The sequence below is a fragment of the Microbacterium petrolearium genome (genome assembly GCF_054782875.1).
Map to the genome: position 1 here is coordinate 55,877 of NZ_BAAGRQ010000007.1, position 55,435 is coordinate 111,311.

A 55,435-nucleotide genomic window follows, 5' to 3' on the forward strand; every position below is an offset into this window, starting at 1 on the left:
GCAGCCCCGACTCATCGGGGTCAGCGCGCTCGTCGCCGTCGTCGCGGCGTTCGCGGCGGTCGGGTCCGTCGCCGCCGTGGCCGCACCCACCCGGCCGCAGACCCTCGCCCACCAGCGCGCCGACGCCGCGCCGATCGCCGAGTGGGCCGAGGCCACCGGCACCCGCTGGCTCGCCGCCGAGCCGTGGGGCGGACCGGTGAGCATCGTCGTGCTCGCGGGCACGCACGTGGGGCTGTGGGACGCACCCGACATGGCCGACGTGCCCCGGCTGGCCGAGCGGCCGTGCGCCACGGAGGTGCTCGTGGACGGGCCGACCTACCGGGTCTGCGCCGCGCCCACCCGATAGGGTGCCGTGCGGACGGCGCGAGCCGCCCGCTGCCCGGTTCTGCCCCGGACACCCCCTAGCCTGAGAAGAACTGCAATCCGTCCCGACGGGACGCGACGACGGCACGCACCCCCGCTGGCCGTCAGGAGAGCGAGATGACGCTTCACGACTACATTCGGATCCTGCACAAGAACTGGATCCTCATTCTGGTGACGACCCTGGTCGGCGTCGGCGCGGGCGCGCTGGCCTCGTTCCTCACGCCGCCCACGTACCAGACCAGCACGCAGCTGTACGTGTCGGTGCGCACGAGCGAGAACGCCGCGACGGGCGACCTGGTGCAGGGCACGACCTTCGCGCGGCAGATCGTCGCCAGCTACGTCGACATCGTCGACACCGCCATCGTGCTCGAGCCGGTGGTCGACGACCTCGGTCTCGACCTCACCGCGCGGCAGCTGTCGGGCAAGATCTCGGCGACGTCGCCGCTGAACACCGTCCTCATCGACATCACCGTGAGCGATCGCGATCCGCAGCTCGCCGCCGACATCGCGAACGCGGTGGGAACGAGCTTCACCGACGTGGTGCAGGACGAGCTCGAGTCGCCCGCCGCCGACGGGGCCAGCCCCATCCAGATCACGACCGTGCAGCCGGCCGCCGCGCCGACGACCCCGGTCAGCCCGCGCACGCCGCTGAACCTCGCCCTCGGTGCCCTGCTGGGCCTCGCCCTGGGCGTCGGGATCGCCGTGCTCCGCGTCGTGCTCGACACCCGCATCCACTCGGCGCACGACATCGAGCAGATCACCGAGAAGCCGCTGCTGGGCGGCATCGCGTTCGATCCGGATGCGTCCGAGCGCCCGCTCATCGTGCACGCCGATCCGAAGAACCCCCGCGCCGAGTCGTTCCGCTCGCTGCGCACGAACCTGCAGTTCCTGCAGGCCGGCGAGGGCGGCACCCGCTCGTTCGTCGTCTCGAGCGCCGGCCCCGCCGAGGGCAAGTCGACGACGGCGGCCAACCTCGCGATCGCCCTCGCCGAGACCGGCGCGCGCGTCGCGCTGCTCGACGGCGACCTGCGCCTGCCCAAGCTCGCCACCTACATGGGCATCGAGGGCGCCGTGGGCCTCACCGACGTGCTCATCGGCCGGGTCGAGCTCGTCGACGCCCTGCAGCGCTGGGGGCGCACGCGCCTGTACGTGCTGCCCGCCGGCCAGGTGCCGCCGAACCCGAGCGAGCTGCTCGGATCGGCCGCGATGGATCAGCTCATGCGCGCGCTGCGCGAGCACTTCGACTACGTACTCATCGACGCGCCGCCGCTGCTCCTCGTCACCGACGCGGCCGTCGTGAGCAAGAAGACCGACGGCGTCGTGCTCGCCGCCGCGTCGGGGCAGACGAAGAAGCAGGCGCTGCACGGCGCCGTGCGCACCCTCGAGACGGCCGGCGCCGAGCTGCTCGGCGTGGTCGTCACCAAGCTGCCGACCAAGGGCCCCGACAGCTACGGCTACGGCGACTACAGCTACGGCGGCTACGGCATCGACAGCGGCGAGCTCGAGAAGCGTCGCAGCGCCGAGAGCGCCGCGCTGCGGGGCGCGAAGAAGTAGGCCGCCATGGCGCTGTCGATCCTGACCGTGTGCACCGGCAACGTCTGCCGGTCGCCGCTGGCCGAGCTGCTGCTCGCCCAGGGCCTCGCGGAGGCGCCCGTCTCGGTCTCGAGCGCCGGCGTCGGCGCTGTCGTGGGCGAGCGGATGCCCGATCCCGCGCAGGCGATCGCGCGGGAGCTCGGCGTGGCCGATCCCGAGCGCCACGTCGCCCGCCAGCTCACCGCCGACATGATCCGCGAGGCCGACGTGATCCTCGCCATGACGCTGCAGCACCGGCGCGCGGTGGTCGAGCTCGTGCCGCGCGCCTCGGCGAAGACGTTCACGCTGCGCGAGTTCGCCCGCATCGCGGCGGCGGTGCCGGCCGAGCAGATGGAGGCCGCCGTGCGCGAGGGCGCCACGCCCGAGGAGCGCATGCGGCTCGCGGTGGAGGAGATCGGCTTCTCGCGCGGCGAGGTGCCGCCCGCCCCCTCGCCCGACGACGAGGACGTGATCGACCCGTACCGCCGCTCGGACGAGGTCTACCGCGAGTCCGCCGCACAGCTCACGCCCGCCGTCGCACGCGCGGTCGACCTGCTGCGGCGCGCGGCCTCGTGAGCGCGCGCGTGGCCGCGTGAGCGCCGCGTCGACCGGAGCGGCTCGGCCCCCGGGGCGCGTGGAACCGGATCAGACAGTATTCTGTGTCCGGAGGGTGACGGTGGTGGGCACATGACGGACACGAGCGAACGCCCGGCGGCGAGGACGCCTCGGCGTCCGTCGACCGTCCCCTCGGCCACGCGCCCCCTCGACGCGCTCTTCGACGGCGATGCGCCGCGCCAGGCGAGCGAGACCCGCTCGCGCACCATCTCGCTCGACGGCTTCGACGCGGGTGAGGCGCCCGTCGGCCGCCCACGCACCACGACGATCGCGCTCTCGCCCGACGCCCTCGCGCACACGCCCGTCGTCGAGAAGGTGCGGGTTCCGGTGCGGGCCAGGCGGCGCCGCCTCGGGCGCACGCAGCGCATCGCGCTCATCGCCGCGACCGTCGCGGTCGTGCTCGTCGTCGGCGGAGCCGCCGTGGCGGTGCAGGCCGTGCAGCAGCGCGCGGCCGCCAGCGCGGAGGCGCGCGAGGAGGCGCTGGATCGCCGCGTGGACGACCTCGAGCAGGATCGCCGCGCCCTGCGGGCGGCGATCGCCTCCCTCACGGGCGCGCACGCCGAGCTGATGGCGTCGGTCGGCCCGGCGACCGATCTGGCGACGCGCGTGACGCAGGCGATGGACCGCGCGGTCGACGTGCTCCCGGCCGAGCAGATCGACGCCGTGCGCGCGGCGGCGGGCGGGCTCTCGGACGAGGCCGGGCGCGCGGGCGCCGTGGCGCTGCCCGCCGACCTCGAGGTGCCGGACGACCGGCCCGCGAGCATCGCGCAGGCCGAGGAGGAGATCGCCGCGACCGAGGAGCGCGCCGCCGCCGTCACCGCGGCGCGCGACGGGATCGATGCCTCATCCGACGCGCTGGCCGGGGCCCACGCCGCGCTCCTCGCCGCGCTCGACACGGCCTACGGCACGCTCGCCGGCGTCGCCGAGGCCGAGCACGACGCCAACCCGCTGCCGGCCGCGTACCTCCACGAGGCCCTCGACGTCGCCGCCGACGCCGTGCTCGCGGCACGCGCGGCGGGCGGCGAGGGCCTGGTCGAGCTCGACGAGTTCATCGCCGCCGTCGACGTGCTGCGGCAGGAGCAGGCGCGGCTGGCCGCGCTCGAGGCGGCGGACGACGGCATCGGGTACACGCCCGTCACGCCGCCGTCCTCCTCCGGCGGGGGCGACACCGGCGGCGACACGGGCGGCGGTACCGGCACGGAGACGCCCGCCCCGACGGATCCGCAGCCGACCGATCCGTCGCAACCCACCGAGGAGCCCGTGCCGCCGCCCGACACCGGCACGGAGTCGGGGGACGGCTCGGGCGGCGCCTGAGCGCGGATCGGGACGCGTCGCGATCCGGTCGGCATCGCGATCCGTCGGTATCCGGCGGCCTCGCGATCCGGTCGGCGTCGCGATCCGTCGGTATCCGGCGGCCTCGCAATCCGGTCGGCGTCGCGATCCGTCGACGCCGCGGTCGGGTCAGAGCGCCTCGCCGTGCCCGCGGCGGTACTCGGCGGTGACGAGGATCGGCAGGTGGTCGCTCGATCCCTGCGGCAGCGTGACGACGCCCTCGATGGACAGACCGCGCGAGGTGACGAAGTCGTAGTGCCCGCGGAAGAACCGGTAGCGCATGTAGGTGCGCGAGTCGCTGAGGGTGAGGTCGTAGCCGCGCCGGCGCATCCGCTCGCCCAGGTTCTCCTTGAACACGGGGTAGTTGTAGTCGCCCACCATGAGCGTGGGGGTGCCGGGGCCCAGCCGCTCGAGCGCCTCGAGCGCCGAGCCGATCTGCGAGCGGCGCAGGGAGTTCAGCGCCGTGAGCGGCGCGGCGTGGAACGACGCGACCGTCACCTCGCGGCCGGCGTCGATGTCGTGCAGCTGCACGCCGAGCACCCGCTCGTGCGCGGGGCGCAGCACCATGTCGTGCAGCGACTTCTTGAGCCCCAGCGACGCCGTGTCCTTCAGCCGGAACGCGTTCTCGCGGTAGTACACCGCGAGGCCCAGCCGGTTGCGGTCGGTGGCGGCGGCCAGGCGCATCTCGTCCACGCGCTCGGGCAGCGCCGCGACGTCGGCCTCCTGCAGGCACAGCACATCGGGCTCGTGCCGTTCCTCGAGCTCCTCGAGCTCCGTGGCCGCGCGATGCTTGCGCAGGTTGTATGACAGCACCTTCACGGCGTCCACGCTACGCGTGCCGGCTCCGCGCGAGGCACGGGTTGACTCGATATCCCGTGAGACAGCGATTGCGCTCCGAGACAGCGGCGTCTGCACGCTGGCTCGGCGCGCCGATGCTGTTTCGCGGAGGGGTCATTCGCGGTCGCGGCGGTTGCGCGTGCGCTCGGCGCGGGCGGCCAGCTGGTCGTCGGCCGGGTAGCCGACCTCGGTGAGCGTGAGCCCGCGCGCCTCGAGCACCTTGAACGCGCTCGTGCGCTCCTGTGCGTCGCGCAGCACCTGCAGGTCGGCCGGGGCGAGCTTGCCCTCCCCCACCGCGACGCACGCGCCCACGAGCGCGCGCACCATGCTGTGGCAGAACGCGTCGGCCTTCACGTTCGCCACGAGCACGCCGCCCTCGTCGCGCCGCCAGTCGAACTCCAGCAGCGTGCGGATGGTCGTGGCCTCGGGCCGCGGCTTGCAGTACGCGGCGAAGTCGTGCAGCCCGACCAGCCCGCGCGCTGCCTCGTCCATGGCGGCCTCGTCGAGCGTCGCGCGCACGCGCGCGGTGCGGTGGCGCTGCAGCGGATCGTAGCCGGATCGCGTGTCGGCGACGCGGTACTCGTAGCGGCGCCACGACGCCGAGAAGCGCGCGTCGAACCCCTCGGGCGCCGTGGACGTGCGCAGCACCGCCGCATCGGCGTAGTGCCCCAGCACGCCGGCGAGGCGACGGGCGATGACGGCGGCCGGATCGGCGCCCGCCGGCGCGGGGTGTGCCCGGCGCCGCTGGGTCATGCGCGCCCACTGGTCCTCGGTGAGATCGGCGTGGGCCACCTGGCCGGTGGCGTGCACGCCGGCGTCCGTGCGCCCGGCGACCACGAGCAGCACGGGCGAGCCCGCGATGCGCGTCAGCGCCGCCTCGAGCGTGCCCTGCACGGTGCGCAGCTTCGGCTGCCGCGCCCAGCCCTTGAAGTTCGTTCCGTCGTACGCGATGTCGAGGCGGATCCGGCGGGCCGGCCCGTCCGGCGCCGGCTCGCCCTGGCCTCGGCTCGCTTCGCTCGCTCGGCCCGTCTCCGCTCCGGCGCTGCGCGCCTCCGGTCGACGAGCGGGCAACGGTTCACGAGGAGATCCCGGTTCCAGAGGACCGCCGGCGGCCGGATCGTCCTCGCCAACGGGGATCGCCTCGCTCACAGGCGCCCCAGGGCGGCGATCACGACGCGGGCGGATCGCTCGGCGGCGTCGTCGACGTGCGTCTCGAACTGCTCGGCCGTCGGCGCGCACAGGTCGCTCACGCCGCGGGCCACGGCGAAGCGGGCACCGTGGTTGTGCGCCACCTGCGCCACGGCCGCGGTCTCCATGTCGACCGACAGCAGCTCGGGGAAGTCGCGGCGCAGCGCGTGCGCCAGCTCGACCGTGACGAACTTCTCGCCGGCGCCCATCGCGCCGATCCGCACGCCGTCGCCACCGCCGAGCGCGTCGAGAAGGACCGGATCGGCGGGGTAGCGGGCGGGCATCCCCGGCGTCTGCCCGAGCACGTACCCGAAGGCCCGCGCGTCGGCGTCGACGTTCACGGCCTCGGTGGCGACGATCACGTCGCCCACCGCCACGGCACTCGCCAGGCCGCCCGCCGTGCCGGCGCCGATGAGCGCGACGTCGGGCCCGTAGCGGTGGATCGCGCCCGCGGCGGCGTCGGCGGCGTTGACCATGCCGATCCCGGAGACGACGAGCACGACCGTGCGCCCGCCCAGCACGATGCCGCGATGCACGGCGCGCCCGATCCGGATCGGCTCGCTCGCCTCCGCCGCGGCCTCGAGGAACGGGGCCGCCTCCTCATCCATCGCCACCTGGATCACGTACGTCGTCACGCTTCGAGCCTATGCGCTCGCGCCGGCCCGCCGAGTTGCGCGGGTCGCTTCATCTCCGGCGCTTCGCGCCTCCGTTCAGCGACCGATGAGTGTCACCGGCCAGCAAGCCCCCGCAGAAACCGATCACTGTGCGAGCGAAGCGAGCGTGCGGCCGCCAATGCGGCCGCCCCGCGGCGCGCAGCGCCGCCTCGCCGGCGCGGGAGCGCCGGCGCGAGCACGGGAGCGGCACCCGCGCAGCGGGTGCCCGAGCGCGCGCAGATCAAGAAAAGGAACCTTTCAGACCCCGCGGAGGCGGGCGATCAGCTCGTCGGCGGCGTCGAGCTGGCGGGCGAGCTTCTCGCGGCGCTCCTGCGCGTCGACCACGAAGGTCTGCAGCGCCGCCCGCGCGGCGGGGTCATCCGGGTCGGCCGCGAGGGCGTCGCGCGCGGCGAGCACCTCGCCCATCTGCTCGAGCGAGAAGCCGAGCGGCTTCATGCGGCGGATGAGCAGCAGGCGCTCGACGTCGGTCTCGGTGTAGAGGCGGAAGCCGCCGGCGGTGCGGTCGCTCGGGCTCGCGAGCCCGATCTCGTCGTAGTGCCGCAGCGTGCGCAGCGACAGCTCGGTGCGCTCGGCGACCTCGCCGATGTGCATCGTCTCCGCCATCCTCGCCCTCTCCCTTTTGATTGAACCCTCCCGTAACGGTAGAGTTGCCGCGGCGCGCTCGCGCCGATCCGGCGCCGTCGCCGATCCCATCATCCCGCCCCGCCCCTGGAGGACGCATGTCCGCGCCCGCGCCCGACCGCTACCGCCCGCGCCCCTCGGTGCGCGAGGCCCTGCGCTCCCCCAAGCTGCTCACGCGCGAGGTGCTCGCCGGTCTCGTCGTCGCCCTCGCCCTCATCCCCGAGGCCATCGCGTTCTCGCTCGCCGCGGGTGTGGATCCGCAGGTGGGACTGTTCTCGTCGATCGTCATGGCGATCTCGATCGCGTTCCTCGGCGGCCGGCCGGCGATGATCACGGCCGCGACCGCCGCCGTCGCACTCGTGATCGCGCCGGTGAACGAGCAGTACGGCCTCGACTACCTCCTCGCCACGGTCATCCTGGGCGGCGTCATCCAGGTGCTGCTCGGCGTGCTCGGCGTCGCCCGGCTCATGCGCTTCATCCCGCGCAGCGTGATGGTCGGCTTCGTGAACGCGCTCGCGATCCTCATCTTCATCGCGCAGCTGCAGCACTTCGAGAACGCGCCGTGGCTGGTCTACCCCATCATCGCCGCGAGCCTGCTCATCCTGTGGCTGTTCCCCAAGCTCACGACCGCCGTGCCCGCACCGCTCGTCGTGGTCATCGTGATGTCGCTCATCGTGTTCTTCGCCGACGTCGACATCCCGACGGTCTCCGACATGGGCGCGCTGCCCTCGGGCCCGCCGCTGTTCTTCCTGCCCGACGTGCCGCTCACGCTCGAGACACTGCAGATCATCGCGCCCTACGCGTTCGGCATGGCGGCGGTCGGCCTGCTCGAATCGCTCATGACGGCCAAGCTCGTCGACGACGTGACCGACACCCACTCGAACAAGACGCGCGAGTCGTGGGGCCAGGGCGTCTCGAACGTGCTGTCGGGCTTCTTCGGAGGCATGGGCGGCTGCGCCATGATCGGCCAGACCATGATCAACGTGAAGGTCTCGGGCGCCCGCACGCGCATCTCCACCTTCGCCGCCGGCCTGTTCCTGCTCGTGCTCGTGTGGTTCCTCGGGCCGGTGATGGCCGTCATCCCGATCGCCGCGCTCGTCGCGATCATGATCATGGTCTCGGTGCTCACCTTCGACTGGCACTCGATCCGCCCCGCCACACTGCGGCGCATGCCCAAGAGCGAGACGATCGTGATGCTCTTCACCGTCATCCCGGTCGTCGTGACACACAACCTCGCCGTCGGCGTCGTCATCGGCGTCGTGACCGCCGCCGTGCTGTTCGTGCGGCGCGTGGCGCACTTCACGACGGTGACGCGGCGCGTCAGCGACGACGGATCGACGGCACGCTACGACGTGGACGGCGAGCTGTTCTTCGCCTCGTCGAACGACCTCACGACGCAGTTCGCCTACGCGGACGACCCGGATCGGGTGGTCATCGACATGTCGCGCTCGCACGTGTGGGACGCCTCGACCGTCGCGGCCCTCGACGCGATCGTGCACAAGTACGGCCAGCGCGGCACGACGGTGGAGATCGTGGGCATGAACGACGCCAGCGGCGACTTCCACGGCCGCCTGACCGGCAACCTCCCATAAGCGCGGGCGGCCGCTTGCGGTTTCGCTTCATCTCCGCGCCTGCGGCGCTCCGTTCAGCAACCGATGGGGCGCAACCGATTCGTGCCCCTCCACAGCAGCCGATCGGGCGCCCCTCCACAGCAGCCGATCACTGTGCGAGCGCGAAGCGCGAGCGTGCGGTCGCCAATGCGGCCGCCCCGTGGCGCGCAGCGCCGCCTCGCCGACGCGGGACGCGCCGGCGCGAGCACGCGAGCGGCACCGCGCAGCGGTGCCCGAGCGCGCGCAGACGCTTCTGAAAAGAAAAAACCCCGCACCCAAACGGGTGCGGGGCTTTCTCGTCCGGATCACTCCGACTTCTTGTCCTCGTCCTCGACGACGGCGTCCTCGGCTGCCTCCTCGGCGGCCTGGCCCTCCTCGGGCGACTCGGAGCCGGCCTCGGCGGAGGTGTCCTCGGCCGGAGCCTCGGTGGTCTCCTCGACCGTGGTCTCCTCGGCGGGGGTCTCCTCCGCGGGGGTCTCCTCCGCGGCGGGAGCGGCCTTCGGAGCCGACTTCTTCGCGGCGGGCTTCGACGACTTCTTCTCGACCGGCTCGAGCACGAGCTCGATCACGGCCATGGGCGCGTTGTCGCCCTTGCGGTTGCCGACCTTCGTGATGCGGGTGTAGCCGCCCTCACGCTCGGCGACCAGCGGCGCGATCTCGGTGAAGAGGACGTGCACGACTTCCTTGTCACCGATGACCGACAGCACGCGACGGCGGGCGTGCAGGTCGCCGCGCTTCGCGAACGTGATGAGGCGCTCGGCGAGCGGACGCAGGCGCTTGGCCTTCGTCTCGGTCGTCTTGATCGACTTGTGCGTGAAGAGCGACGCCGCGAGGTTGGCGAGGATCAGACGCTCGTGGGCGGGGCCGCCGCCGAGGCGGGCACCCTTGGTGGGCTTAGGCATTTCTTGTTACTCCAGGATTTTCGTCGAGTCGAAGAGGATCAGACGGTCTCGTCGTCGTAGCCGCCGTAGAAGTTGGCGCCGTCGAAGCCGGGCACCGAGTCCTTCAGCGACAGCCCGAGCGAGGTGAGCTTGTCGCGCACCTCGTCGACCGACTTCTGTCCGAAGTTGCGGATGTTCATGAGCTGCGTCTCCGAGAGCGCGACCAGCTCGCTGACCGTGTTGATCCCCTCGCGCTTGAGGCAGTTGTACGAGCGGACCGACAGGTCGAGATCCTCGATCGGCATCGAGAGCTCGTTCGAGAGCACCTCGGCGACCGGCGCGGGGCCGATCTCGATGCCCTCGGCCTCGACGTTCAGCTCGCGGGCGAGGCCGAACAGCTCGACCAGCGTGCGGCCGGCCGATGCGACGGCGTCGCGCGGGGCGATCGACGACTTGGTCTCGACGTCGAGCACGAGCTTGTCGAAGTCGGTGCGCTCACCGGCACGCGTGGCGTCCACGCGGTAGGCGACCTTCAGCACCGGCGAGTAGATCGAGTCGATCGGGATCTGGCCCGCCTCGGCGTACTCGTTGCGGTTCTGCACGGCCGACACGTAGCCGCGGCCGCGCTCGATCGTGAGCTCCAGCTCGAACTTCGCGGTGTCGTTCAGCGTGGCGATGACCAGCTCGGGGTTGTGCACCTCGACGCCCGCGGGGGCCGAGATGTCGGCCGCCGTGACCTCGCCGGCGCCGGTCTTGCGCAGGTACGCCGTGATCGGCTCGTCGCGCTCGCTCGACACCACGAGCTGCTTGATGTTGAGGATGATCTCGGTGACATCCTCCTTCACACCGGGGATCGTGCTGAACTCGTGCAGCACGCCGTCGATGCGGATGCTCGTGACGGCCGCACCCGGGATGGACGAGAGCAGGCTGCGACGCAGCGAGTTGCCGATCGTGTAGCCGAAACCGGGCTCGAGCGGCTCGATGACGAACCGGCTGCGGAACTCCGAGATCTTCTCCTCGGTGAGGGTCGGACGCTGTGCGATGAGCACTATGTGTTCCTTTCGATCAAGTGCCCGCTATATGACACTTGGTTGTTCGAGGTCTTGAGTTGTACTCGACGGGCGCGACGCCCGCGGTGGAACGACGAAGCCCCCGGAGCGGTGGCGCCTCGAAAGGCGCGCACCGCTCCGGGGCCACGGGTCAGACGCGGCGGCGCTTCGGCGGACGGCAGCCGTTGTGCGCCTGCGGCGTCACGTCCTGGATCGACCCGACCTCGAGGCCGGCGGCCTGCAGCGAGCGGATCGCGGTCTCGCGCCCCGAGCCCGGGCCCTTCACGAACACGTCGACCTTCTTGACGCCGTGCTCCTGCGCCTGGCGGGCGGCCGACTCCGCGGCCATGCCGGCGGCGTACGGCGTCGACTTGCGCGAGCCCTTGAAGCCCACGCCACCCGACGACGCCCAGCTGATGACGGCGCCCGACGGGTCGGTGATCGAGACGATCGTGTTGTTGAACGTCGACTTGATGTGGGCCTGGCCCAGCGCGATGTTCTTCTTCTCCTTGCGGCGCGGCTTGCGCGCAGCAGTCTTGGGGGTAGCCATTATTTAGTCTCCTGAGCCAATCCGCGCTTAGCGGGCCTTCTTCTTACCGGCGACGGTGCGCTTCGGACCCTTGCGGGTACGCGCGTTCGTCTTGGTGCGCTGGCCGCGCACGGGAAGGCCGCGACGGTGACGGAGACCCTCGTACGAGCCGATCTCGACCTTGCGGCGGATGTCTGCGGCGACCTCGCGACGCAGATCACCCTCGACCTTGTAGTTGCCCTCGATGTAGTCACGCAGCGCGACCAGCTGGTCGTCGCTGAGGTCCTTGACGCGGACGTTCTCGTCGATGCCGGTGGCAGCGAGAATCTCGTTCGAGCGGGTACGGCCCACGCCGTAGATGTACGTGAGGGCGATCACCACGCGCTTGTCGCGCGGGATGTCGACGCCGGCAAGACGTGCCATGCGACTTCTCCTGTTGTTCGGTGGAGGTGTGGAGCAGGATCGGTGCCCGGGCCTCCGCCCCGAGGTGTCCCCCGCGTGATGCGGGTTCTGATCCTGCCGGTGTGTGTTGAGTTGTGAGTCTGCGGTCCGCCGAGGCGGAAGACGTCAGCCCTGGCGCTGCTTGTGACGCGGGTTGCTCTTGCAGATGACCATCACGCGCCCGTTGCGGCGGATGACCTTGCAGTGGTCGCAGATGGGCTTGACGGAGGGGTTGACCTTCATGATGTTTCCTGTCGCTGTCTTCGTACCCCGCGGACGGGGCCGTTACTTCTCGGCCGGACTCAGCGGTAGCGGTAGACGATGCGGCCGCGGGTGAGGTCGTAGGGGCTGAGCTCCACGACCACGCGGTCCTCGGGGATGATGCGGATGTAGTTCTGCCGCATCTTTCCCGAGATCGTGGCGAGCACCTTGTGACCGTTCGTCAGCTCCACGCGGAACATCGCGTTCGGCAGCGCCTCGGACACCGTGCCCTCGATCTCGATGACACCGTCTTTAGCCATAAACTCGCTATCGCTCTCTTGCAGACCGGCCGGTCTGCGGTGGTTGGGGATCGGTGCCGGATGACACGCCGAAAAAAGGCGCAAGGCACCAAAGATCCATGGTAGACGACCCGGCCGCGATCGGCAAACCGGCGCCCGCCCGATCGCGGCTCTACTGCAGCTTCGAGACGATGTCGGCCTGGGGGTCGCCGGTCAGGTTCACGAACTCGTCGTTCAGGATGATCGTCGGGGTGCTGACGCCCTGCGCGCCGGGGGCGACCGGGGTCTCGGCCGTCATCTTCGTGACGTAGTCCGTGTACTCGCCGTCGGCGATGCACGACTCGGCGCCGGGCGCGCCGGCCTCCGACGCGAGACCCGCGAGCTGCTCGTCCGTCAGCCCGTCCGTGCCCTCGCGGGGCTGGTCGCGGAAGAGCGCGTCGATGAAGGGATACACGGCGTCCGGGTTCGCCTCCGCAACGCAGTACGCGGCGCTGGCGGAGCGTGTGGAGTACTGCGTCTCGTTCGAGTACCGATCCAGAATCGAGATCGGATGGATGTTCAGCGTCAGCTCGCCGTCCTCGACGAGCTGCGCCACCTCCTCGCCGTACCCCTCGTGGTAGTCGTGGCAGAACGGGCACATGAAGTCGAGGTACTCCTCGAGCACGTTCGGCCCGTCGCCGAGGGTGATGGCGCCGGTCTCCTCGTCGACGACCGCCGACGCGGGCGACTCGGCGAGCGACACGGCCTGCCGGTTCATCTGCACGACGAGCACCGCGATGACCGCGATGGCGACCACGACGGCCGCCGAGATCCAGATTGCGACCCAGTTGGTCTTGCGGGCAGCGGCCATTGTTCCTCCGTCGGTCTTGCGCGGGTTTCAGGCGAGGGGCACGGGGGTGACGCCGAACGGCGCGAGGCCCTCGGCCCCGCCGTCGGGCGCGGTCAGCACCCACACTCCCCCATCATGCACGGCGACGCTGTGCTCCCAGTGGGCGCCGTCCGAGCCGTCCTCCGTGGTCACGGTCCAGTCGTCGTCCTCGACGAACACCGCCTCCGACCCGGAGGTCATCATCGGCTCGACGCAGATGGCCAGGCCCGGCTTCACGCGCGCCCCGGCCTGCGGGGTGCGGTAGTGGAACAGCGTGGGCGGCTCGTGCATGCTGCGCCCGATGCCGTGCCCCACGTAGTCGCGCAGGATGCCGGCGGGCGCGCCGGACGAGAGCGGGTTCGCCTCGATGTGGTCCTGGATGGCGGCGCCGACGTCGCCGAGGTGGCGCGCGGTCGCGAGCGCGGCGATCCCCGCCCACATCGAGCCGCGCGTGACGTCGCTCAGCTCCTGCCGGCGCGCAGTGACCTCGGCGTCGCCGCCGGGCAGCACGATCGTGACGGCGGAGTCGCCGTTCCAGCCGTCCGGCGTCTCGGCGCCGCAGTCGACCGAGACGATGTCGCCCGGCTCGAGCACGCGCCCGCCGGGGATGCCGTGCACGACCTCGTCGTTCACCGACACGCAGATCGTGTGCTGGTAGCCCGGCACGAGCTGGAAGTTGGAGTGCGCCCCGCGCTCGGTGATCGCGGCCTCGGCGATCGCGTCGAGCTCGAGGGTGGTCATGCCCGGGCGGATCGCGGCGCGCACGGCCTCGAGCGCCGCGTGGGTGATGAGCCCGGGCTCGACCATGGCGCGCAGCTGCGCGGGCGTCTTGTAGGCGGAGCGGCGGAACACGTCAGGCCGCGGCGCGCGCCAGCCCGCGCGCCTCGAGCGCCGCGAAGATGCGCTCCGTGATCTCGTCGAGCGAGCCCACGCCGTCGATCCGATCCACGATGCCGCGCGGCTCGTACAGGTCGATGATCGGAGCGGTCTCCGACTCGTAGATGTCCAGGCGCCGCGCGATGACCTCGGCCGTGTCGTCCGAGCGGCCCTCCTGCTCGGCGCGCAGCGTGAGGCGCTTCAGGCTCTCGTCGCGCGGCACGTCGAGCAGGATGACGGCGTCGAGCGCCTCGCCGCGGCCCGACAGGAACTCGTCGAGGTGGCCCACCTGCGCGGTGTTGCGCGGGTAGCCGTCGAGCAGGAAGCCCTCGCGCGCGTCGTCCTGCGCGAGGCGGTCGCGCACGATCTCGCTCGTGACCTCGTCCGGCACGAGGTCGCCGGCGTCGGTGATCGCCTTCACCTTCTGGCCGAGCGGCGTGTTGTTCTTGATGTTCGCGCGGAAGATGTCGCCCGTCGAGACCACGGGGATCCCGAACGCCTCGGCGATCCGCACGCCCTGCGTGCCCTTGCCCGACCCCTGCGGGCCGACGATGAGGAGTCGTGTGGTCATCGGAGGAGTCCTTCGTAGTGGCGCTGCTGCAGCTGCGCGTCGATCTGCTTCACCGTCTCCAGGCCGACGCCCACCATGATCAGCAGCGACGCGCCGCCGAACGGGAAGTTCTGGTTCGCCTGCACGGTGGCCAGTGCGATCAGCGGGATGAGCGCGATCAGGCCGAGGTAGATCGCGCCGGGGAACGTGATGCGCGTGATCACGAAGTCGAGGTACTCGGCGGTCGGGCGGCCGGCGCGGATGCCGGGGATGAACCCGCCGTACTTCTTCATGTTGTCGGCGACGTCCACCGGGTTGAACGTGATCGCCACGTAGAAGTACGTGAACCCGATGATCAGCAGGAAGTACACGAGCATGTACAGCCAGTGGTCGCCGTTCGTGAAGTACGTGTTGATCCACGTGACCCACTCGGGCACGTTCCCCTCGGCGTCGGGCGTCGCGTTGAACTGCGCGATGAGGGCCGGGATGTACAGCAGCGACGACGCGAAGATGACCGGCACGACGCCCGCCATGTTCACCTTGATCGGGATGTACGTGTTGGTGCCGCCGTACGTGCGGCGGCCGACCATGCGCTTGGCGTACTGCACGGGCACGCGGCGCTGCGACTGCTCGACGAACACCACGAGTCCGATCAGCAGCACGCCCACGGCGAGCACGAGCAGGAAGATCTCGAAGCCCTGCGCCTGCCAGATGGCGCTCATGGCGCCGGGGAAGGTCGCGGCGATCGACGTGAAGATGAGCAGCGACATGCCGTTGCCCACGCCGCGCTCGGTGACGAGCTCGGCGAACCACATGATGAGGCCGGTGCCGGCCGTCATGCAGATGATGACGAGCAGCTGCGCCCACCACACGTCGTTCACGAGAAGCTGGTTGCACTCCGCGATGCCGGTGACGCCGAACAGCTGCCCCGTGCGGGCGACCGTGACGAGCGTGGTCGACTGCAGCAGCGCGAGCGCGATCGTGATGTAGCGCGTGTACTGCGTGAGCTTGGCCTGGCCCGACTGGCCCTCCTTGTAGAGGGTCTCGAAGTGCGGGATGACCACGCGCAGCAGCTGCACGATGATCGTCGCGGTGATGTACGGCATGACGCCGAGAGCGAAGATCGACAGCTGCAGCAGGGCACCGCCGGAGAAGAGGTTGACCAGGGAGAGCAGGCCCTCGGCGCCCGACGTCTGATCGATGCAGCTCTGGACGTTCGGGAAGTGCACGAAGGGCGCGGGCACGTGGGCACCGAGCCGGTAGAGCACGATGATCCCGATGGTGAAACCGATCTTCCGCCGCAGATCCGGCGTGCGGAAGATCCGCGCGATGGCGCTGAACAAGGGGTTGCCTCCCTGGAAACTTGCGGCCCCGCCCGCGGCGGAGCCTGCACCAGCCTAACGCAAGAGGGGCCGGGACCCTTCCGGATCCCGACCCCTCTGCGATGCGTTACTTGACGCTGCCGCCGGCGGCGACGATCTTCTGCTCTGCCGAGCCGGAGACCTTGTCGACCGACACGTTCAGCGCGACCGTGATGTCGCCGTTCCCGAGAACCTTGACCTTCTCGTTCTTGCGGACCGCGCCCTTGGCCACGAGGTCGGCGACGGTCACGTCGCCGCCCTGCGGGTAGAGCTCCGCGAGCTTGTCCAGGTTCACGACCTGGTACTCGACGCGGAACGGGTTCTTGAACCCGCGCAGCTTCGGGGTGCGCATGTGCAGCGGCATCTGGCCACCCTCGAAGCCGACGCGCACGGTGTTGCGGGCCTTCGTGCCCTTGGTACCGCGGCCGGCCGTCTTGCCCTTCGAGCCCTCACCGCGACCCTTGCGGGTCTTCGCGGTGTTGGCGCCCGGGACGGGACGGAGGTGGTGGACCTTCAGAACGCTGCCGCGCTCGGAGTTGTTCTCAGCCATCAGTCGATCTCCTCAACCTGGACGAGGTGAGCGACCGCGCGGACGTATCCGCGCGTCTGCTGGTCGTCGGGACGGACGACCGAGTCGCCGATCCGCTTGAGACCGAGCGAGCGCAGCGTGTCGCGCTGGTTCTGCTTCTCGCTCACCTTGGACTTGATCTGCGTCACCTTCAGACGCGCAGCCATCAGGCACCTACCTTCGCAGCGGCGGCGGCCTCGGCCTCCGCACGGACCAGACGCGCCGGGGCGACCTGATCGAAGTCGAGGCCACGGCGCGCGGCGACCGCGCGCGGCTCCTCGAGCTGCTTCAGGGCCTCGACGGTCGCGTGCACGATGTTGATCGTGTTCGACGAGCCGAGCGACTTCGACAGCACGTCGTGGATGCCGGCGCACTCGAGCACGGCGCGCACCGGGCCACCGGCGATGACACCGGTACCGGCGGCGGCCGGACGAAGCAGCACGACGCCCGCGGCGGCCTCACCCTGCACCGGGTGCGGGATGGTGCTGCCCACGCGGGGCACGCGGAAGAAGTTGCGCTTGGCGTCCTCGACGCCCTTCGAGATGGCCAGGGGCACCTCGCGGGCCTTGCCGTAGCCGACGCCCACGACGCCGTTGCCGTCGCCCACGACCACGAGTGCCGTGAAGCTGAAGCGGCGACCGCCCTTGACGACCTTCGAGACGCGGTTGATGGTCACCACGCGCTCGAGGAACTGGCTGTCGGCGCCGCGGCCACCGCGGTCGTTGTCACGACGACGGTTGTCGCGGCCACCGCGGCCACCACGACGGTCGTCGCGCGGCTCGGTGCCGGCGGCCTGCTCGGCCACGGCCGGAGCGGCTGCTTCGGCGGTCGCTGCCTGATCGGCGGTCACTGGGGTCTCCTTGTTGTCACTCACAGGTTCAGCCCTCCTTCGCGGGCGCCCTCGGCGATCGCGGCGACGCGACCGGCGTAGCGGTTGCCGCCGCGGTCGAACACCGCGTCGGTGATACCGGCCGACTTCGCGCGCTCGGCGAGAAGCTCGCCGACCTTGCGGGCCTTGGCCGTCTTGTCACCGTCGAGCGAGCGCAGCTCGGTCTCGAGGGTGGAGGCGCTGGCCAGCGTGTGGCCCTTGCTGTCGTCGACGAGCTGCACGAAAACGTGACGCGCCGAACGGGTCACGACCAGCCGGGGACGGACGGGCGTGCCTGCGACCTTCTTGCGAAGGCGAATGTGACGGCGCTTGCGCGCGACGGACTTCGACTTCACAGCCATGATTACTTACCAGCCTTTCCGGCCTTGCGGCGGACCTGCTCGCCCGCGTAGCGCACACCCTTGCCCTTGTAGGGCTCGGGCTTGCGGATCTTGCGGATGTTGGCGGCGACCTCGCCCACGGCCTGCTTGTCGATGCCGCTCACCGTGAGCTTGTTGTTGCCCTCGACGGTGAACGTGATGCCGGCAGGCGGCTCGACGGTCACGGGGTGCGAGAAGCCCAGGGCGAACTCGACGGCCGAGCCCTTCTGCGCCACGCGGTAACCGGTGCCGACGACCTCGAGGCCCTTCGTGTAGCCCTGGGTCACGCCGATGATGTTGTTGTTGATCAGGGTGCGCGTCAGGCCGTGCAGCGAGCGCGACTCGCGCTCGTCGTCGGGGCGGGTGACGAGAACCTGGTTCTCCTCGACCTTGACCTCGATGGGCTTGGCCACGGTGAGGGCGAGCTCGCCCTTCGGGCCCTTGACGGCCACCTGCTGCCCGTCGACGGTCACAGTGACGCCGGCGGGGATGTCGATGGGAAGACGTCCGATTCGCGACATGTCAGATCACCACACGTAGGCGAGGACTTCCCCACCCACGCCCTTCTGCTCGGCCTGACGGTCCGTGAGGAGGCCAGACGAGGTGGACAGGATCGCGACGCCGAGTCCGCCGAGCACGCGGGGGAGCTCGTTCGACTTGGCGTACACGCGGAGGCCGGGCTTCGAGACGCGCTTGATGCCGGCGATGGAGCGCTCGCGGTTGGGACCGTACTTGAGCGTGAGCGTGAGGTTCTTGCCGACGCGGGCGTCGGTCTCCTCCCACGCGGCGATGTAACCCTCCTGCTTGAGGATCTCCGCGATGTGCGTCTTCAGCTTGCTCGACGGCAGGGTCACGGAGTCGTGGTGCGCCGAGTTCGCGTTGCGCAGCCGGGTCAGCATGTCTGCGACCGGGTCTGTCATGGTCATAAGAGTGTTCCTTTGTTCATGAGGTTTCGGCTGCCGTTACACGACAGACGACCTTCCACGACGTGAGAAATGCGATCTTCAATTGTCCGCGAGAATGCCGGGCCCGGCAAAACCGGAGCCCGGCATTCACAGCGGTTTACCCGAGACCGCCGGTCTCAGGCGGCCTGCGTCGCCTTGTTGACGAAGGGGAAGCCGAGGTGGCGCAGCAGGGCGCGGCCCTCGTCGTCCGTCTTCGCCGTGGTGACGACGGTGATGTCGAAGCCGCGGACGCGATCGATCTTGTCCTGGTCGATCTCGTGGAAGATCGACTGCTCCTGCACACCGAAGGTGTAGTTGCCGTTCCCGTCGAACTGCGCGTCCGACAGACCGCGGAAGTCGCGGATGCGGGGCAGGGCGAGCGAGATCAGGCGGTCCAGGAACTCCCACGCGCGGTCACCGCGGAGGGTGACGTGCGCGCCGATGGCCTGGCCCTCGCGCAGCTTGAACTGCGCGATCGACTTGCGGGCCTTCGTGACGTACGGCTTCTGACCGGTGATCTGCTCGAGGTCGCGGATGGCGCCCTCGATCACCTTGCTGTCGCGCGCGGCCTCGCCGACACCCGTGTTCACGACGACCTTGACCAGGCCGGGGACCTGCATGACGTTGGCGTAGCCGAACTCGTCCTGCAGCTTCTGGCGGATCTCCTCGCGGTAGACCCGCTTCAGGCGCGGCTGGATCTTGCCAGCCTGCGCAGCGGTGTCCGTGCTCATTCTCAGATGTCCTTACCAGACTTCTTCGCGTAGCGAACGCGAACAGTCTTCTTGACGCCGTCCTTGACCTGCTCCTCGAGGCGGAAGCCCACGCGGGTCGGCTTCTTGGTCTCGGGGTCGACGAGCGCGACGTTCGACACGTGGATCGGGGCCTCGTAGGTCTCGATGCCACCGGTCTTGGTGCCACGCTGCGTCTGGCCGACGCGGTTGTGCTTGGTGATGAAGTTCACGCCCTCGACGACGATGCGGTTGCCGCCGTCGATGACCTCGAGGACCTTGCCCTGCTTCCCGCGGTCGCCGCCGCGGTCCTGCTTGGCGCCCGTGATGACCTGGACCAGGTCGCCCTTCTTGATGTTCGCCATGGCTTACAGCACCTCCGGGGCGAGCGAGACGATCTTCATGAACTTGCGGTCACGAAGCTCGCGGCCGACCGGTCCGAAGATGCGGGTGCCGCGGGGCTCCCCGTCGTTCTTCAGGATCACGGCGGCGTTCTCGTCGAACTTGATGTACGAGCCGTCGGGACGACGCGTCTCCTTGACAGTGCGGACGACGACCGCCTTGACGACGTCGCCCTTCTTCACGTTGCCGCCGGGGATCGCGTCCTTGACGGTGGCGACGATGGTGTCGCCCACGCCCGCGTAGCGGCGGTTCGAACCGCCGAGCACGCGGATGGTGAGCAGCTCCTTCGCGCCGGTGTTGTCGGCGACCTTGAGGCGGGATTCATTCTGAATCATGGATTACTTCGCCTTCTCGAGGATCTCGACCAGGCGCCAGTTCTTCGTGGCGCTCAGCGGACGGGTCTCGTGGATCAGAACGAGGTCGCCGATGCCGGCGGTGTTCTGCTCGTCGTGCGCCTTGAGCTTCTTCGTGCGACGGATGACCTTGCCGTAGAGGGCGTGCTTCACGCGGTCCTCGACCTCGACGACGATCGTCTTGTCCATCTTGTCGCTCACGACGTAACCACGGGCCGACTTGCGGTAGCCGCGGGCGTCGGCGTCGCGCACGTCGTGCTCGGCGCCAGCCTTCTTCTGGGTGGCCATCACTCAGCCTCTCCTTCAGCGACAGCCGGCTCTGCGGCCTTCTTCGCCTTGCTCTTCTTGGCCTTCGCCTCGACCGGAGCGGGCGTGGCACGGATGCCCAGCTCGCGCTCACGGATGACGGTGTAGAGCCGCGCGATGTCGCGCTTCACGGCGCGGATGCGACCGTGGCTCTCGAGCTGCCCGGTGGCCGACTGGAAGCGCAGGTTGAACAGCTCCTCCTTGGCCTTGCGCAGCTCCTCGACGAGGCGCTGGTCCTCGAACGTGTCGAGCTCGCTGACGGCGAGCTCCTTGGTGCCGATCGCCATTACGCGTCGCCCTCCTCGCGCTTGATGATGCGTGCCTTGAGAGGCAGCTTGTGAATGGCACGGGTCAGGGCCTCACGAGCGAGCTGCTCGTTGACGCCCGCGACCTCGAAGAGGACGCGACCCGGCTTGACGTTCGCGACCCACCACTCCGGCGAGCCCTTACCGGAACCCATGCGGGTCTCGGCGGGCTTCTTCGTGAGCGGACGGTCGGGGTAGATGTTGATCCACACCTTGCCGCCGTGGCGATACGAGCTGCCTCGATCTGACGGTTCGTCACGTACGCGGGCGTCAGGGCCTGGATGCCGAACTCACCGAACGAGACCTTGGTGCCGCCGGTCGCCTGACCATCCCGCTTGGGGTGGTGCTGCTTGCGGTACTTGACCTTGCGGGGGATGAGCATTACGCCGAAGCTCCTTCCGCGACCTTCGGCGCAGCGTCGTCACGACGCGGGCCACGACGGCCGCCACGGTCGCGAGCGGGCTTCATGTTCGCCTGCTCACGCGCGAGTTCCTTGTTGGTGAGGTCGCCCTTGTAGATCCAGACCTTCACGCCGATGCGGCCGAAGGTGGTCTTCGCCTCGTAGAAGCCGTAGTCGATGTTCGCGCGCAGCGTGTGCAGCGGCACACGACCCTCGCGGTAGAACTCCGAGCGGCTCATCTCCGCGCCGCCGAGGCGGCCCGAGACCTGGATCCGGACGCCCTTGGCGCCGGCGCGCTGCGCACCCTGCAGGCCCTTGCGCATCGCGCGGCGGAACGCCACGCGGGCGCTCAGCTGCTCGGCGATGCCCTGGGCGACCAGCTGCGCGTCGGCCTCGGGGTTCTTCACCTCGAGGATGTTCAGCTGGATCTGCTTCTTGGTGAGCTTCTCGAGCTCGCCGCGCAGGCGCTCGGCCTCCTGACCGCGGCGGCCGATGACGATGCCCGGACGCGCGGTGTGGATGTCGACGCGCACGCGGTCGCGGGTGCGCTCGATCTCGATGCTGCTCACGCCGGCGCGGTCGAGCGTCGTCGTGAGGAGCTTGCGGATCTTGATGTCCTCGGCCACGTAGTCGGCGTACCGCTGACCCGGCTTGGTCGAGTCAGAGAACCAGCGCGAGACGTGGTCCGTGGTGATGCCGAGGCGGAAGCCGTACGGGTTGACCTTCTGGCCCATTACTTGCTCGCCTTCTTGTCAGCGCCGGCAGCGGCCGTGTCCGCGACCTCCGGCGTCGAGAGCACGACCGTGATGTGGCTCGTGCGCTTCTTGATCTGGAACGCGCGACCCTGGGCGCGGGGACGGAAGCGCTTGAGCGTCGTCCCCTCGTCCACGAAGGCGTTCGCAACGTACAGATCGCGCTGGTCCAGGTACTCGCCGTCGCGGTCGGCCTTCACCTGCGCGTTGGCCATAGCGGACTCAACGAGCTTGAAGATCGGCTCCGACGCCGCCTGCGGCGCGAACTTCAGGATGGCGAGGGCCTCTTCGGCCTGCTTGCCCTTGATGAGAGCGACGACACGACGAGCCTTCTGAGGGGTCACGCGGATGTGTCGCACGCGTGCGATGGACTCCACCATTTCTTCTCCTCTGCGTCACCGCGTCAGCGGCGACGGCCCTTCTTGTCGTCCTTCTCGTGGCCGCGGAAGGTGCGGGTGGGCGAGAACTCGCCCAGCTTGTGGCCGACCATGGACTCGGTCACGAACACGGGGATGTGCTTGCGACCGTCGTGCACGGCGATCGTGTGACCCAGCATGGCCGGGACGATCATCGAGCGACGCGACCAGGTCTTGATGACGTTCTTGGTACCCGCCTCGTTCTGCGAGACAACCTTGCGAAGCAGGTGCTCGTCGACGAAGGGGCCCTTCTTCAGACTGCGTGGCATCTTCTTGACTCCTACTTGCGCTTCTTACCGGCGGTACGGCGACGCACGATGAGCTTGTCGCTTTCCTTGTTGGCGTGACGGGTACGACCCTCGGACTGGCCCCAGGGCGAGACGGGGTGACGACCACCGGACGTCTTGCCCTCACCACCACCGTGCGGGTGGTCGACCGGGTTCATGGCGACACCGCGCACGGTCGGGCGGACGCCCTTCCAGCGCTTGCGGCCGGCCTTGCCCCAGTTGATGTTCGACTGCTCGGCGTTGCCGACCTCGCCGATCGTGGCGCGGCAGCGCGCGTCGACGTTGCGGACCTCGCCCGACGGCAGGCGGAGCTGCGCGTAGGGGCCGTCCTTGGCGACGAGACGCACCGAGGCGCCGGCCGAGCGAGCCATCTTCGCACCGCCGCCGGGACGGAGCTCGATCGCGTGGATCACCGTACCGGTCGGGATGTTGCGCAGCGGCAGGTTGTTGCCGGGCTTGATGTCGGCGTTCGGGCCCGACTCGACGATGTCGCCCTGCTGCAGCTTGTTCGGCGCGAGGATGTAGCGCTTCGTGCCGTCGACGAAGTGCAGCAGCGCGATGCGCGCCGTGCGGTTGGGGTCGTACTCGATATGAGCGACCTTGGCGTTGACGCCGTCCTTGTCGTCACGACGGAAGTCGATGACGCGGTACTGGCGCTTGTGTCCACCGCCGATGTGGCGGGTGGTGATGCGGCCCTGGTTGTTGCGGCCGCCCGTCTTGGCGAGCGGACGCAGCAGCGACTTCTCCGGCGTCGACCGGGTGATCTCCGCGAAGTCGGCCACCGACGAGCCGCGACGACCGGGCGTCGTGGGCTTGTAGTTGCGAATAGCCATATTCGTTCTCTCTAATCCTTCGTGGGCGTCAGGCGACGGCCGTGAAGATGTCGATGGTGCCCGACTTGAGCGTGACGATCGCGCGCTTGGTGTCCTTGCGCTTGCCGGTGCCGAAGCGGGTGCGGCGCGCCTTGCCGACGCGGTTGATCGTGTTCACCGAGGCGACCTGGACATCGAAGATCTTCTCGATCGCGAGCTTGATCTCGGTCTTGTTCGCACGGGGGTCCACGAGGAAGGTGTACTTGCCCTCGTCGATGAGCCCGTAGCTCTTCTCCGACACCACCGGCTTCAGGATGATGTCACGCGGGTCCTTCTGGACGGCGGTCATGCCGAGACCTCCTTCGTGGCGACCGTCTTGAACGCGACGAACGTGTCGAAGGCGGCCTTGGTGAAGACGATGTCGTCGGCGACGAGCACGTCGTAGGCGTTGAGCTGGTCCGGCGTGAGCACGTGCACGTTCTCGAGGTTGCGCACGCTCAGCCAGCCGTAGTCGTCCGAGCGGTCGAGCACGACGAGGACCTTCTTCGACGGGGCGACCTGGGCGAGGTACTTCGCCGCGGCCTTCGTCGAGGGTGCCTCCGTGCCGAACGACTCGACCACGTGCAGGCGGCCGCCGCGCAGACGGTCGCTCAGTGCGCCCGCGAGGGCGGCGGCGATCATCTTCTTGGGGGTGCGCTGCGAGTAGTCGCGCGGCTTCGGGCCGTGGACGATGCCACCGCCGCGGTGCTCGGGCTGGCGGATCGAGCCCTGGCGCGAGCGGCCGGTGCCCTTCTGCTTGAACGGCTTGGCGCCGGTACCCGAGACCTCGCCGCGACGCTTGGTCGAGTGCGTGCCCTGGCGAGCCGCCGCGAGCTGCGCGACGACGACCTGGTGGATGAGCGGGATGTTCGTCTTGACGTCGAACACCGAGGCGGGCAGCTCGACCGAGCCGGCCTTCTTGCCGTCGGTGCCCTGGACGTCCAGAGCGAGAGTCGAGTCAGTCATCTAACTCAGGCCCCCTTCACAGCGTTGCGGACGTACACGGTGCGGCCGCGCGCGCCGGGGACGGCGCCCTTGACGAGCAGCAGACCCTTCTCGGCGTCGACGGCGTGGACCGTGAGGTTGAGGACGGTCACGCGCTCCTGGCCCATACGGCCGGCCATGCGCATGCCCTTGAAGACGCGGCTCGGGGTCGACGAGGCGCCGATCGAACCGGGCTTGCGGTGGTTGCGGTGCGCACCGTGCGAGGCGCCGACGCCCTTGAAGTTGTGGCGCTTCATGACACCCGCGGTGCCCTTGCCCTTGCTCGTGCCGACGACGTCGACGAGCTGGCCGGCCTCGAAGGTCCCGTCCACCGTGAGCTCCTGACCGAGTGAGTAGTCAGCGGCGTCGGCGGTGCGGATCTCCGTGAGGTGACGGCGCGGGGTGACGCCCGCGGCCTCGAAGTGGGCCGTGAGGGGCTTGTTCACCTTGCGGGGGTCGATCGCGCCCGCGGCGATCTGGATGGCGTTGTAGCCGTCCTTCTCGGGCGTGCGGACCTGGGTGACGACGTTCGGCTGGATCTCGATCACCGTGACGGGGATGAGCTTGCCGTTCTCGTTCCACACCTGGGTCATGCCGAGCTTCTTGCCGAGCAGACCCTTGGAAGTCTTCGTGTTGATGTCAGCCATGTCGAACCTCAGAGCTTGATCTCGATGTTGACGTCGGCCGGGAGGTCCAGACGCATGAGCGAGTCGACCGCCTTCGGGGTGGGGTCGACGATGTCGATGAGGCGCTTGTGCGTGCGCATCTCGAAGTGCTCGCGGCTGTCCTTGTACTTGTGGGGCGAACGGATCACGGTGACCACGTTCTTCTCCGTCGGAAGGGGCACGGGGCCCACGACCTGGGCGCCCGCGCGCGTGACCGTGTCGACGATCTTGCGCGCCGAGGAGTCGATGACCTCGTGGTCATACGACTTCAGGCGAATGCGGATCTTCTGTCCCGCCATCTATCTCTCACTCTCTTCAGCGTCGTACCTCACGGGCATTGGACGCACGTACCCTCCGGATACCCTTCGGGCCTCTGTTCACATGTCAGTCCCACGGGCGCGCGGCAAGAAGCCGAGCAAGTGGGGTGTGTGATCGTTTCCCTGCCCGCGGCCCAGAACCCTGCATCCCGGATCCGGAGATCCCGTGCCGTCTGTGCACTGTCGTGACAGTGATCCCGCCGCGCATGGCGCACGCGGGAATGTGGAACCTGTCTATTCTGCCATCGCACGGGACTTTCCTGCAACCCGGGCGTGTCGCGCGGCGACCCGCGTCGTTCCGCGGCTCCCCGGCCCCCGCACCCACCCGATCAGCCCACTCCCAGCCGGGCGATCCGCGGCGTGGGTGGGCCGGGCAGGGGTGGGGCCCGGGCGGGCGGGGTGGGCGTGGAGCCCGGGCGAGGTGAGTCCGGGCCCCGTTCCCGAGGACATCCCCGCTCCAGAGGACCGAACTCGCCCGAAACGTCCTCCCGAACCGGGATCACCTCTCGGCCGGTGGCCGCGATCCCCCGGGGCCGCCGCCTACCCGTCCAGCCGAGGCCCAGGGCCCCGTCCACGCCCCACCGTTCCTGAGGAGATCCCCGTTCCAGAGGACCGGATTCGCCCGAAACGTCCTCCCGAACCGGGATCACCTCTCGGCCCGTGGCCTCGATCCCCGGGGACCGACCGCCGCCCACCCGACCGGCCGCGGCTCGGGCGATCCCGTTCAGGTTCCGCCGCTGCCGAGGAGATCCCCGTTCCCGAGGATCGGCGGCCCCCAAGACGCCCTCCCGAACGGGGATCTCCTCTCGACCGGTGCCGATCCGGGATCCCCGGCACCGACTTCCGCCGGCCGGCCGGCAGTCCCCCTGACCGGCGGACACAAACGGCCCCGACCCACCGGCCACCGTTCCCGAGGAGATCCCCGCTCCGGAGGACCGGGCGCCCACAAAACGCCCTCGGGAACGGGGATCTCCTCTCGAGCGGTGGCGAGCCGCAACATCGGCTGCGGCTCTCTCGCCCCTGGGCCCGCTCACAGGCGGCCGATCCGCCTCGCGCGAGCGATCCGGCCTGTGGACAACATCCGCCGGGAGCGCCACGGGACGCAGGATCGGGACATGGATCCGGTGGAGTTCGTGCGATCGGCGGGCGGCGTCGCCGTCACGCGGCACGCGCGCGAAGCGGGCGTCGGCGATCACGCGATCCGCCGTGCCCTCGCCAGCGGCGCGCTCACGCGGCCCCGGCGGGGCTGGCTCGCCGCGCCGGGCGCGGATCCCATGCTCGTCGACGCCGCACGGGCGGGGGTCGTGATCACCTGCGTGACGCAGGCGAGGCGGCTCGGCATCTGGGCGGGCAACGACCGCACGCCGCACGCCGCCGCGCCCGCGCACTCGGGAGCCGTGCGTGCCTCGGGTTGGCGCGTGCATTGGAGCCGCCCCATCGTGCTGCGCCAGCCCGGCCGGCTGAGCGATCCGATCGAGAACGTTCTCGCTGCGGTCGCGGAATGCCAGCCTCGAGAGCAGGCGCTCGCGACATGGGAGGGCGCGCTGCACGCGCAGCTCATCGACATCGGGGCCCTGCAGCGATTGCCGTGGCGCCCCGCCGCACGCGAGCTGCTGAATCGCGCGACGCCGTTCGCCGACTCCGGGCCGGAGACGATCATCATCCACCGTCTGAGGTGGTTGCCCGTGCGAATCGTCCAGCAGGTGTGGCTCTACGGAAGCCGCGTGGATCTTCTCATCGGCGAGCGCCTCGTCCTGCAGTTCGACGGCGGCCATCACGTCGGCGCGCAGCGCGAGCGCGACATCCGGCACGATGCGCTCCTGCGCCTGCACGGCTACACCGTCATCCGCATGGGCATCGGCCAGCTCAACGACGATTGGCCCGGCGTGCTCGATGTGATCCTCCGCGCCATCGCGCAGGGACTCCACCTGGCGCCGTCCGCCTGATCGGCCCAGCCGCCGCCCTCCCCCGGCTTGAGCGCCGGGACCCGACCCACGCGGATCGAGAGGGAATCCCCGTTCCCGAGGATCCGTTCCGCCCTATCCGTCCTCTCAAGCCGGGATCTCCTCGCGCGCCGTGGAGACGGGTCGAAGCTCGGGAGGATCCCCCACCACCCGGCCCGGCCGGATCGAGAGGGGATCCCCGTTCCCGAGGATCCATCCCACCCAATCCGTCCTCTCGAGCCGGGATCCCCTCGCGATCCGTGGAAACGGGCCGAACCCTGGGCACGACGAAGCCCCCGGCGTCGGCGCCGGGGGCTTCGGGCGGGTCGCTACTGGTTGCCGATGCGGCCGTCGAGGTTCGCGCGGACCTCGTCGATCTTCGAGTCGGCAGAGTCCGGGAGGACCTTCTTCGCGAGATCCGAGACGCCGTCGAGCACCTTGTCGCTGATGCCCTCGGCCTGCTCGCTCTTCAGCGCGTCGTCGATCTTGTCCTTGTTCTGCTCGAACAGGTCCTTGCCCTTGCTCACGAGGTCGTCCAGACCCATGGTTCCCCCCAGGAGTTCTGCGCGCCCGCACGTCGAGCGCGTCGGCTTCAGTGTGGCAGTCGCTCCCCGGGCACGCCAGCTCGCCACCGACCCCCGCGAACCCAGTAGCGTTGGAGAGGATCGATCGGCCCCCGGTTGCGCGCGTGCTCGCCGGACGAGAACGGCTTGACGAAGGAGAATGGTGTGAGGATCTCGGTCATCGGGTGCGGTTACCTCGGTGCGGTACACGCGGCGGCCATGGCATCGCTGGGGCACGACGTGATCGGCATCGACGTGGACGAGGCGAAGGTGGCGAAGCTCTCGGCGGGCGAGACGCCGTTCTTCGAGCCCGGACTGGCCGACATCCTGAAGGCGGGCATCGACTCCGGTCGGCTCAGCTTCTCGACGAGCTTCGCTGCGGCCGCCGACGCCCGCGTGCACTTCCTCGGCGTCGGCACGCCGCAGCGCAAGGACACCGGCGCCGCCGACCTCACCTACGTCGACGCCGCCATCGCCTCGCTGAAGCCGCATCTGGCCTCCGGATCGCTCGTGGCCGGCAAGTCGACCGTGCCGGTCGGCACGGCCGCGCGGCTGACCGAGGAGATCCGCGAGACCGGCGCGCACCTGGCGTGGAACCCCGAGTTCCTGCGTGAGGGCCATGCCGTCAGTGACACGGTGGATCCGGATCGCCTCGTGTACGGCGTCACCGAGGAGACCGGGGAGGCGGATGTGGCCCTGCTCGACGAGGTGTACGCCTCGATCCTCGCCAAGGGCACCCCGCGGCTCGTGATGAACCAGCCGACGGCCGAGCTCGTGAAGATCTCCGCGAACTCCTTCCTGGCCACGAAGATCTCGTTCATCAACGCGATGGCGGAGATCGCGGAGGTCACGGGCGCGGACGTGACCCAGCTCGCCGACGCGATCGGCTACGACGCGCGCATCGGGCGGCGCTTCCTGAACGCCGGGGTCGGCTTCGGCGGCGGGTGCCTGCCCAAGGACATCCGCGCGTTCGCGGCGCGCGCCGACGAGCTCGGGCGCGGCGAGTCGCTGGCGTTCCTGCGCGAGATCGACGAGATCAACCTGCGCCGCCGGCAGCGCCTGGTCGACCTCGTCGTCGACTCGTTCGACGGGCAGGTGTACGGCCACCGCGTGGCCGTGCTGGGGCTCGCGTTCAAGCCCGACAGCGACGACATCCGCGACTCGCCCGCTCTGGACGTGGCCGTGCGCCTCAAGGGCCTCGGCGCCGAGGTCGTCTCGTACGACCCGGAGGCGATGGACAACGCCCGGCGGATGCACCCGCAGCTGGCCTACGCCGACTCGCTCGACGCGGCGCTGCAGGGCGCGGAGGCCGTGACGGTCGTCACGGAGTGGCAGCAGTTCCGGTCCCTCGACCCCGCCGAGACCGCGGCGAAGGTGACGCGGCCGTTCGTGTTCGACGGGCGGAACGTGCTCGATCCCGAGGCGTGGCGCGCGGCGGGCTGGACGTACACCGGGATGGGTCGCAGCTGACGGCGACCGGCGGGAGCGCGGGCTGACGACGACCGGGGCGATGGCCACAGACGCACGACAGGCATCGGGCTACCGGCCCGACATCGAGGGGCTGCGGGCCGTCGCGGTCGCCGCGGTCGTGCTCTTCCACGCCGGCGCCACCGCCCTGCCGGGCGGCTACGTCGGCGTCGATGTGTTCTTCGTCATCTCCGGCTACCTCATCACGCGGCAGGTGGTCGACGGCACGCGGCGGGGCTCGTTCTCGTTCGTGGAGTTCTATCTGCGGCGCGTGCGGCGGCTGCTCCCGGCGGCCCTCGCGACGGCGGTCCTCACGACCGTCGCCGCCGCGGTCCTCCTGCCGCCGTTCCGGATCGCCGAGATCGCGGAGTCGGCGGCGGCGTCGGCGGTCTCGGTGGCGAACATCCACTTCTGGCTGGGATCCGGCTACTGGGCGCCCGAGTCCGAGAACCAGCCGCTGCTGCACATGTGGTCGCTCAGCGCCGAGGAGCAGTTCTACCTCGTGTGGCCGCTCCTGCTCGTGGCGCTCGTCGCCACGCGGCTGCGGCGCTTCGCCCTGCCGATCGTCGTCGCCCTCACCATCGTCTCCGTCGCCGTGACGGCGTGGGCCACGGACGAATGGCCCGAGGCGGCGTTCTACCTCACGCCTTTCCGCACCTTCGAGTTCGCCCTGGGCGCGATGTGCGTGTGGCTGGACCGCGTCGAGTGGCGGCCCACGCGCGCGGTGGGAGCGGCGCGGGCGGGAGCGTGGCTGGCCGGCATCGCGCTCATCGTGTGGGCCGTGCTCGCCTTCGACGAGGCGGGCACGGCCTTCCCCGGGCTCGCGGCGCTCGTGCCGACCGTGGGCACCGCTCTCGTGATCGCGGCCCGGCGGCCGGCGATCCTCGACGGCGCCCTCAGCAACCCCGTGATGCGCTACATCGGCCTGCGCTCGTACAGCCTCTACCTCGTGCACTGGCCCGTGCTCGTCTACGCCAGGGAGCTCACGGACAGGGTGACGCTGCCGGTGACCCTCGGCCTGCTGGCGCTCATGGTGCTGCTCGCCGAGGCGATGTACCGCTTCATCGAGCGCCCGCTGCGCGTGCACGGGACGGGAACCCGCGAGAGCGCGGCGGTCGCGTGGCGGCGGTTCGGCCGGCTGGCGGCGCCGGTGCTGGGCGCCGCCGTCGTCACCGCCGGCGCGGGGCTGGGTGCGGCGGCGTACGCGTCGGAGCCGGCCCGATACGCGCCGGAGGTGCGTGCCGTCGCGGCGCTCACGTCCGACGGCGTGGACGACGGGCGGTTCGCCCTGTCTCGCGACCTGTGCGCGGGCGCGGACGGCGCGGTGTGCGGCGAGCCCCGCGACGACGTGCGCAACGTGCTCGTCCTGGGCGATTCGTTCGGTCCGGACGGGCTCAACGTCGCGGCGCGCATCGCCCCCGAGGCGAACTTCCTCATCGCCTCGCACCCGGGCTGCCCGCCCCTGCGCGAGATGCCCGAGTCGGACTACGTCTATGAGCAGTGCCCCGAGCTGAACGGCGAGCGCTTCGCGGAGCTCGAGCGGATGGCGCCCGAGCTCGACGTGATCGTCGTGGCGATGCGCCTCGATCCCGGCGCCGAGGAGCGATTCGGCCGGACCGTGGCGTGGCTGAGCGACCTGGGCCCCGAGGTCGTCGTGCTGGGCGCGGGCCCGCAGTTCCGCGACCCGGTGTGGCAGATCGTGCTGCGCCACAACAGCGCCGACGACCTCGGGCGCGTGCTGCACGACGAGCTCAGGATCGAGCACGATGTCGACGACGCGTACGCCCGGGTGACCGAGGCGGCCGGCGGCCGGTACCTGGAGCGCTGGGACGCGATGTGCTCGGCGGGCGAGTGCCGGCCGTCGGCGAGCGGGGACCTCGCCGACCTCATGATGTACGACTCCACGCACCTCACGGGGCCCGGCGCCGCCGCCATCGGCGACGAGCTGGCCCGCGATCCCGACGTCGTCGCGCTGTTCCGCTGATCCCCGCCTCCGCGAGCCCGCCCGCCGGCCACGCACGGCGGCCCGTCGCTCCCGAGCGCACGCACGGCCGCCCGGGAACGCGAAAGCGGGGCCGCACCCGAAGGTGCGACCCCGCCTGCGTGTAAGCGGTGCTTACTTGATGATCTTGGTCACCGTGCCGGCGCCGACGGTGCGGCCACCCTCACGGATCGCGAAGCCGAGGCCCTCCTCCATGGCGATCGGCTGGATGAGCTCGACCGTCATGTCCGTGGTGTCGCCGGGCATGACCATCTCGGTGCCCTCGGGCAGCGTGATGACGCCGGTGACGTCCGTGGTGCGGAAGTAGAACTGCGGGCGGTAGTTCGTGTAGAAGGGGTTGTGACGGCCACCCTCGTCCTTCGAGAGGATGTACGCCGTGCCCTCGAAGTTCGTGTGCGGCGTGACCGAACCCGGCTTCACGACGACCTGGCCGCGCTCGACGTCCTCGCGCTTGAGGCCGCGGAGCAGCAGACCGCAGTTCTCGCCGGCCCAGGCCTCGTCGAGCTGCTTGTGGAACATCTCGATACCCGTGACCGTGGTCTTCTGCGTCGGGCGGATGCCGACGATCTCGACCTCGGAGTTGATCGCGAGCGTGCCGCGCTCGGCGCGACCCGTCACGACGGTGCCACGACCGGTGATCGTGAAGACGTCCTCGATCGGCATGAGGAACGGCTTGTCCTTGTCACGCACGGGGTCGGGGATGTTCTCGTCGACCGCGTCCATCAGGTCGAGGATCGACTGCGTCCACTTCTCGTCGCCCTCGAGAGCCTTCAGGCCCGAGACGCGCACGACGGGAGCGTTGTCGCCGTCGAAGTCCTGCGACGAGAGCAGCTCGCGCACCTCGAGCTCGACGAGCTCCAGGATCTCCTCGTCGTCGACCATGTCGGCCTTGTTCAGCGCGACGAGCAGGTAGGGCACGCCGACCTGCTTGGCGAGCAGCACGTGCTCACGCGTCTGAGCCATGGGACCGTCGGTCGCCGCGACCACGAGGATCGCGCCGTCCATCTGCGCGGCACCCGTGATCATGTTCTTGATGTAGTCGGCGTGACCCGGGGCGTCGACGTGCGCGTAGTGACGCTTGGGCGTCTCGTACTCGACGTGCGAGATGTTGATCGTGATGCCGCGCTGACGCTCCTCGGGGGCCGAGTCGATCGAGCCGAAGTCGCGCACGACGTTCACGTCCGACGGGTACTTGTCCGCGAGCACCTTCGAGATCGCGGCGGTGAGCGTCGTCTTGCCGTGGTCGACGTGACCGATCGTTCCGATGTTCACGTGCGGCTTGGTCCGCTCGAACTTGGCCTTAGCCACTGGGTCCTCCTCAGGACGGTCGTTGTCACAGCGCCGGGCACCGGTTTGCGACCGGCCTGCAACGGGGATGGTTCTCAGTCTAGTAGAGAGATTCTGTGTGAAGTTTTGGGTGGCGGGGCCGCGACGTGCGCGGCCCCGCCGAACCGTGGGGGCTCGGGCGCGTTACTCGCCCTTGCCCTTCTGGATGATCTCGTCGGCCACGGCCTTGGGGACCTCGGCGTAGCTGTCGAACTCCATCGAGTAGACGGCGCGGCCCGAGGTCTTCGAGCGCAGGTCACCGATGTAGCCGAACATGCTCGACAGCGGCACGAGGGCCTTGACGACCTTGACGCCCTGGGCGTCCTCCATCGACTGCACCTGACCGCGGCGCGAGTTCAGGTCGCCGATGACGTCGCCCATGTACTCCTCGGGCGTGCGGACCTCGACGGCCATGAGCGGCTCGAGGAGAACCGGGTTCGCCTTGCGGACGGCCTCCTTGAAGCCCATCGAACCGGCGATCTTGAACGCCATCTCCGACGAGTCGACGTCGTGCGAGGCACCGTCGACCAGGGTGGCCTTCACGCCCACCATGGGGTAGCCGGCGAGCACGCCGACGTTCATGGCGTCCTGGAAGCCCTGGTTGGTCGGCTCGATGTACTCGCGCGGGATGCGCCCACCGGTGACCTCGTTGACGAACTCGTAGGTCTTGTCCGCCGTGACCTCGAGGGGCTCCAGCTTGAACTGGATCTTGGCGAACTGACCCGATCCACCCGTCTGCTTCTTGTGGGTGTAGTCGTGGCGCTCGACGACCTTCCGGATCGTCTCGCGGTACGCGACCTGCGGCTTGCCGACGTTCGCCTCGACCTTGAACTCGCGCTTCATGCGGTCCACGAGGATGTCGAGGTGCAGCTCGCCCATGCCCTTGACGGTGGTCTGACCGGTCTCGGGGTTGTTCTCGACGCGGAACGTCGGGTCCTCCTCCGCGAGCTTCTGGATCGCGAGACCCAGCTTCTCCTGGTCGGCCTTCGTCTTGGGCTCGATCGCGACCTCGATGACCGGCTCCGGGAACGTCATCGACTCGAGCACGACCTGGTGGTCCGGGTCGCACAGCGTGTCGCCCGTCGTCGTGTCCTTGAGGCCGATGACCGCGTAGATGTGACCGGCGGTGACCGAGTCGACCGGGTTCTCCTTGTTGGCGTGCATCTGGAAGATCTTCCCGATGCGCTCCTTCTTGCCCTTGGTCGAGTTGATCACCTGCGCGCCCGAGTCGAGGTGACCCGAGTACACGCGGATGTAGGTGAGGCGGCCGAAGAACGGGTGCGAGACGACCTTGAACGCGAGGGCCGCGAAGGGCTCCTCGGCGCTCGCGTGACGCTCGATGATCTTCTCCTCGTCCTTCGGGTCGTGCGCCTCGATGGCGGGCACGTCCAGGGGCGAGGGGAGGTAGTCGACGACCGCGTCGAGCATGGGCTGCACGCCGCGGTTCTTGAACGCCGAGCCGCAGAGCACGGGGTACGCGTCGCCCGCGATCGTGAGCTTGCGGATGCCGCTCTTGATCTCGTCGATCGTGAGCTCCTCGCCGCCGAAGTACTTCTCGAGCAGCGCGTCGTCGGTCTCGGCGACGGCCTCGAGCAGCTTGGTGCGGTACTCGGCAGCACGGTCGGCGAGCTCGGCCGGGATCTCGGTCGTCTCGTACTTGGCGCCCATCGTCACGTCGCCCTTGGCGTCGCCGGGCCACACCTTGGCGTTCATCTCGACGAGGTCGATCACGCCGACGAAGTCGTTCTCGGCGCCGATCGGCAGCTGGAGGACCAGCGGCGTCGCCTTCAGGCGGTTGATGATGGTGTCGACCGTGAAGTAGAAGTCGGCGCCCAGCTTGTCCATCTTGTTGACGAAGCAGATGCGGGGCACGTTGTACTTGTCGGCCTGGCGCCACACCGTCTCCGACTGCGGCTCCACCCCCTCCTTGCCGTCGAAGACCGCAACGGCGCCGTCGAGCACGCGAAGCGAGCGCTCGACCTCGACCGTGAAGTCCACGTGGCCGGGCGTGTCGATGATGTTGATCTGGTTCTTGTCCCAGAAGCACGTCACAGCAGCGGACGTGATCGTGATGCCACGCTCCTGCTCCTGCTCCATCCAGTCGGTCGTCGCGCCACCGTCGTGGGTCTCGCCGATCTTGTGGTTGACGCCCGTGTAGAACAGGATGCGCTCGGTCGTCGTCGTCTTGCCGGCATCGATGTGCGCCATGATGCCGATGTTGCGGACCTTCTTGAGGTCGGTGAGCACTTCCTGTGCCACGGGCGTTTCCTTACGTTGTCGCAGGTGAATCTGAGAGCCGGTTCCGGATGACCGACGTTCCGATCATCCGGAACCGGCGTGAATAGCTGGTTACCAGCGGTAGTGCGCGAAGGCCTTGTTCGACTCGGCCATCTTGTGCGTGTCCTCGCGGCGCTTCACGGCGGCGCCGAGGCCGTTGGAGGCGTCGAGGATCTCGTTCATCAGACGCTCGGTCATCGTCTTCTCGCGACGGCCCTTGGCGTAGCTCACGAGCCAGCGCAGCGCGAGGGTGTTCGCGCGGTGCGGCTTGACCTCGACCGGCACCTGGTAGGTCGAGCCGCCGACGCGGCGGCTGCGGACCTCGAGGGTGGGGCGGACGTTGTCGAGCGCCTTCTTGAGCGTGGCGACGGCGTCCTGGCCGTTCTTCGCCTCGACGCCGCGGAGGGCGTTGTAGACGATGGCCTCGGCGATCGACTTCTTGCCGTCGACGAGGATCTTGTTCACGAGCTGCGTGACGATGGGTGCGCCGTAGACCGGGTCGTTGACGACGGGGCGCTTCGGGGCGGGTCCCTTACGAGGCATTGGTCTCAGCCCTTCTTCGCGCCGTAGCGGCTGCGAGCCTGCTTACGGTTCTTGACGGCCTGGGTGTCGAGCGCACCGCGGACGATCTTGTAGCGGACACCGGGGAGGTCCTTCACACGACCACCGCGGACGAGCACGAGCGAGTGCTCCTGCAGGTTGTGGCCCTCGCCGGGGATGTAGGCGGTGACCTCGGTGCCGTTGCGGAGCTTGACACGGGCGACCTTGCGCATGGCCGAGTTCGGCTTCTTGGGCGTGGTCGTGTAGACGCGGGTGCAGACACCCGCCTGCTGCGGGTTCGCCTTGAGCGCGGGAGCCTTGGTCTTGGTGACCTTCGGCTTGCGGCCCTTGCGAACCAACTGCTGAATGGTTGGCACGTTCTCTCCTGTTTCAGTGCTGCACGGTGACAGCGCGTGAGTTTCACGCAGACCCACCGAGACACCGGATGACCGGAGGAATCGTGATGGTGGGTATGCCGTGGGGGTGGACTGTTCGCAGTCCTGTCCCTGTGCGACGCTCCGCCCGTCTCGCTGTGCCGAGACACGACACGAGGGCGCGCGGAAGCACGCACTTCACTATGGTACGCGCCCCGACGTGATAAGGGCAAACGCGGGCGGGTCGGCGCCTGATCCGCCTCGTCAGTCGAGGAAGATGTCGGGGAACAGCGCCTCGTCGGGCGTGCCGGGCACGGCCGCGTAGCCCGAGAAGTCGGTGACGCCGGCGGCCTCCAGGACGTCCTCGACGATGAGCGTCTGACCCGTGTACTCCCGCGCGGGGCGGGTGAGCACCTCGTGCGCCGCGTCCGCGTAGATCTCGGGCGTGCGGCTGGCCGCCATCATCCGGTCGCCGCCCAGCCCGTACTGCACGGCTGCGGTGGCGATCGTCGTGCGGGGCCACAGGCAGTTCGCCGCCACGCCGTCGGGCGCGAACTCCGCGGCGATGCCGAGCGTGGCCATCGTCATGCCGTACTTCGCCATCGTGTACGCCGTGTGGGCGCCGAGCCACCGCGGCGTGAGCGTGAGCGGCGGCGACAGCGACAGGATGTGCGGGTTCGGCGCCTCCTTCAGGATCGGCAGCGCGGCCCGCGAGAGCATGAAGGTGCCGCGCACGTTCACGTCCTGCATGAGGTCGTACTTCTTCGCCGTGACGTCGAGCGTGCGCGACAGGTCGAGCACCGAGGCGTTGTTCACGACGATGTCGATGCCGCCGAACTCGCCCTGGGTCTTCAGCACCGCCTCGGCGATGTCGTCGTCGCTGCGCACGTCGCCGACGATCGGCAGCGCCTGCCCGCCCGCCTCGCGGATCCGCTCGGCCGCCGTGTGCACGGTGCCCTCGAGCTTCGGGTGCGGCTGGTCGGTCTTCGCGAGCAGCGCCACGTTGGCTCCGTCGCGCGCGGCGCGCAGCGCGATCGCGAGGCCGATGCCTCGGCTCCCGCCCGACATCAGAATGGTCTTGCCTGCCAGGGTCATCCTCGTCCCTTCGTCGTGAAACGCCTTCAGCCTACGGGGCGCCGCCAGGGGCGAGTGCCGCGGGTTGGGGTGGTCGCTTCATCGGGCGGCGCGGCGGCGGGAGGCCCACAGCAGCGGCACGGCGAGCGCGAAGAGCGCTCCGGCGGCGGCCAGCGGGCCCGTCACGGCGGCGCCCGTGGTGGCCAGGCAGTCCTCCCCCGGCGTGCAGTCGTCGAGCGCGGCCACCTCCGCCGCGGCGTAGACGGCGATGCGCACCTGGGTGGGGTCCGAGGCGTTGTAGCCGTCGCGCGAGGTGAGCCGCAGCGTGTAGCTGCCCGGCTCGCTCGGGGCCATCCAGCTCCAGGCGCCGTCGGCGCCCACGGGCACCTCCTGCACTGCCGGCGCCGGCCCGCCTGCGGCCGTCTCGGCGGCGGCGAACTCGATCCGCAGCATCGCGCCCGGGTGCGCGGTGCCCGTCAGCGCGGATCCGGCGGGCACGGCGCCCAGGTCGGCGGGTGCGGACACCGCCGGCTCGGCCAGGTCGAGCCGCAGCGTGTACCCGCCGGTCTGCTCCAGCGCGTTGCCGAGGTCGGCCACCCACGTGTACTCGGTGTTGCCGCCCGAGACCACGCCGAGCGCGGCGTCGCCGGCGTAGACGGCCCCGCCGGAGTCGCCGTCGCCGGCGGGGAGGGTCGTCATGAATCCGTGCACGATCGACGAGCCGACCCGCGCCCAGCCGATCCCGCCCTGCACCGTGCCGGTCGTCACGCCCGTCGTGCGCCCGCTCTTCGCGACGGCGAGCCCGTCGTGCGCCTGCCCGATGCGCGTGATCGGCGTCGTGGACGCCGCGAGATCGTCGGCGGCGGCCGTGGTCCAGTCGGTCACGGCGGGGCGGAGCGTGAGCCCCGCGGCGGGGTCGACGTCGATCGCGGCGATGTCGATGCTGTCGAGCGCTCCGGTGCGCCCCGCCGGATCGCCCGGCAGGCCGAACTGCGCGAACGCGACCGTGCCGAGCGGGAGCCACCGCTCGTAGGTCGCGCCGCCGTCCTGCGAGGGGCGCGTGAGCCAGGCGTCCTGCCCCGCGACCCCGCCGGCGCAGTGCCCGGCGGTGATCACGGCGTCGCCGCCCTCCGGCGTCCACGCGCTGAAGCCGATGGAGCACGCCAGGCTTCCGCCGGCCAGCTCGAGCGCGTAGCCGGCGCCGCCGACCACGTCCCCCGCCGCCTCGGCGCGCAGCGGCGCGCCGATGTCGCTCAGCGCGAGGCCCTCGCTCTCGATGACGGCCCGGGTGTGCGCCGCGAGCTCGGCGGCCGTGGCGAAGACGATCGTGCCGCCGGCGCCGTCGGGGACCACGGCGTGCACGGCGGGATCGGCGGCGAGCAGCGACGACGCGAGCGCGTCGGCACCCGCGGGCCCTGCGTCGCCCGCGTCGGGGGCGGACGGCGTCGCCTCGGCAGCGCCGGCGTCCGTGGCCGGATCCGCGCGGCCCGGATCGGAAGGTTCCGGATCGGAAGGTTCCGGATCGGAGGGGACGGCACGATCCGCGTCGCCGGCACCCGGCGCCTCCGCGGGGCCGACGCCGGCATCCGGATCGGCGGCTCCGGCGGGCGCCTCGTCCGCGCCGCTCGCCGACGGGGTCGTCGGACCAGGGGTCGCCGTGGCGACGGGCGCGGACGGCGCGGATGAGCCCGGCGCGACCGCCGCGGCCGGCACGGAGAGGCACGCCAGGGCGAGCGTCAGCACGGCCGCCGCGGCGGCACCCGTCGCGCGTCGAGCGATCATCGGCTCTCCCCTCACCCCGCGCACATGCGCCGCACCGAGCGTAATCGATCGCCGCCGGCGGCCCGCACGCGGGCCCGCCGCCTCAGAGGGTGGCGATCAGCGCCGCGAGCCCCGCGGCCGACGCCGCGACGACGATCGCCATGGCGCTCACCACGATCGAGGCGCGGCGGCGGCGCACGCGCCGGGCCGCGCGCAGCTGCGCATCGGCGTCGATGTCGCGGACGGTGGCGACGTCGCGATCCCAGCCGCTCGCGCGCAGCGGCGCCGGCACGTCCTCGATCATGCGCGAGGGATCGGCGGCCTCGTCGCGCAGGTCGAGCTCGAGCACGGGCGCCCACTCCGGCGCGATCACCCCGGGCGTGGTGCGCGTGGCCCACGTCGTGGGCGCCTCGAAGGCCGTGTGCTCCCCCGCGCCCGCGGGCCGCACGAGCAGGCGGGTGTCGTCGGCGGATGCGGCGTCCGGCACCCGCACCGACTCGCGGTGCGGCGACGGGGGCACCACGGGCTCGCCGTCGTCGTCGCGTCGCGGCGACGGACGCGTGAGGCGCGTGGCCTCGTCCTCCGGCGGCCGCCGCACGATCCGCGTCGCCTCGTCGGCAGGCGCGCCCTTCACCACGATGCGCGTGCCCTCGTCGGGCAGCGGATCGTCGGCGGGCAGCGGGTCGTCGGCGGTGCGCCTGGCCACCATGCGCGTGGCCTCGTCGAGGCCCTCGGGCGCGGGCGCCGCGGCGGGCTCGACGGCCGGGCGCGGGGCCCTCCGGACGAGCCGCGTCGCGTCGTCGACCGGCTCCTGCGGCGGGGCGACCGGCTCCTGCGGCGGGGCGACCGGCTCCTGCGGCGCGTCGCCGCCCTGCGCGAGCGCCCGGCGCCGGCGCGCGGCGCGGGTCTCGTCGGCGGCGGGATCTCGGCGCGCGACGACCCGCGTCGCATCGTCCACCGGCGACTCCGCGGTGCCGCGGGCCACCACCCGCGTCGCCTCGTCCGCCGGCGACTCCGCGACCGGCGCGGCGTCGCGCCTCGGCACCATGCGGGTCGCGTCGTCGACGCCCGGATCCGCCGCCACGGGCCCGCGCGTCACCACCCGCGTCGCCTCATCCACGCCCGGATCCGTGGGCCGGCGCGTCACCGCACGCGTCGCCTCGTCCACGGCCGGCTGCGGGTCCGCGGGCCGGCGCACCAGCCGCGTCTGCTCGTCCGCGCCGTCGTCCGGCCGCTCGTCGCGCGCGCTCACGCCGCCCCCGCCACGCGCAGCTCGACGGTGCCCAGCACGAGACGCTCCGGCACGCGGGCGGGCGCGCCCGGGGTCGTGTCGTACTCGCTGCCGTCGATGTCGACGACGAACACGCCGTTCGTCGAGCCCAGGTCCACCACGATCCATCCGTCCTCGCGCCGTTCGATGCGCGCGTGCGTCTTCGACAGCGTGCGCGTGCCGTCCTGCAGGCGCACGAGCTGCGCCTCCGGGTACTCGGGATCGGACGACGGATTGCGTCCCACGATCACGACGCTGCGGTTCAGGTCGATCGTCTCACCGCCGTCGAGGACGAGGCGGAACCGCACGCCGCGTTCCGTGGTGTCGGCGTGCAGCATCGCCTCGACCGTGAGGGGCTCGCCGGCGGGCGCGGGCAGCGGCGGGCGCGGCGGCAGCGCCACGAGGTTGGACGCGGGTGCGGCGGACCGCGCCGCGGGGATCGGGGGGCGCGGCGGGAGCGGCGCGGCGTCGGCGGGGGCGGCCTTCGCGGGGGCGCGATCGGAAGGCGAGCGCCCCTCCAGCCGGGCCCAGATGGCCGCGGGAACCTCGGGATCCCGCGATCCGGAGCGCATCGCCGGCCGCACGACGTCTCGCGGCAGCACATCGCCCGCGGTGGTCTCGCGCGGGATGTCGGCCGCGGGGGCCGCGCGCCCGGCGAACGACGAGGCGGGGCGCAGCGGCTCGCGCTCGGGGCGCGGCGCGAAGCCCGGAGCGACGAGGGACAGCGCGCGCACCGAGGGCGGGGGCGCGGCGGCGACCGGCGCCGGAGGCGCGGCCACAGGCATCGGTGGCGCGACGGACGGCGCGGGCGGCGCGGCGGCCGGCGTCGCGTGTGGGGCGCTCGGGACGGGGCGAGGCGCGGCGCTCGGGCCGGAGGAGGAGGGCATGGCCACACCGGGCCTCGGCGCGCCGACGCGCGCGCCCGACGGGGTGTCGCCGAACGGCCACGGCCCGTCCGGCTCGGCGGAGCGGCGGCGCGAGGCCACACGCGCGCGCAGGCGCCGCACAGCGGGATGCTCGCTCCCCGCGTACCGGGCGGCGCCCCAGCCCGCGATGCTCAGCCACACGGGGGGCACGAGCACGGCGAGCACCGTCATGCCGGGGCCGTAGCCGAGCACGCGGCCGATGCGGTGGGCCGAGACGACGGCCAGCACCACGAGGGCGATCCACCCCAGCACGGGCAGGAGCGCGAGCAGCAGCCACCACGCGCGGAAGCCGCCCAGCCGCAGGAAGACGGCCGCGCCGCGCACCGGCACCCACGCCTGCCATCCGGCCTCTCCGGCCTTCTCGAACAGCTGGGCGAGCGCGGCGCAGAACCAGACGAGCGCGATGAGCACAAGCGGAACCGCCGCGATGACCCACGGCGTGACGTCGCCCATTCCGACCTCCCGTACCCCGAGGCTCACGCTACGTCGCCGCGCCCGGCGCCGCCACGGGGAGAACTGCCCGTCCCGCCGAAGAACGACCGCAGCGAGACCGCGGCGAGCAGCCGGGCCCACCACGACCTGCCGGCGCCGAGCGCCTTGCGCTCCTCGTGCACGATCTGCCAGAACCGGTCGGCCTCGTCCGGGGCGATGTCGCCGCGCGAGAACACCGCGCGGTCGGCGACGGCGGCGAGCGCGCCGGCGTTCGGCGTGGCGTACAGCGCCGCCAGCTCGGAGCGCGTGCGCGCGCCCTGCCCCGGCAGCCCGTGGTCCACGGCGGTGTCGACGTACTCCTCCCAGCCGCCCTCGATGCGCTGCACCGGCGCGGCTGCGGCCCGGCGACCGGAGCGCCGCACCGCCTTCGCGATGATCACGACGAGGAACGGCCCGAGCGCCAGCAGCGCCGCGAGCAGGCCGATGCCCACCCCGCGCGCGACGGCCCAGAGCGCCTCGTCGCCCGCGCCGCGATCCTGCTCGTCGCTGTCCTGCGCCCTCTGCTGCATCGGATCGGGAGGTTGGATCTCGCTCGCATCGTCGGGGCGCACCTGCGTCGGCACCTTCGGATCCTGGAGCTGCTGCTCCTCGATGTCGAGCTGCTCCTCCCACTGCGGGGTGGCATCGATCGCCGCCCACGCGCCCGACGCGCCCTGCACCTCGAGCCACACGGCCAGATCGGCGCCCCGGCACACGCCCTCCTCGCACGCCGGCAGCCCCTCCTCGGCCTGCAGGCGGGTGCCGACGACCACGCGGGTGGGGTAGCCGAGCTGCTGCGCCACGAGCGACGCGGCCACCGCGAACTGCTCGTCGTCGCCGACCGCCGCGGCGGTGGACTCGCGCAGGGTCGACTCGGCCTCGATGAGGTCGTTGAAGAGCGCGTCGATGCGGGCGAGCGAGTGCCCGGACTCGCTGGGGCGGAAGCGGTACCCGTCGCCGAGGTCGGCCATCCACTGCGGCTGGTCCGCGTCCTCGTCCAGGCGCAGGGCGTGGCTGAGGTAGCCGCGCTCGCGCAGCAGGCTCACCGCGTTCTCGAGCCCGGCACCGTCGGCCGTGATGTCGTTGCGCTCCACCCACGTGGCGACCGAATCGGGGATCGGCACGGCGGGGCTGCGGCGCGGCGACGTCAGCTCGGCCAGCGGCGCCCACGCCTCCTGCGCCACCACCGTGTACGCGGTGCCCTGCTCGATGCGGGCCGTCTGCACGGCGCCCGCCGACGCCTTGCTGTAGTAGAGCCCGTCGGCCAGCGTCGAGGCGCGCTCCCCCTCGAACTCGATCCGCGAGACCTCGCCGAAGGTGGGGAGCCAGATGCCGTGGAGCGCGCCGACCTCGATCCGCGCGCTCGTGCCGCTGGCGGCGCCCCACGAGGGCACGCGGACGAACAGGTCGTCGTCCGCCTCGGACTGGGGATCGAGCGCCCGGTACGTCTCGCCGTCGTACGAGGTGAGCGAGGCGATCCGGATGCGCTCGGGCAGGTCCGATCCGGTCACGCGGAACAGCTCCTGCTCGTACGCCCCGTCGGCGAACACCGCGCGGTATTCCGAGAGCGGGCTCACCGCCTCGCGCATCGCCAGCTCCGGACCGGTCCCCGCGCGGGGCACCATCCGCTCGCGGCTCTCGACGGCCGCGGGCGCGGCGACGCCTGCGGTGCCGAACGCGAGGGCGACGAGGGCGGCGGTCACGGCGATGCGCCGGACGGCGCTCCACGGCGAGCGCCTGCGCAGCCGCACCCCGCTGCGCTCGGCCGCCTGCGACAGGGCACGGCGGCGCGCGCTGCCCGCCCGCCACGACAGCCACGCCACCGACAGCAGGAGGGCGAGCAGGCCGAGGGCGAGCTCGCGCGGGGCGGGCACCGTGATCGCGCCGAGCGGCAGCGGCGCGCTCGCGACGGTGTGGCCGAACAGCAGGCCGAACGAGGCGGTGCCGACCGCCGCGGCGACGGCCATTCCCGCCCGCCCGGCGAGCGCCGCGAGCGCGGCCAGCAGCGGCCCGACGACGAACACGACGACGGCGGGCATGAGCAGGTTGCGGTACTCGGCGACGGGCAGCTCGACGGTGAGCAGGTCCTTCCAGCCCAGCACCGCGCCCTGCACGGCGTCGGTGAGCACGCCGGGGAACGGCGTGGGCGAGGCCCACCGGCCGGGCACGGCGAAGGCCACGCCGAGGGCGATCACCGCGCCGACGGCCGCGAGGGCCGTGACCCAGCCCGGCAGGCGCCACGCGCGGGCGGCCACGGCGAGGGCGAGCGCGACGACGAAGCCGACGGCCACGACGGCGACGTACCCGCCGCCCTCGTAGATCGGCCAGGCGGCGAAGCCCGCCAGCGCCGTCATCGCGGTGAGCCAGGCGAGCGCCGCGACGCTCTCGGCCGAGGCCAGCTCGCGCATCCGGCCGCCGAGGGAGCGGTCGGCGCCGCCCCACGCGACGGCGCCCGGCGCCTGGGGCGCCCCGGGTCCGGCGCTCACGACTGCCCGCCCTTCACGAGGAGCCCGCCGAGGTCCTGGATCGCGGCGATGGTGACCGTCGTGAGGCCCGTCACGCCCTGCAGCCGCGGCCGGGCGTGCTCGTCGCACAGCACGGCGATGACGGCCGTGTCGGAGGGGAACGCGAGGGCCGCCCGCTGCAGGCGTCGCAGCGGCATGACGGATCCGACCACGAGGAAGGCGAGAGAGACGGCCTCGTCGTCCTCCGCGATGACATCGCCGATCTGCTCGATGGGCGTCGCGCGGGGCCGGACGTCGACGCCCGAGAAGCCGTCGAGCATCGTGCGCGGACTGACCGCCGGGATCCGCTCCACGACCGTCATGCCGCGCGGCACCACCGGCGGCAGCTCCACGCCCGTGACGACCTCGAGGTCGCGGCCGTCGTGCAGCACGCGCACGCCGAGCGAGGCGGCCGCGCTCACGCCCAGCTCGAACTCGTCGGCGTCGAGGTAGTCGGCGGGGTCGACGCTGAGGATCACGGCCGTGCGGGAGCGCAGCGTCTCCTCGTACTGGCGCACCATGAGCCGGCCGGTCTTCGCCGTCGACTTCCAGTGCACGTGGCGGCGGCTGTCGCCCGGCACGTACTCGCGGATGGCGTGGAACGAGATGTCGGAGTCGACGACGCGCCGCGACGGCTGGCCCTCGAGGTCGCGGATGAGACCGGCGCTGGTCGTGGGCACCGCCTCGATGCGCGGGTGCACGTACAGCTCGTGCCGGTCGTCCCATGCCCGCTCGCGACGGAACAGGCCGACGGGATCGGAGCGGACCTCGACGGCGGGACCGATCTGGATGATGCCGCGGCGGGGCGTGGGGATCTCGAGGTTCTGCGTCGACTCGTGGCCGGCGCGCAGGAACGGCACGTCCACCTCGATGAGGCCGTCTCCGACGGGCAGCTCGATGCGGCCCGGCAGCGTCGCGCGCGATCCGGAGTTGCGCACGATCACCTCGGCCGAGGCCGAGCCGCCCGCCACCACGCGGTCGCGATCGACCTTCACGCTGACATCGTGCGCGCGGCTGCCGAACAGGAAGGGCACCGTCACGGCGATGAGGGCGACGCCGGCGAGACCGGCGACGAGCCACTCCACCCAGCCCAGCGCCCAGCCGACCGCCGTCCCGGCGAGGGCGGCGACGACGACGAGCCAGCCGGCCGGTGTGATGACCTCGAGGCACCAGTCGCGCGCGGCGCGCACCACGACACCCGCGCGCCGCGCCCCGATCGCCGACCACGACACGGCGGTGACGATCGGATTGGACCGTCCCCTCGTCGTCGCGGTCGTGCGGCCGATCGTGCGCGTGCGCGTGCGGCCCCAGCTCGTCGACGTGCGCGACGCGGTCGACGAGGGGGCGCGGGTGCGGCTGCGGGTCTGTGCCATGGACTCGGGATCAGGCCGCGGGCTGGTCCACCGGCGGCGCCACCGAGAGCAGCACCTGCCCGATCACGGCCTCGGCCGTGACGCCGTCGAACTCGGCCTCGGGCTGCAGGATGAGGCGGTGCGAGAGCACGGGCCCCGCGAGCGCCTTGACGTCGTCGGGCACCGCGTAGGTGCGGCCCTGCGAGGCGGCGCGCGTGCGGGCCGCGCGCGTGAGCGCGAGCGCGCCGCGGATGCTGACGCCCAGGCGCACCTGCTCGGCCGTGCGCGTGGCCTCGACCACGCGCGCGATGTAGTCGAGCACGAGCGCGTCGACGTACACCGTGCGCGCCAGCGCCGCCATGCCCACCATCGCCTGCGGCGCGATGATCGCCGCGAGGTCGGCCGTCGCCGTCGCGGCGCCGCCGATGATGCGCACGGTGGCGGCGTGGTCGGGGTAGCCGAGCGACGTCTTCATGAGGAAGCGGTCCAGCTGCGCCTCGGGCAGGCGGTACGTGCCCGCCTGCTCCACGGGGTTCTGCGTGGCGATGACGAGGAACGGCTCGCCGACGGGGCGGGTGATGCCGTCGACCGTGACCTTGCCCTCCTCCATCACCTCGAGCAGCGCCGACTGCGTCTTGGGCGAGGCGCGGTTGATCTCGTCGGCGAGCACGATGTTCGCGAAGATCGGGCCGGGGTGGAAGTCGAACTCGCCCGTCTTCTGGTCGTACACCGTCATGCCCGTGATGTCGCCGGGCAGCAGGTCGGGGGTGAACTGGATGCGCGTGTTCGTGCCGCTCACCGTCTGCGCCAGCGCCCGCGCGAGCGAGGTCTTGCCCGTGCCCGGCACGTCCTCCAGCAGCACGTGGCCGTCGCTCAGCATCGCGGTGAGCACCAGCTCCACGACGTGGCGCTTGCCCAGCACGGACCGCTCGACGTTGTCGGCGAGCTGCGCGAACGTCTGGGCGAACCAGGTCGCCTGCTCCTGCGTGATCGTCATGCGTGTCCTTCTTCTCGGGTGGTGCTCACGGGGTCGTTTCTCCGCCGCCGGTCTCTCCGCCGGTCTCGCCCTCGGGCGGCGTGGTCTGGGTCGGGGTGCATTCGGCGCGCAGGGTGATGTCGTTGCCCGTGTGGTTCAGTCCGTAGGCGCCGTTCCAGCCCACGCGGGGGTGGAACTCGACGCGCTGCGCCTCGGCGGGAACCATGCCGTCGGCGCCGGGCCGCACCTCCTCCCACCGGTCGAAGACGAGCCCGTCGGTCCACTTGTAGTACGTGGGCTCGACACGCTCGAGCGTCGGATCGGCGCCATCCAGCGTCGTGCTTCCCGCGGTGGTGAGCGTCGGAGGCGCGCCGCCGCCGACGCATGACCCGCTGATCGACACCTGTGCTCGCAGTTGGTACGGTGCGGAGCCCGCGCGCGGCTTCGCCGTGGCCCACTCAGAGGCGGTCCGCCAGTCCTCGTGGACCCAGCGCACACGAAGGCCGGGATCGCGCCCGTACTCCGCGCTGCTCGTGTTCTCCCATTCCGCGTAGTTGCGCGCGGGCGCTGGGCTCGTCGGGTCGTCCGTGTCGACGATGCTCCAGCTCGCGGTCACGCGGGAGGTGTCGTTGCCGTCGATGGCCGACGCATTGCGCCCCACCTCGAACGTCGCGCCCTCGGGTGGGGCCGGGTTCTGCACTGCTCGCACCTTGGTGTCCGTGGATGTGGTTCCGAACTCCGTGCCGTTGTACACCGAGCGCGCGCACGCGTAGATGCCGTACTCCACGCCGTCCTGGACCGTGAACGACGTCGCCGCGGACGAGGAGGTCGGCTCGCAGCGCCACGGGTCCATCGAGAATCCGTACTGGACCTGCACGGAGGACGACGGGCCGCCCGGCTGGGCCCACGCGGCGACATCGATGCGCGCCTGGCCGTTGCCCACGTTCGTCGCGTCGGCCCTCGTGAACGTCAGCCCCGTGGGCGCGCCGACGCCGAACATCTGGCGCGTGACCGACTCGCCGGTCTTCACACCGGCGAGACCGGCGGGGATCTCGTGGATCGAGATGGGCGTGATCGTCACGTCGGTCGGGTTGTTCGATCCGACGTTGAAGTCCTCGACGCGCACCCGTGCGCGTCCGTTCACGTCCACGGTGGTCGTCGCGGCGGCGCTGCGGATCTCGAGAGTGCCTGTCTGCTGCGGCTCGGCCACCTCGATGTCGATGTCGACGAGCGTCCCACCCCAGCCGTACGCCGCCTGCCGCGAGGGCGGCTCGCTCGGCCGCCACTGCACGTCGCGCGGCGCGGCCGGCGGGCGGAACGCCCAGGCCCTCGTCTGGACCGAGCCCTCCGACTCGCCCGTGGAGTTGAACGCGCGCACCACGTAGTCGCGCTGCTCGCCGTTGGGGGCGTTGATGACCGGGCAGGCGCCGTCGGCCGAGCACGTGGCGACCTCCTGGCCGTTCCACGTCACGCGGAAGCCCTGCAGGGCGGGGTACGCCGCGCGCGAGGTGCCCGGGTCGACCCGCAGCATGACCTGGCCGTCGTCGTACCCGATCTGGTTCACGCCACCCGGGGTGTTCGGCAGGCCGTGCAGGTCGAGCAGCACGGTGCCCATCGCCTCGCCGCCCGAGACGCGGCCCTGCGCGTCCTGCACCGCGAAGCGGGCGCGGCACGTGGCGCCGGGGGTGCCGGGCGCCCACGACGCGCGCACGTGCGTGTCGGACGCGACCGAGAACGACACGCCCGCGCACGCCTGCGAGGACTGCACCGACGCGAGGCGCAGCGGCGTGCCGGGCAGCGGGTTCGTCTCGCCGGGGATGCCGACCACCTGGATGTCGCACGACCCGCCCTGCGTCGTGCGGCACAGCTGCTCGGCCGTGCCGCCGCGCGGCAGCTGCGACGGCGCGTCGCCCACCGTGAACGTGAGCGAGGCGGGCGAGACGTCGTCGTGGCTCGTGCTCGTCACGGTGGCGCGCTCCTGCGTGCCCGGGCGCGCGGTGTCGTGCGCCGTGACGGTCACGGTGCTGCCGGACGCGCTCGCCGACAGCGCGGATCCGCCGAACTCGAAGCCGAAGCTCACGGGGTCGCCCACGCGGCCGCCGGGCCACGTGACCATCTGCTGCAGGTCGAACGTCGCCGTGTCGCCCGGCGACACGGTCACGGCCGCGGCCTTCAGGTCGGGCTGCGGGGCGTTCGGGATGACGCGGATGCCGACCGAGAGCACCGTCCAGGCCTCGTCGCCGTCGAGGCGCACCGGCACGGCGCAGGCGTCGCTCCAGGGCGCGCCGTCGCCGGCGGCGTACGTGATGACCGATCCGCGCACACTGCAGGTGGCGGCTGTGCGGGCGCCGCTCGTGGCCACCTCGCTGCCGACCTCGAGGGTGCGCCCGCGCGGCGTGGCGACCCGGTCGCGCATGTCGAACTCGACCGACTCGCCCTCCTGCACCTCGATCGGCGGCGCGTCGGCCTTCTCCGCCAGCGCGGCGCGATCGCCCGGCACGCGCAGGAAGCCGTAGCCCGCGACGTCGTCGCCGCTCGTGCTCTGGCCCGTGAGCTGGAAGGGGATCACTCGGGCCTCGGGCGTGAGCTCGCCGGAGATGCGGTTGCCCGACACCTCGACGCCCTCCTGCTCGCCCCACAGCGCCAGCTCGAGGTCGTCGACCGAGCCGCCGCTCCACGCCACCGATCCGTCGACCACGTCGACGCCGTTCTCGAAGCGGTCGCGCGTCTCGAGCGTGAGGCGCGTGTCGCTCACGACCGGGTAGTCGGGCACGCGCTCGCGCGTGACGTACACGACGATCCGGCCGCGGGCGGAGTTGCCGCCCGAGGTCTCGACGTCGTACAGGTACGAGATCGTGCCGAACTCGGCCCCCGGCCGCACCCGCACGGTGTCGCCCTCCACGCTCAGCCGGTCCATCAGCTCGACGTGGCGCGGGTTCTCCGTGCCGTCCGAGAGCGTGGCGGGCACGTCCGGCACGACGTTCTCGAGGCTCAGCTCGCCGCCGAGCGGGTCGATGTCGTTCGCGAGCGGGGTCACCGTCACCTCGGCGTCCTCGGCGCCCTGCACCTGCACGTAGTCGGTGTACAGCACGGGTCGCGGGTCGGCCTCGGCGTCCATGACGCCCACGCGCACGCGGCCCGTCCCCGGCAGCCCCTGGCCGTCGACCACCTGGTACGTGAACGAGACCTGCCCGAAGGAGCCGGGCGCGCTCCGGTACACGATCGACTCGCCGTCAGCCGAGATCGACGCCGAGCCGACATCGGGCTGGGTGAGGATGCGATCCAGCTCCACCGTGTCGCCATCCGGATCGGCGCCGAAGCGCTGCAGCGGGATCTCCACGCTCTGTCCGGCGAGCACGCGGCCCTCGAGCCGGTGCGGCTGCGGCGGCCGGTTCTCCTCCTCGCCGACGACGCGGACCGTCACCGCCGCGGAGTCGGCGAGCGAGGGCGCGCCGGCGGCGTAGACAGAGTAGTCGATGCGGTAGTCGCCCGGTTCCTTCGGCGCGAGGTAGCGGATCACGGAGCCGGCGGCGAAGGCGAGCGCGCGATCCGTCGACGACTGCACGGCCGACGGGTCGAGCATGAGCGAGCGACCGGCCGGCGCCACGTCGTTGTCGAGCACGGGGATGTCGATCTGCGCGCCGGCGCGCACGACGACCGAGTCGTCGACGGCGATCGGCGAGAGATCGGACGCCGGCGGGAGCAGGAAGACGCTCGCCTCCCCCGCCACCTGCGCGCCGTCGTCGAGCGTGCCGTCGCTCACGGTGTACCGCACCGTGCCGAGCAGTCCCGCCTCGCCGTCGGCCGTGGTCCCCGTGAGCCGCAGCGCGCTCTGGCCGACCACGTCGACCTGCAGCGTCGCGCCGTCGGCGGGCGACACCTGCGGCTCGCTGAGCATGAGCACGCGGCGCGTGGGGTTGGTGACCGTCGGCATGACGTCGATCGTGACGTCCGCGCCCTGATGCACGAACGCGGTGACGGGAGCTGCCGAGAGCTGCGCGGGCGCGTCCTCGGGCAGCAGCGTGATGCGCGCCGTCGCCTCGGCCGAGCTCGTGCCGTCGGTCACGGTGTAGCGGACGAGATAGATGCCCTCCTCGTCGGCCGTGAAGTCGAACCCGATGCCGAACGCCGAGGGCACGGCCGTCGCGTCGGCGTTGTCGAGCACGCGCGCCGACTCCACGGAGAGGCGCCCCTCGGTGCCCGTGACGTGCGGCTCGACGTCGACCGCGATGGTGCCGACGGAGTCGAGCACGGCGAACGACTCGGCGTGCAGCTGCGGGTTCGGGTCGACCTTCACGGCGAGCGAGCGCGTGGTCTGGGCGCCCTGCGTGTCCGCGACCGTGACGTGCAGCTCGACCGTGCTCGATCCGCTCGACGAGTTGCTGTGCTGGTAGACGACGTCGCCGTCGGGCGTCACCGACGCCGCGCCCTCGCCCGAGGGGTTCGCGACGTCGAGCAGGACGACCGGGTCGCCGTCGGGGTCGACCCAGCCGTCGAGCACGGGGACGGTGACCGTGCCGCCCGGCGCCACCTCGCGGCTCGGCCACTCGGCCAGGCACCCCTCCACGCCGCACCAGACGGGTGCGCGGTTGCCCTCGCTCATGGTGAGGGTGACGGTGGCGGGCTCCGACGCCCTGCCGCCCTCCTGCGTGCCGTCGATCACCTGGTACTGGAAGGTCGCCGATCCGGTCGCATCCGGTGCGACGTCCACGGTGATCCGCCCGCCGTCGTCGGTGATCGCGAGCCGCCCGAAATCCTCGGGCAGTCCCGAGACGGAGCCCTCCATGATCGTGAGCACGTCCTGGTTGGGATCGTGGTCGTTCAGCATCACCGGCAGGCTCACGAGCGTGCCAGGGCGCACGCCGAAGGCGTCGTCCTCCGCCACGGGCGGCCGCGGGTCGGTCACGACCTCGGCCTGCTCCTGCGTCTCGACGGTCTCCTCCTCGAGATCGTCCTCCGGCTCCCACTCCTGGCTGGAGGGCACGAGCGTGCCGTCCGGCATCGTCCACACCCAGCCGGATCGCGTCTCGTTCAGGATCATGCGCGACCCCGACGACGTGAAGACGGGCTCGCGCTCCTCCGGCAGCTCGAGCCCCCCGTAGTCCAGCGAGATCTGCGTGCCGTCCGACCCGCCCGACACGGGCATGCGCCACATCGTGCCGCCCGCGATGTCGAGCCAGGCCGCGTACACGTCGCCGTTGAACACCCGCGGCGCGGCCGGTGCGCCGCCCGGGGCGTCGAACACACGGCGGGGTTCGCCGCCCGTGGGCAGCTCGACGAGGCCGAGGTCGTCGGCGAGGTACGCCGACTCCCCGCGCGCCGTGGCCGTACCCGCCACCACGACGCCGCCCAGGCCCGGCTGGAAGGCGTCGGACTGCCCGCGACGCCAGATCTCACCGCTCGTCGCGTCCACGAGGAACCACGTGCCGTCGACCGCGGTCAGCTCGAGTCCCTCGCTCGTCAGCCCGCTCGGCGCGGCGTCCTCGCCGAGGAGCCGCCGCTGCGCCACGTCGTAGCGCGTCACGATCGAGTCGTCGGCGGTGTAGGCGTACAGCACGCCCGCGTCGTCGATCGCGATCGCGTCGGCCGTCCACGACGGCGCGGTAGAGCCCTCGTCGTCGGATCCCTCCTCCGACTCGTCCTCCTCGGCCGGGTGCGGCTCGATGAGCAGCGTGGCCTCGCCGAGCACGCCGGCGAACACCGTGCCGGTGTCGGTGAGGTAGGCCACGTACTCGCCGGCCGTCGCCACCGCGACGGTGCCGCCGGGGGTGCGGTCGGCGGTCGCCTGCGCCTCGTCGTCGTAGTCGATCGGCATCGCCGTGTCGATCTCGAGCAGCCGCGAGTCGCTCTCCGCGAAGAGGAACGCGCCCCGCTCGGACTGGACGATGCCGGACGGGTTCGAGACGGTCCGCACGGTGTCGAGCTCGAGGACCTCCGTGTTGACGCGCGCGTAGCGCACGTTCTCGCCCGTCTGCAGCGCCCACACGCCCGGCTCGGTGCTCGGCGTGCGCTGGGCGTCGAGCCCCGGCCACACGACGGCGAGCGTCACGATCAGCGCGGTGACGACCCCCGCGGTGATCCAGCCCCAGAGCGCGCGGCGCATGTCAGATCACCGTCCCGAACCACACGGCGGCCGCGGCGCCCAGCGCCATGAGGGCGACGCCGCCGACGAGCAGCCACGGCCACGTGCGACGGCGACGGCGCGAGGGCGCCGTGAACGTGTCGTCCTCGTCGCGGTGCTGCGGGGCCCGCGGCTGGTACTTCCGCGTGGACGGGTAGGCCACGTTCGGCCGCGGCGCCCAGCGCGCCCCGTCGTCCTCGAGGTCCAGCGGCGCCGACGGGTGATACTCGTCCACGCGCACCTCGAGCGGTGTCGGGATGAGGCGCGCCCCGGCCTGCACCACGCGGATCTCCTCGGCGAACTGCAGCGCGCTCGGCTGCCGGCGGCCGGGCTCGCGGCTCATGGCGCGCTGCAGCACGGCCTCGAGGCCGACGGGCAGATCGTCGCGGCCGACCGGGACGTACTTCGCCCGCGCGATGCGCCGCGTGAGCTGCTCGCGCGAGTTCTCGGAGCGCTCCGCGTGCTCGAACGGGCTGCGCCCGGCCAGCAGGGAGTAGATCGTGGCGCCGAGCCCCCACACCTCGCTCGCGATCGTGCCGTTGCTCTGCTCCAGCACGACCTCGGGGGCCGACCACGGCACCGACAGCGCCATGCTCTCGCGCGCCGCGGCGGTGAGCGAGGCCGAGATGCCGAAATCGGCGAGCACGGGCGAGCCGAACGCCGTGACGAGGATGTTGCTCGGCTTGATGTCGCGGTGGATCACGCCCGTGCGGTGGGCGGTCTCGAGGGCACTGGCGGTCTTCACGGCGACCTCGAGCACCTCCGGCACGGGGATCCGCTCCTGGCGGTAGCGCTTGGCGTACGAGGCGGGGCAGTACTCCATGGAGATGTACGGCCGGCCGTCGGGCGCGAGGCCCGCGTCGTAGATCGTGACGATCGACGGGTGCGTGGCCAGGCGCGCGAGCACGTCGATCTCGGAGTTGAACATGCGCACGAGCTCGGAGGTGTGCAGCGAATCCGGCAGCACCTTGACGGCGACCTCGCGGCGCGGCATGTCCTGGCCGTAGAGGTAGACGTCGGCGAAGCCACCGGACCCGAGCGGGCGCACGTAGTTCAGGCCCGGCAGCACGGGCGGCTGGGCCGGCAGACGCTCAGCCAATCGTCCTCCCCCGTGGCGGCGTGCGTGATCCGCGGCCCGCCGAGCAGGGCGGGCAGCGCTCGACCATCGTAGCAACGCGCCGGGCGTGTCCCCGCCACGGCCGATCCCCTGGTCTCCCCGCGTTCCCGGCGCGGCTCGCTTCGCTCGCTCAGGCGAAATCGCGGGGGTCCAGGGGGGCGTCGAGCGACTTCGTGAGGTCCGCGAGCATCGCCTCGATCTGCGGCTCGACGAACTCCGCCACGCCGGCCTGGATGCGCAGCCGGTGCTGCAGCAGCAGCCCGCACACCTCGCGCCCCACGAGGTTGGCGTACTCGTCGGCGAGTCCGACCTCCTGCCGCAGCGCGGCCTTGGCCTCCTCGCTGAGCGGGGGCAGGCTCGGCACCTCCTGCTCGGCCTCGTTCGCGAGCCCCTCGATCGTGAAGAGGAACGGCGCGCCGGGAACGGGATCCGGATCGAGCGGGAGCCCCTCGAACTCGGGCTCGAGGCCCTCGGCGGGGCGGTAGCTGCGCGCGCGGTTGCGGGCGGCCTGCTGGTCGAGCTCGGTCTGCAGCAGGGGCAGGTTGCGCGACGTGTACTCGGCCACGGCCCGGTCGACGATCGTCTTGATGCGCGTCGACAGCCCGTGCTGCACGCCGTGCGGCACGTCCGATCCGAGGCCCGCCGCCGACAGCACGGGCGACCCCAGGCAGCGGCGGCACGGGGCGACCCTGCCGCGGTGCGTCGCCGGCTCCCAGCGCGGCAACCACCGCAGCCAGGCGTCGACCGCCTGGCTCACCTGGGTCTCGAGCGAACGCTCCACGGTCCCAGAGTAGGCGCGATCCCGCGATTCCCCGAGATTCCGCCGCCTCGATCGCCCGCGCGCCCCGGCCGCGCTACTCGTCGTCGGGCTCGCGCTCCCACGGCCAGCGCGGCGGGCGCGCCTCGGTGCGGCGGATCGCGATCGCTCCCCACGCGGCCACGGCCGCGGCGAGCAGGAACGTGACCGAGGTCCAGCCCGTCACGGCGCCGCCCACCGCGGCGGTCGCCGCCGCGGCGCCCGCGCCGAACGCGAGCGCGAGCAGCCACAGCGCCACCAGGTGCGACAGCGCCGCCGCGAGCGCCACGGGCACCACGCCCGTGAAGGCGGGGCGCTCCAGCCGCACTACCGGCCACAGTGTGCCGGCGAACGCGAGCACCGAGACGAGCACGGCGAGCACGCCGGGCACCGGGCCGAGACCGGGCACGGGAAGGACGTCGGTGTCGGTGAGCAGCGCCGCGAAGCCCGTCGCGCAGATCACGAGCGCGCCGTACGAGACCGCGGCGAGAGCGAGCAGCAGCGGGCCCGCTCCGCCCCCGCTCCGCGCGTCCGCCATGTCACAAGTCTCCGCCCCGCCCCGGGAGGTTTCCTGGGACGGGGCGGAGAGGCGGCGAGCGGAGGTCAGGCGGACGGGCCGGCCTCGAGCGTCCGCTCGTACTCCTCCTGCGCCTCGGCGTTGAGCCGGTTCATCTTGGCCCCGCGCCTGGCCGCCCACGCACCGAACCAGATCGTCACCTCGCGCGCGATCACGAACGCCGCGATCGCCAGCGGCGCGAGCACGCCCTCCTGCACCACGTCGGCCGCCTCGCTCGGCGTGATCATCCAGAACGGCCCCGCGATCACGGGCGCGAACACCTGCGCCGCGTAGGCGAGGACGGCGACGAAGAACCCGAGCAGCACCCACGCGCCCCAGCGGGCGCGGTTGACGATCGCCCCGAGCAGCCAGAAGCCCAGGAAGAACGCGACCACCGGGATCCAGAACGTCACCGACGCGACGGTCTCGAGCGCGAACGTCGACAGCTCGTCCACCGAGGCGAAGCCGTCGGTGAGGGCCGTGTAGCCGGCCACGGCCGCGAAGTAGAGGACGGCGAACACGACCGCCGCCAGCAGTCCGATCAGCCCGGCGGCGCCGCGGTTGCCGCGCTTGGTCGGCGGCTCGGGGGCCTCGACGAACACGGGCTGCGGCGCGGGCGCGGCGAC

58 protein-coding genes and 1 pseudogene (2 of these 59 cut by a window edge) are annotated in these 55,435 nt (G+C 71.6%); 8 read left to right on the forward strand and 51 right to left on the reverse strand.

What is annotated here, in order from left to right:
• The 4 genes from ACYVJ0_RS07200 to ACYVJ0_RS07215 all read left to right on the forward strand — a co-directional run.
• Window positions 1-346, forward strand: the 3' end of a protein-coding gene (locus ACYVJ0_RS07200; protein WP_460816956.1) for an ArnT family glycosyltransferase. Its footprint begins 1,235 nt before the window's first position; 346 of the gene's 1,581 nt are visible here — the last part of the coding sequence; its start codon lies off the left edge, out of view; the stop codon is at window positions 344-346.
• 134 nt (window positions 347-480) lie between these two features.
• Window positions 481-1,917 (forward strand): tyrosine-protein kinase domain-containing protein, encoded by a 1,437-nt coding sequence (locus ACYVJ0_RS07205; protein ID WP_460816957.1) that lies wholly within the window; start codon window positions 481-483, stop codon window positions 1,915-1,917.
• A gap of 6 nt (window positions 1,918-1,923) precedes the next feature.
• A complete protein-coding gene (locus ACYVJ0_RS07210; protein ID WP_460816959.1) occupies window positions 1,924-2,511 on the forward strand; it encodes an arsenate reductase/protein-tyrosine-phosphatase family protein in 588 nt (195 codons plus the stop codon).
• A 111-nt stretch (window positions 2,512-2,622) separates the two neighbouring features.
• Window positions 2,623-3,864, forward strand: a complete 1,242-nt coding sequence (locus ACYVJ0_RS07215) for a hypothetical protein (RefSeq protein ID WP_460816960.1) — start codon at window positions 2,623-2,625, stop codon at window positions 3,862-3,864.
• Window positions 3,865-4,011: 147 nt separating this feature from the next.
• Here the strand turns inward: ACYVJ0_RS07215 and ACYVJ0_RS07220 are convergent, their stop codons facing one another.
• From ACYVJ0_RS07220 to ACYVJ0_RS07235, 4 genes are all read right to left on the reverse strand, one after another.
• Complete coding sequence (locus ACYVJ0_RS07220; RefSeq protein ID WP_460816961.1) at window positions 4,012-4,701, reverse strand: endonuclease/exonuclease/phosphatase family protein; 690 nt, start codon at window positions 4,699-4,701, stop codon at window positions 4,012-4,014.
• A gap of 132 nt (window positions 4,702-4,833) precedes the next feature.
• Window positions 4,834-5,682 carry a tRNA pseudouridine(38-40) synthase TruA gene (gene truA / locus ACYVJ0_RS07225; protein WP_460817134.1) on the reverse strand — a complete coding sequence of 283 codons (849 nt, stop codon included), beginning with the start codon at window positions 5,680-5,682 and terminating at the stop codon, window positions 4,834-4,836.
• A 182-nt stretch (window positions 5,683-5,864) separates the two neighbouring features.
• The gene (mtnN, locus tag ACYVJ0_RS07230; protein WP_460816963.1) at window positions 5,865-6,542 is read right to left on the reverse strand and encodes a 5'-methylthioadenosine/S-adenosylhomocysteine nucleosidase; all 678 of its coding nucleotides are present in this window, start codon (window positions 6,540-6,542) and stop codon (window positions 5,865-5,867) included.
• Window positions 6,543-6,818: 276 nt separating this feature from the next.
• Window positions 6,819-7,184, reverse strand: a complete 366-nt coding sequence (locus tag ACYVJ0_RS07235; RefSeq protein WP_460816964.1) for a MerR family transcriptional regulator — start codon at window positions 7,182-7,184, stop codon at window positions 6,819-6,821.
• 116 nt (window positions 7,185-7,300) lie between these two features.
• On the opposite strand from ACYVJ0_RS07235, the gene ACYVJ0_RS07240 reads away from it, so the two are divergent.
• Window positions 7,301-8,794 carry a SulP family inorganic anion transporter gene (locus ACYVJ0_RS07240; protein ID WP_460816966.1) on the forward strand — a complete coding sequence of 498 codons (1,494 nt, stop codon included), beginning with the start codon at window positions 7,301-7,303 and terminating at the stop codon, window positions 8,792-8,794.
• Between the two features lie 323 nt (window positions 8,795-9,117).
• Here ACYVJ0_RS07240 and rplQ read toward each other — a convergent pair whose 3' ends face one another.
• From rplQ to rpsJ, 30 genes and pseudogenes are all read right to left on the reverse strand, one after another.
• Window positions 9,118-9,714: a 50S ribosomal protein L17 gene (gene rplQ / locus ACYVJ0_RS07245; protein WP_460816967.1), complete on the reverse strand. Its 597-nt coding sequence runs from the start codon at window positions 9,712-9,714 to the stop codon at window positions 9,118-9,120.
• A 38-nt stretch (window positions 9,715-9,752) separates the two neighbouring features.
• Window positions 9,753-10,742: a DNA-directed RNA polymerase subunit alpha gene (locus ACYVJ0_RS07250; protein ID WP_449854606.1), complete on the reverse strand. Its 990-nt coding sequence runs from the start codon at window positions 10,740-10,742 to the stop codon at window positions 9,753-9,755.
• Window positions 10,743-10,893: 151 nt separating this feature from the next.
• Window positions 10,894-11,292, reverse strand: coding sequence for a 30S ribosomal protein S11 (gene rpsK / locus ACYVJ0_RS07255; protein WP_261167082.1), 399 nt, complete (start codon window positions 11,290-11,292; stop codon window positions 10,894-10,896).
• A gap of 27 nt (window positions 11,293-11,319) precedes the next feature.
• A complete protein-coding gene (rpsM, locus tag ACYVJ0_RS07260) occupies window positions 11,320-11,694 on the reverse strand; it encodes a 30S ribosomal protein S13 (protein WP_449854605.1) in 375 nt (124 codons plus the stop codon).
• Window positions 11,695-11,838: 144 nt separating this feature from the next.
• Entirely contained in the window at window positions 11,839-11,955 is a 117-nt protein-coding gene (gene rpmJ, locus ACYVJ0_RS07265) for a 50S ribosomal protein L36 (RefSeq protein WP_055821300.1), read from the reverse strand.
• Between the two features lie 59 nt (window positions 11,956-12,014).
• Window positions 12,015-12,233, reverse strand: a complete 219-nt coding sequence (infA, locus tag ACYVJ0_RS07270; RefSeq protein WP_029151296.1) for a translation initiation factor IF-1 — start codon at window positions 12,231-12,233, stop codon at window positions 12,015-12,017.
• A 151-nt stretch (window positions 12,234-12,384) separates the two neighbouring features.
• Window positions 12,385-13,062, reverse strand: a complete 678-nt coding sequence (locus ACYVJ0_RS07275) for a DsbA family protein (RefSeq protein WP_460816971.1) — start codon at window positions 13,060-13,062, stop codon at window positions 12,385-12,387.
• 27 nt (window positions 13,063-13,089) lie between these two features.
• Window positions 13,090-13,932, reverse strand: coding sequence for a type I methionyl aminopeptidase (map, locus tag ACYVJ0_RS07280; RefSeq protein ID WP_460816972.1), 843 nt, complete (start codon window positions 13,930-13,932; stop codon window positions 13,090-13,092).
• 1 nt (window position 13,933) lies between these two features.
• On the reverse strand, window positions 13,934-14,527 hold the full coding sequence (locus ACYVJ0_RS07285) for an adenylate kinase (protein WP_460816974.1): 594 nt from the start codon (window positions 14,525-14,527) through the stop codon (window positions 13,934-13,936).
• Complete coding sequence (secY, locus tag ACYVJ0_RS07290; RefSeq protein WP_449854601.1) at window positions 14,524-15,849, reverse strand: preprotein translocase subunit SecY; 1,326 nt, start codon at window positions 15,847-15,849, stop codon at window positions 14,524-14,526. The genes ACYVJ0_RS07285 and secY overlap by 4 nt, the downstream gene beginning before the upstream one ends.
• A gap of 106 nt (window positions 15,850-15,955) precedes the next feature.
• Window positions 15,956-16,417 carry a 50S ribosomal protein L15 gene (rplO, locus tag ACYVJ0_RS07295; RefSeq protein ID WP_449854600.1) on the reverse strand — a complete coding sequence of 154 codons (462 nt, stop codon included), beginning with the start codon at window positions 16,415-16,417 and terminating at the stop codon, window positions 15,956-15,958.
• The gene (rpmD, locus tag ACYVJ0_RS07300; RefSeq protein WP_449854599.1) at window positions 16,417-16,602 is read right to left on the reverse strand and encodes a 50S ribosomal protein L30; all 186 of its coding nucleotides are present in this window, start codon (window positions 16,600-16,602) and stop codon (window positions 16,417-16,419) included. Before rpmD ends, rplO begins: the two co-directional genes overlap by 1 nt.
• Window positions 16,602-17,309, reverse strand: a complete 708-nt coding sequence (rpsE, locus tag ACYVJ0_RS07305; RefSeq protein ID WP_449854598.1) for a 30S ribosomal protein S5 — start codon at window positions 17,307-17,309, stop codon at window positions 16,602-16,604. Before rpsE ends, rpmD begins: the two co-directional genes overlap by 1 nt.
• On the reverse strand, window positions 17,306-17,665 hold the full coding sequence (gene rplR / locus ACYVJ0_RS07310; protein WP_449854597.1) for a 50S ribosomal protein L18: 360 nt from the start codon (window positions 17,663-17,665) through the stop codon (window positions 17,306-17,308). Before rplR ends, rpsE begins: the two co-directional genes overlap by 4 nt.
• Before the next feature lie 2 nt (window positions 17,666-17,667).
• Window positions 17,668-18,204 carry a 50S ribosomal protein L6 gene (rplF, locus tag ACYVJ0_RS07315; RefSeq protein ID WP_460816977.1) on the reverse strand — a complete coding sequence of 179 codons (537 nt, stop codon included), beginning with the start codon at window positions 18,202-18,204 and terminating at the stop codon, window positions 17,668-17,670.
• A gap of 6 nt (window positions 18,205-18,210) precedes the next feature.
• Window positions 18,211-18,609, reverse strand: a complete 399-nt coding sequence (gene rpsH, locus ACYVJ0_RS07320) for a 30S ribosomal protein S8 (protein ID WP_449854595.1) — start codon at window positions 18,607-18,609, stop codon at window positions 18,211-18,213.
• Between the two features lie 155 nt (window positions 18,610-18,764).
• Window positions 18,765-19,358 (reverse strand): 50S ribosomal protein L5, encoded by a 594-nt coding sequence (rplE, locus tag ACYVJ0_RS07325; protein ID WP_460816978.1) that lies wholly within the window; start codon window positions 19,356-19,358, stop codon window positions 18,765-18,767.
• Between the two features lie 2 nt (window positions 19,359-19,360).
• Window positions 19,361-19,720, reverse strand: a complete 360-nt coding sequence (gene rplX / locus ACYVJ0_RS07330; protein ID WP_449854593.1) for a 50S ribosomal protein L24 — start codon at window positions 19,718-19,720, stop codon at window positions 19,361-19,363.
• A gap of 3 nt (window positions 19,721-19,723) precedes the next feature.
• On the reverse strand, window positions 19,724-20,092 hold the full coding sequence (gene rplN / locus ACYVJ0_RS07335) for a 50S ribosomal protein L14 (RefSeq protein WP_449854592.1): 369 nt from the start codon (window positions 20,090-20,092) through the stop codon (window positions 19,724-19,726).
• A gap of 3 nt (window positions 20,093-20,095) precedes the next feature.
• Entirely contained in the window at window positions 20,096-20,398 is a 303-nt protein-coding gene (gene rpsQ / locus ACYVJ0_RS07340; protein WP_460816980.1) for a 30S ribosomal protein S17, read from the reverse strand.
• The gene (rpmC, locus tag ACYVJ0_RS07345; RefSeq protein ID WP_449854590.1) at window positions 20,398-20,703 is read right to left on the reverse strand and encodes a 50S ribosomal protein L29; all 306 of its coding nucleotides are present in this window, start codon (window positions 20,701-20,703) and stop codon (window positions 20,398-20,400) included. Before rpmC ends, rpsQ begins: the two co-directional genes overlap by 1 nt.
• A pseudogene (rplP, locus tag ACYVJ0_RS07350) lies at window positions 20,703-21,103 on the reverse strand (50S ribosomal protein L16). Before rplP ends, rpmC begins: the two are co-directional and overlap by 1 nt.
• Window positions 21,103-21,855: a 30S ribosomal protein S3 gene (rpsC, locus tag ACYVJ0_RS07355; RefSeq protein ID WP_261167064.1), complete on the reverse strand. Its 753-nt coding sequence runs from the start codon at window positions 21,853-21,855 to the stop codon at window positions 21,103-21,105. Before rpsC ends, rplP begins: the two are co-directional and overlap by 1 nt.
• Window positions 21,855-22,253: a 50S ribosomal protein L22 gene (gene rplV, locus ACYVJ0_RS07360; protein WP_449854589.1), complete on the reverse strand. Its 399-nt coding sequence runs from the start codon at window positions 22,251-22,253 to the stop codon at window positions 21,855-21,857. Before rplV ends, rpsC begins: the two co-directional genes overlap by 1 nt.
• 23 nt (window positions 22,254-22,276) lie before the next feature.
• Complete coding sequence (gene rpsS / locus ACYVJ0_RS07365; protein ID WP_261167062.1) at window positions 22,277-22,558, reverse strand: 30S ribosomal protein S19; 282 nt, start codon at window positions 22,556-22,558, stop codon at window positions 22,277-22,279.
• An 11-nt stretch (window positions 22,559-22,569) separates the two neighbouring features.
• The gene (gene rplB, locus ACYVJ0_RS07370) at window positions 22,570-23,409 is read right to left on the reverse strand and encodes a 50S ribosomal protein L2 (RefSeq protein ID WP_449854588.1); all 840 of its coding nucleotides are present in this window, start codon (window positions 23,407-23,409) and stop codon (window positions 22,570-22,572) included.
• A gap of 28 nt (window positions 23,410-23,437) precedes the next feature.
• Window positions 23,438-23,737 carry a 50S ribosomal protein L23 gene (gene rplW / locus ACYVJ0_RS07375; protein WP_449854587.1) on the reverse strand — a complete coding sequence of 100 codons (300 nt, stop codon included), beginning with the start codon at window positions 23,735-23,737 and terminating at the stop codon, window positions 23,438-23,440.
• Window positions 23,734-24,393, reverse strand: coding sequence for a 50S ribosomal protein L4 (gene rplD, locus ACYVJ0_RS07380; RefSeq protein WP_449854586.1), 660 nt, complete (start codon window positions 24,391-24,393; stop codon window positions 23,734-23,736). The genes rplW and rplD overlap by 4 nt, the downstream gene beginning before the upstream one ends.
• Before the next feature lie 5 nt (window positions 24,394-24,398).
• Window positions 24,399-25,058, reverse strand: a complete 660-nt coding sequence (gene rplC / locus ACYVJ0_RS07385) for a 50S ribosomal protein L3 (RefSeq protein WP_449854585.1) — start codon at window positions 25,056-25,058, stop codon at window positions 24,399-24,401.
• 8 nt (window positions 25,059-25,066) lie between these two features.
• The gene (gene rpsJ / locus ACYVJ0_RS07390) at window positions 25,067-25,375 is read right to left on the reverse strand and encodes a 30S ribosomal protein S10 (protein WP_449854584.1); all 309 of its coding nucleotides are present in this window, start codon (window positions 25,373-25,375) and stop codon (window positions 25,067-25,069) included.
• A gap of 1,133 nt (window positions 25,376-26,508) precedes the next feature.
• Here rpsJ and ACYVJ0_RS07395 point away from each other — a divergent pair.
• A complete protein-coding gene (locus tag ACYVJ0_RS07395) occupies window positions 26,509-27,339 on the forward strand; it encodes a DUF559 domain-containing protein (RefSeq protein ID WP_460816985.1) in 831 nt (276 codons plus the stop codon).
• A gap of 326 nt (window positions 27,340-27,665) precedes the next feature.
• Here the strand turns inward: ACYVJ0_RS07395 and ACYVJ0_RS07400 are convergent, their stop codons facing one another.
• Window positions 27,666-27,881 carry a hypothetical protein gene (locus ACYVJ0_RS07400; RefSeq protein WP_460816986.1) on the reverse strand — a complete coding sequence of 72 codons (216 nt, stop codon included), beginning with the start codon at window positions 27,879-27,881 and terminating at the stop codon, window positions 27,666-27,668.
• Between the two features lie 183 nt (window positions 27,882-28,064).
• Here ACYVJ0_RS07400 and ACYVJ0_RS07405 point away from each other — a divergent pair, with 183 nt between their 5' ends.
• Window positions 28,065-29,369 carry a UDP-glucose dehydrogenase family protein gene (locus ACYVJ0_RS07405; protein ID WP_460816988.1) on the forward strand — a complete coding sequence of 435 codons (1,305 nt, stop codon included), beginning with the start codon at window positions 28,065-28,067 and terminating at the stop codon, window positions 29,367-29,369.
• A gap of 40 nt (window positions 29,370-29,409) precedes the next feature.
• Window positions 29,410-31,350: an acyltransferase family protein gene (locus tag ACYVJ0_RS07410; protein ID WP_460816989.1), complete on the forward strand. Its 1,941-nt coding sequence runs from the start codon at window positions 29,410-29,412 to the stop codon at window positions 31,348-31,350.
• A gap of 132 nt (window positions 31,351-31,482) precedes the next feature.
• Here the strand turns inward: ACYVJ0_RS07410 and tuf are convergent, their stop codons facing one another.
• From tuf to ACYVJ0_RS07490, 16 genes are all read right to left on the reverse strand, one after another.
• Entirely contained in the window at window positions 31,483-32,676 is a 1,194-nt protein-coding gene (gene tuf, locus ACYVJ0_RS07415; protein ID WP_449854579.1) for an elongation factor Tu, read from the reverse strand.
• A 162-nt stretch (window positions 32,677-32,838) separates the two neighbouring features.
• Window positions 32,839-34,953: an elongation factor G gene (gene fusA, locus ACYVJ0_RS07420; protein WP_460816991.1), complete on the reverse strand. Its 2,115-nt coding sequence runs from the start codon at window positions 34,951-34,953 to the stop codon at window positions 32,839-32,841.
• A 90-nt stretch (window positions 34,954-35,043) separates the two neighbouring features.
• Window positions 35,044-35,514, reverse strand: a complete 471-nt coding sequence (gene rpsG, locus ACYVJ0_RS07425; protein ID WP_067024837.1) for a 30S ribosomal protein S7 — start codon at window positions 35,512-35,514, stop codon at window positions 35,044-35,046.
• A 5-nt stretch (window positions 35,515-35,519) separates the two neighbouring features.
• Window positions 35,520-35,888, reverse strand: a complete 369-nt coding sequence (rpsL, locus tag ACYVJ0_RS07430) for a 30S ribosomal protein S12 (protein ID WP_449854577.1) — start codon at window positions 35,886-35,888, stop codon at window positions 35,520-35,522.
• Window positions 35,889-36,149: 261 nt separating this feature from the next.
• A complete protein-coding gene (locus ACYVJ0_RS07435) occupies window positions 36,150-36,980 on the reverse strand; it encodes an SDR family oxidoreductase (protein ID WP_460816993.1) in 831 nt (276 codons plus the stop codon).
• Window positions 36,981-37,058: 78 nt separating this feature from the next.
• A complete protein-coding gene (locus ACYVJ0_RS07440) occupies window positions 37,059-38,741 on the reverse strand; it encodes a chymotrypsin family serine protease (protein WP_460816995.1) in 1,683 nt (560 codons plus the stop codon).
• Between the two features lie 82 nt (window positions 38,742-38,823).
• Window positions 38,824-39,972 (reverse strand): hypothetical protein, encoded by a 1,149-nt coding sequence (locus tag ACYVJ0_RS07445; protein WP_460816997.1) that lies wholly within the window; start codon window positions 39,970-39,972, stop codon window positions 38,824-38,826.
• Entirely contained in the window at window positions 39,969-41,369 is a 1,401-nt protein-coding gene (locus tag ACYVJ0_RS07450) for a DUF5684 domain-containing protein (protein WP_460816999.1), read from the reverse strand. Before ACYVJ0_RS07450 ends, ACYVJ0_RS07445 begins: the two co-directional genes overlap by 4 nt.
• A gap of 23 nt (window positions 41,370-41,392) precedes the next feature.
• Window positions 41,393-43,873: a transglutaminase domain-containing protein gene (locus ACYVJ0_RS07455; protein WP_460817001.1), complete on the reverse strand. Its 2,481-nt coding sequence runs from the start codon at window positions 43,871-43,873 to the stop codon at window positions 41,393-41,395.
• Window positions 43,870-45,264: a DUF58 domain-containing protein gene (locus tag ACYVJ0_RS07460; RefSeq protein ID WP_460817003.1), complete on the reverse strand. Its 1,395-nt coding sequence runs from the start codon at window positions 45,262-45,264 to the stop codon at window positions 43,870-43,872. The genes ACYVJ0_RS07455 and ACYVJ0_RS07460 overlap by 4 nt, the downstream gene beginning before the upstream one ends.
• A gap of 10 nt (window positions 45,265-45,274) precedes the next feature.
• Window positions 45,275-46,240, reverse strand: coding sequence for an AAA family ATPase (locus tag ACYVJ0_RS07465; RefSeq protein ID WP_460817004.1), 966 nt, complete (start codon window positions 46,238-46,240; stop codon window positions 45,275-45,277).
• A 25-nt stretch (window positions 46,241-46,265) separates the two neighbouring features.
• Window positions 46,266-52,322: an Ig-like domain-containing protein gene (locus ACYVJ0_RS07470; protein WP_460817006.1), complete on the reverse strand. Its 6,057-nt coding sequence runs from the start codon at window positions 52,320-52,322 to the stop codon at window positions 46,266-46,268.
• A 1-nt stretch (window position 52,323) separates the two neighbouring features.
• Window positions 52,324-53,439 carry a serine/threonine-protein kinase gene (locus ACYVJ0_RS07475; RefSeq protein ID WP_460817008.1) on the reverse strand — a complete coding sequence of 372 codons (1,116 nt, stop codon included), beginning with the start codon at window positions 53,437-53,439 and terminating at the stop codon, window positions 52,324-52,326.
• Between the two features lie 148 nt (window positions 53,440-53,587).
• Window positions 53,588-54,238 (reverse strand): spermidine/putrescine ABC transporter substrate-binding protein, encoded by a 651-nt coding sequence (locus ACYVJ0_RS07480; RefSeq protein ID WP_449854567.1) that lies wholly within the window; start codon window positions 54,236-54,238, stop codon window positions 53,588-53,590.
• Between the two features lie 73 nt (window positions 54,239-54,311).
• Window positions 54,312-54,791 (reverse strand): hypothetical protein, encoded by a 480-nt coding sequence (locus ACYVJ0_RS07485; RefSeq protein WP_460817010.1) that lies wholly within the window; start codon window positions 54,789-54,791, stop codon window positions 54,312-54,314.
• Window positions 54,792-54,856: 65 nt separating this feature from the next.
• Window positions 54,857-55,435, reverse strand: the end of a protein-coding gene (locus tag ACYVJ0_RS07490; RefSeq protein ID WP_460817011.1) for a CvpA family protein. Its footprint extends 678 nt past the window's final position; only the last 579 of its 1,257 coding nucleotides appear in the window; its start codon lies off the right edge, out of view; it ends in the stop codon at window positions 54,857-54,859.

Coding starts and splice junctions, on each gene's coding strand:
- rpmJ (WP_055821300.1), bottom strand. CDS start 11,955: ATGAAGGTCAACCCCTCCGTCAAGCCCATCTGCGACCACTGCAAGGTC.
- ACYVJ0_RS07435 (WP_460816993.1), bottom strand. CDS start 36,980: ATGACCCTGGCAGGCAAGACCATTCTGATGTCGGGCGGGAGCCGAGGC.
- ACYVJ0_RS07485 (WP_460817010.1), bottom strand. CDS start 54,791: ATGGCGGACGCGCGGAGCGGGGGCGGAGCGGGCCCGCTGCTGCTCGCT.
- ACYVJ0_RS07215 (WP_460816960.1), top strand. CDS start 2,623: ATGACGGACACGAGCGAACGCCCGGCGGCGAGGACGCCTCGGCGTCCG.
- ACYVJ0_RS07210 (WP_460816959.1), top strand. CDS start 1,924: ATGGCGCTGTCGATCCTGACCGTGTGCACCGGCAACGTCTGCCGGTCG.
- ACYVJ0_RS07440 (WP_460816995.1), bottom strand. CDS start 38,741: ATGATCGCTCGACGCGCGACGGGTGCCGCCGCGGCGGCCGTGCTGACG.
- ACYVJ0_RS07450 (WP_460816999.1), bottom strand. CDS start 41,369: ATGGGCGACGTCACGCCGTGGGTCATCGCGGCGGTTCCGCTTGTGCTC.
- rplO (WP_449854600.1), bottom strand. CDS start 16,417: ATGGCTGAGAACAACTCCGAGCGCGGCAGCGTTCTGAAGGTCCACCAC.
- rplX (WP_449854593.1), bottom strand. CDS start 19,720: ATGGCGAACATCAAGAAGGGCGACCTGGTCCAGGTCATCACGGGCGCC.
- rplN (WP_449854592.1), bottom strand. CDS start 20,092: ATGATTCAGAATGAATCCCGCCTCAAGGTCGCCGACAACACCGGCGCG.
- rplD (WP_449854586.1), bottom strand. CDS start 24,393: ATGACTGACTCGACTCTCGCTCTGGACGTCCAGGGCACCGACGGCAAG.
- ACYVJ0_RS07470 (WP_460817006.1), bottom strand. CDS start 52,322: ATGCGCCGCGCGCTCTGGGGCTGGATCACCGCGGGGGTCGTCACCGCG.
- rplE (WP_460816978.1), bottom strand. CDS start 19,358: ATGAGCACGGACACCGCTGCGCAGGCTGGCAAGATCCAGCCGCGCCTG.
- rplC (WP_449854585.1), bottom strand. CDS start 25,058: ATGGCTGACATCAACACGAAGACTTCCAAGGGTCTGCTCGGCAAGAAG.
- rpmC (WP_449854590.1), bottom strand. CDS start 20,703: ATGGCGATCGGCACCAAGGAGCTCGCCGTCAGCGAGCTCGACACGTTC.
- rpsK (WP_261167082.1), bottom strand. CDS start 11,292: ATGGCTACCCCCAAGACTGCTGCGCGCAAGCCGCGCCGCAAGGAGAAG.
- infA (WP_029151296.1), bottom strand. CDS start 12,233: ATGGCTAAAGACGGTGTCATCGAGATCGAGGGCACGGTGTCCGAGGCG.
- rpsM (WP_449854605.1), bottom strand. CDS start 11,694: ATGGCACGTCTTGCCGGCGTCGACATCCCGCGCGACAAGCGCGTGGTG.
- ACYVJ0_RS07240 (WP_460816966.1), top strand. CDS start 7,301: ATGTCCGCGCCCGCGCCCGACCGCTACCGCCCGCGCCCCTCGGTGCGC.
- rplV (WP_449854589.1), bottom strand. CDS start 22,253: ATGGTGGAGTCCATCGCACGCGTGCGACACATCCGCGTGACCCCTCAG.
- ACYVJ0_RS07465 (WP_460817004.1), bottom strand. CDS start 46,240: ATGACGATCACGCAGGAGCAGGCGACCTGGTTCGCCCAGACGTTCGCG.
- rpsQ (WP_460816980.1), bottom strand. CDS start 20,398: ATGGCCACCCAGAAGAAGGCTGGCGCCGAGCACGACGTGCGCGACGCC.
- ACYVJ0_RS07410 (WP_460816989.1), top strand. CDS start 29,410: ATGGCCACAGACGCACGACAGGCATCGGGCTACCGGCCCGACATCGAG.
- ACYVJ0_RS07395 (WP_460816985.1), top strand. CDS start 26,509: ATGGATCCGGTGGAGTTCGTGCGATCGGCGGGCGGCGTCGCCGTCACG.
- rpsH (WP_449854595.1), bottom strand. CDS start 18,609: ATGACCATGACAGACCCGGTCGCAGACATGCTGACCCGGCTGCGCAAC.
- rplW (WP_449854587.1), bottom strand. CDS start 23,737: ATGACCGCCGTCCAGAAGGACCCGCGTGACATCATCCTGAAGCCGGTG.
- rplF (WP_460816977.1), bottom strand. CDS start 18,204: ATGTCGCGAATCGGACGTCTTCCCATCGACATCCCCGCCGGCGTCACT.
- rpsJ (WP_449854584.1), bottom strand. CDS start 25,375: ATGGCGGGACAGAAGATCCGCATTCGCCTGAAGTCGTATGACCACGAG.
- ACYVJ0_RS07400 (WP_460816986.1), bottom strand. CDS start 27,881: ATGGGTCTGGACGACCTCGTGAGCAAGGGCAAGGACCTGTTCGAGCAG.
- ACYVJ0_RS07275 (WP_460816971.1), bottom strand. CDS start 13,062: ATGGCCGCTGCCCGCAAGACCAACTGGGTCGCAATCTGGATCTCGGCG.
- rplR (WP_449854597.1), bottom strand. CDS start 17,665: ATGGCTGTGAAGTCGAAGTCCGTCGCGCGCAAGCGCCGTCACATTCGC.
- ACYVJ0_RS07460 (WP_460817003.1), bottom strand. CDS start 45,264: ATGGCACAGACCCGCAGCCGCACCCGCGCCCCCTCGTCGACCGCGTCG.
- rpmD (WP_449854599.1), bottom strand. CDS start 16,602: ATGGCTGCGCGTCTGAAGGTGACGCAGATCAAGTCCAAGGTGAGCGAG.
- rplQ (WP_460816967.1), bottom strand. CDS start 9,714: ATGCCTAAGCCCACCAAGGGTGCCCGCCTCGGCGGCGGCCCCGCCCAC.
- ACYVJ0_RS07235 (WP_460816964.1), bottom strand. CDS start 7,184: ATGGCGGAGACGATGCACATCGGCGAGGTCGCCGAGCGCACCGAGCTG.
- rpsS (WP_261167062.1), bottom strand. CDS start 22,558: ATGCCACGCAGTCTGAAGAAGGGCCCCTTCGTCGACGAGCACCTGCTT.
- ACYVJ0_RS07285 (WP_460816974.1), bottom strand. CDS start 14,527: ATGACCACACGACTCCTCATCGTCGGCCCGCAGGGGTCGGGCAAGGGC.
- rpsG (WP_067024837.1), bottom strand. CDS start 35,514: ATGCCTCGTAAGGGACCCGCCCCGAAGCGCCCCGTCGTCAACGACCCG.
- rpsC (WP_261167064.1), bottom strand. CDS start 21,855: ATGGGCCAGAAGGTCAACCCGTACGGCTTCCGCCTCGGCATCACCACG.
- ACYVJ0_RS07205 (WP_460816957.1), top strand. CDS start 481: ATGACGCTTCACGACTACATTCGGATCCTGCACAAGAACTGGATCCTC.
- rplB (WP_449854588.1), bottom strand. CDS start 23,409: ATGGCTATTCGCAACTACAAGCCCACGACGCCCGGTCGTCGCGGCTCG.